Below are 57671 nucleotides of genomic sequence, written 5' to 3'. Positions count from 1 at the left end.
CAGCATCCTCAAGCCCCTCCTCGCACGAGGCGAGCTGCAGACGATCGGCGCCACCACGCTCGACGAGTACCGCAAGCACTTCGAGAAGGATGCCGCGCTCGAACGCCGCTTCCAGCCGGTGCAGGTGAACGAGCCGAGCCTGCCGCACGCGATCAACATCCTCAAGGGACTGCGGGACCGCTACGAGGCGCACCACAAGGTCCAGATCACCGACGGCGCACTCGTCGCCGCGGCGAACCTCGCCGACCGGTACGTCTCCGACCGCTTCCTGCCCGACAAGGCCATCGACCTGATCGATGAGGCCGGCGCCCGCCTGCGCCTGAGCATCCTCTCCAGCCCGCCCGAGCTGCGCGAGTTCGACGACAAGATCGCCGCCGTCCGCGAGCAGAAAGAAGCAGCCTCCGAGGAGCAGGACTTCGAGAAGGCCGCAGCCCTCCGCGACGAGGAGAAGAGCCTCCTCGCCGAGCGCCTGCGCCTCGAGAAGCAGTGGCGAAGCGGCGACGTCGCCACCCAGGCGGTCGTCGACGAGGGTCTGATCGCCGAGGTGCTCGCCCAGGCGACCGGCATCCCGGTGTTCAAGCTCACCGAGGAGGAGTCCAGCCGCCTCGTCTTCATGGAGAAGGCGCTGCACCAGCGCGTCGTCGGCCAGGAAGAGGCGATCGCGGCCCTCTCCCGAACGATCCGCCGCCAGCGCGCCGGCCTCAAGGACCCGAAGCGTCCCTCGGGCTCGTTCATCTTCGCCGGCCCCACCGGCGTCGGAAAGACCGAGCTCGCCAAGGCGCTCGCGGAGTTCCTCTTCGATGACGAGGCAGCGCTCATCTCGCTCGACATGAGCGAGTTCGGCGAGAAGCACACCGTCTCGCGTCTGTTCGGAGCGCCTCCCGGATTCGTCGGATTCGAAGAAGGCGGCCAGCTGACCGAGAAGGTCCGCCGCAAGCCGTTCTCGGTCGTCCTGTTCGACGAGATCGAGAAGGCCCACCCCGACATCTTCAACTCGCTCCTGCAGATCCTCGAAGAGGGTCGCCTGACCGATGGCCAGGGCCGGATCGTCGACTTCAAGAACACTGTGATCATCATGACGACGAACCTCGGCTCGTCCGCGATCGCCGGTGGTCCTGTCGGATTCCAGATCGAGGGCAACGCGCAGACCAGCTACGAGCGGATGAAGGGCAAGGTCGACGAAGAGCTCAAGCGCCACTTCAAGCCCGAGTTCCTCAACCGCGTCGACGACGTCATCGTCTTCCCGCAGCTGTCGAAGGACGAGCTCGTGCAGATCGTCGATCTGTTCGTCAAGCGCCTCGGCGAGCGTCTGCTCGACCGCGACATGACGGTCGAGCTGACGCAGGCTGCCAAGGAGCGGCTCATCGACATCGGCTTCGACCCGGCGCTGGGCGCCCGCCCGCTGCGTCGTGCGATGCAGCGCGAGATCGAGGACCTGCTGTCGGAGAAGATCCTGCACGGCGAGCTGAACCCCGGCGACCACGTGAAGGTGGATGCCGCCGACGGCAAGTTCCTGTTCGAGACCGGCCCGCGCGGCGAGAAGGTCGCGGTCGGCGTCGACACCTCGGGCGGCGCGATCACTGCGACCCCCGATCTCGCGGCGGCCTCGGGCGACTGACGACAGCTCACTGAGCGACGGAGGGGCGGATGCTTCGGCATCCGCCCCTCTCGCGTGTCCGGACCGTGTGCACAACTTCGGACCCGAGGGGCGACACGCCGCGGGTCCGTTCCCTCCGGCGGCGTGTCACACACGGCATCCGAAGCTGTGCTCCCTCGACGCGGCGCTCGGGGTCTTGCCGCGGCGAGTTCTAGGCTTGAGGGGTGAGCTACACCGTCCGATCCGCGCGCAGCGCCGACATCCTCGGCATCCACCAGTTGCTGGCGCCCCTGGTCGAGCGGCGCATCTTGCTGGGCAAGGACCTGGCCGTGCTGTACGGCGCGGTGCAGGAGTTCGTCGTCGCCGAGCAGGACGGGCAGCTGATCGGATGCGGCGCCCTGCACGTCATGTGGGAGGACCTCGGCGAGATCCGAACACTTATCGTGCGCGACGACAGGCTGCGCCACGGCGTCGGTCGTGCGATCGTGGAGGCTCTCGAGGAGCGCGCCCACGAGCTCGGGCTCACCCGGCTGTTCTGCCTCACCTTCGAGGTCGACTTCTTCACCCGTCGCGGGTTCTCGCCGATCGGGGAGCAGGTCGTCGACCCCGACGTCTACTCGCAACTGCTGCGCAGCCCGGATGAGGGCGTCGCGGAGTTCCTCGACCTCGCCCACGTGAAGCCGAACACCCTCGGCAACACCCGGATGCTGAAGAACCTGTGACGGTGCGGGCCTGATGACACCCAGCAGAGCGGTCTACCGGCGCCGGCGCCTCGCCTTCTTCACGATCCTCATCCTCGTCCTCGCGGCCATCGCGGCCGGAGCATGGCTGCTCATCGCCCAGCCGTGGGCGGGCGCGGACGCGCAGGCAGCCCCGACCGACTCGCCGTCCGCCAGCCCGAGCGCGACCGGATCCGAGACTCCGGCACCAGAAGGGTCGGAGTCGCCGGAGCCCGAGCCGACGGCATCCGGACCCGCGCCGTGCCGCGCCGCCGACGTCGTCGTCGAAGCGGTCACGGATGCCGAGGGCTATCAGGCCGGCACGAATCCGAAGCTGTCGATCTCACTGAAGAACGCCAGCTCCGCGGACTGCACGATCGACGTCGGGTCGGCGACCCAGGCGTTCACGATCTCCAGCGGCGACGACATCTGGTGGCGATCCACGGATTGCCAGGAGAATCCCAGCAGCATGGTCGTGACCCTCGCAGCGGGCCAGGAAGTGACCAGCGCGGAGCCCATCACCTGGGATCGCACACGCTCCGATACCTCAACGTGCGAGCAGGAGAACCGGCCGCGAGCACCCGGCGGCGGCGCCTCGTATCACGTCGCCGTATCGATCGGCGGATTCGACGCCACGACGACGCGGCAGATCTTCCTTTACTAGCTGGTGCTCATTCTTTGGGATACCATGGAATAGCTCTCGGCACATACCGGTGTCAGCCATCCCCAGTGGCGTCGTATTCAGCGTCCCCAGCGCTTCGACATTTCGCCGGTCGAGAGCCCGCGGGCCCTTCCGAGTCATCCAATCCCCAATGGATTGCTCGGGAGGGCCCCTCTTTTATGCTGGAGGCATGGCGTCCAAGAAGTCCCCCAAGCCCCGCCCCGAGGAGTTCCGCTCCGAGGCCCTCGCCGCGGCGCTCGAGAAACAGGATGTCGCCGCCGTCGCGCTGGCCCTGCGTCACGGCAACACGGTCGTACCGCTGCTGCGCGCGGGTGCGCGCGACAACCCTCTCGACGGGGGCGAGGTGTGGACCTTCCGCGACCCGAACACCGGAGAGGTCGCGCTGCTGCTGTTCAGCGACGCCAAGAACAAGCCGGCCAACCTGCCGCCCGACATCGGCATCTACTCGCCGGCATGGCTCGAGAAGTTCCTCACCACGCACCGCGAGACGATCACGACCGTCTTCCTCGACATCGCGGGCCCGCATCCCATGCAGGCCTCGCCGGATGAGCTGCTGAAGGCGCTGGCGTAGTTCAGAACGGGGGAACCGCGTCCTCGTGGCGACGCGGAGCAGTGGGCGCTGACCGGCGGCTGCGCACGCGCACGGCATCGAGCGCATCGGCCAGCTTCTCGGATCGTTCGTCCACGACGCGCGTGTACCCGAGCCGTGCCGCCTCGCCGCGGCGCTGAGCGGCCTGCGTCACCGGGCGGATCTCACCGGCCAGCGACAGCTCGCCCACGGCGGCGACCGTGCGCGGCACAGACACCCCGGTGATGGCCCCCGCCACGGCGATCGCGATCGCGAGGTCGGCAGCGGGCTCGGTGAACCGCACACCGCCCACCGTCGACACGTACACATCGAGCTTCGAGGTGGCGATCTGCCCGCGCTTCTCGAGGATCGCCAGCACCATCGCGACGCGCGCGGCATCCAGCCCTGACACCACCCGGCGCGGGTTGGGCGCGGCGGTCTCGACGGTCAGCGCCTGCACCTCGACGGGCATCGCCCGGCGTCCCTCCATCGCGATCGCGACGCAGGTGCCGGGTTCGGTCGATCCGTGCCCCAGGAACAGCCCGGACGGATCGGGCACCTCGGCGATGCCGTCGCCGGTCATCTCGAAGCATCCGACCTCGTCGGTCGGACCGAACCGGTTCTTCAGCGCGCGGATGAACCGCAGCGCGGTCTGCCGGTCGCCCTCGAAGTGGCACACGACGTCGACCAGATGCTCGAGGATGCGGGGACCTGCGACCTGACCGTCCTTCGTCACGTGGCCGACGATGACGATCGGCAGATGCCGCTCCTTCGCAACCCGGATGAGTGTCGCCGCCACCTCGCGCACCTGGCTCGGCTGACCGGCAGCACCGTCGGACAGCGACGACGACACGGTCTGGACGGAGTCGACGATCACGAGCTCGGGCTTCACCTCATCGATGTGCCCGAGGATCGTCGCGAGGTCGGTCTCGCTCGCCAGGTACAGCTCATCGTGCAGAGCGCCGGTGCGCTCCGCACGCAGCCGCACCTGGGCCTGCGACTCCTCGGCGCTCGCGTACAGCACGCGGCGACCGCCCCGCGCGGCCTGCGCTGCCACCTCGAGCAGCAGCGTCGACTTGCCGACGCCCGGCTCGCCGCTGAGCAGGATTGCCGCACCAGGCACGATGCCGCCGCCGAGAACACGATCGAACTCGCCCACGCCGCTCGATCGTCGAGGCGTGTCGGCGGTCGTGATCTGAGTGATCGGCCGGGCTGCGCGCGCCGACCCGGGGGCGACGGCGCTCACCCGCGGCACACCGGCGGTGGACACTTCTTCGACCGTTCCCCACTGCTGACACTCGCCGCAGCGCCCGACCCACTTCGACGTCGTCCACCCGCATTCGGAGCATTTGAAGGGGGCGGGAGCGGGACGACGGGTTGCCATGCGACAAGGCTATCGATGGCATCCGACATCCCTACCGCCGCAGAGCGATTATTCACGGCCCGAGAATCACGGGCTGATCAGGAACTCGCCATAATTGAGGTATGGCTACCGCCCGGCCCGCATGCGGCCCGATCTCGACCTTCTCCCGGGTGCAGATCCTGCACCTGGTGCAGTCGCGATCCCGCCGCACGATCGGCGAGCTGTGCGAGGCGACGGGGCTGCATCAGAACACGGTGCGCGAGCACCTGCAGCGCCTGATCGACGGCGGCTACGTGCTCGCCGAGACCGAGCACCGCACGACCCGTGGTCGCCCGCGCACGCTGTACAGCGCGGCCACCGGCGCCCCCGAGGCATCCAGCCCGATCGCCCGTGACAAGGTCAGCGCCGCCGCCCGCCGCGGCGACCTCATGCGCCGGGCGCTGCCGTCCACGGCATCCGATCTCGGCCGCGAGGCCACCTATCAGCTCGACGCCCTCGTCGAGCACCTCGAAGAAAGCGGATTCGAGCCCGTCATCGACGACGGCCGGCTCACCATCGACCTCACCCCGTGCCCGCACGCCGCGGCGCGACCCGAGGACCGCCCGGTGCTGTGCCGGGTGCACCTGAGCCTCATGCAGTCTGTGCTGACCGAGGCCGGCGGACCGCTGTCTGCCGACTTCGTGCGCGACCCTGCGCTGCCTGAGGAGTGCGTCGTGCAGTTGAGAGACACCGCGGCCTGACGGCCATGCGTGATTCGAGAGAGGACATATCGTGATGGAGTGGCTGGATCCGCTGGCACTGGCCAGGTGGCAGTTCGGTCTCACGACCGTGTACCACTACCTGTTCGTCCCGCTGACGATCGGCATGGCGCTGGCCGCCGCGATCTTCCAGACCGCGTGGGTGCGCACCGGCAAGGTCCACTACCTGCACCTGACCCGGTTCTTCGGGAAGATCTTCCTCATCAACTTCGCCATGGGCGTGGTGACCGGCATCGTGCAGGAGTTCCAGTTCGGCATGAACTGGTCGGACTACTCGCGCTTCGTCGGCGACGTGTTCGGCGCCCCGCTCGCGTTCGAGGGGCTGCTGGCGTTCTTCTTCGAGGCGACGTTCATCGGTGTGTGGATCTTCGGCTGGGACAAGCTGCCGCAGAAGCTCCACCTGGCATCCATCTGGTGCGTCGCGATCGGCAGCACCCTGTCGGCGTACTTCATCATCGCCGCCAACGCCTTCATGCAGAACCCGGTCGGCTACGAGTACAACCCCGTCACGAACCGCGCTGAACTCGTCGACTTCTGGGCGCTGCTGACGAACCCGGTGGCGCTCGCCGCGTTCCCGCACACCATCTTCGGTGCGTTCATGTTCGCGGCCGGTGTCATCATCTCGGTATCGGCCTGGCACCTCTACCGAGGCCAGCACCTCGACACCATGCGCGTCTCTCTGAAGTTCGGTCTGTGGGGCATGCTCGTCTCGACCGCCGGCGTGGTGCTCTCGGGCGATCAGCTGGGCCTGGCGATGTACGCCGCCCAGCCGATGAAGATGGCCGCCGCCGAGGCGACGTTCAACACCGTCTGCGGGGCGGATGCCTCGTTCAGCCTGTTCACGCTCGGCACGCCGGACGGCTCGTCCGAGCTGTTCTCGATCCGCGTTCCGTACCTGTTGTCGCTGCTGTCGACGCACAGCTTCGACGAATGCGTGCACGGCATCAATGACCTGAACGCCGAGTACGCCGCGACATATGCCGATCTCGGCATCGACAACTTCGCTCCGGTGCTGTGGATCACCTACTGGGCGTTCCGCTGGATGATCGGCCTGGGCCTGCTGCACGCGTTCATCGCGCTGGTCGGCCTGTGGGTCACCCGTAAGGGGGCGAAGCGGCCGGTCGCGAAGTGGATGTGGAAGATCGCCATCTGGTCGTTCCCGCTCGCACTGCTCGCCAACATCGTCGGGTGGGTGTTCACCGAGATGGGCCGCCAGCCGTGGATCGTGTTCGGGCTCATGAGCACCCGTGACGGCGTCTCACCAGGCACCACGGGACTCGAGGTGCTCATCTCGCTGATCTCGTTCACCGCGATCTACGCCGCGCTCGCGGTGGTCGAGGTCCGACTGATCGTGAAGGCGGCGCAGAAGGGGCCAGACACCGACGAACAACCCGCTGACGAGACGGCCCAGCTGCCGTCGACTGTGTATTGAGAGGCGACCATGGATCTCGCAACGCTCTGGTTCGGAATCATCGCCTTCCTCTTCGTCGGATACTTCGTGCTCGACGGCTTCGACTTCGGCGTGGGCATGTCGCTGCCGTTCCTCGGCGGCGTCGGCAAGAACCGCGACGACGTCACGCGCCGGCAGATCATCAACACGATCGGCCCGGTGTGGGATCTCAACGAGACCTGGCTCATCGTCGCCGGTGCCTGCCTGTTCGCGTCGTTCCCGGAGTGGTACGCCTCGCTGTTCAGCGGCTTCTACCTCGCCCTGCTGCTGATCCTGCTCACGCTCATCATGCGCGGCGTCTCGTTCGAGTACCGGCACCAGGGCAAGTCGGAGCGCTGGAAGGCCGGCTTCGACCGCATGATCGTGATCGGCTCGGCCGTGCCCGCGTTCCTCTGGGGCGTCGCGTTCGCCAACATCGTGCAGGGCGTCGCGCTCGACGAGAACCACGTCTACACCGGCACGCTCTTCGATCTGCTGAACGTGTACGCGCTGCTGGGCGGACTCACCACACTCCTGCTGTTCTTCACTCACGGAGCGACCTTCATCGCACTGAAGACCGACGGACAGTTGCGGTCGGATGCGCGCCGTCTGGCGTTCCGGGCCGGCCTGATCACGCTGGTGGTCGCCGCCGCGTTCCTGGTCTGGACGGTCGCCGCGCACTTCTCGATCGCCGTGCTGGTCCTCGCCGCGCTCGCCGCCGTGTCGCTCGTGCTGTCGATCGTCTCGAACCTGCGCGGCCGCGAAGGCTGGGCGTTCACGTTCGGCGCGCTGACCACGCTGTTCGCGGTGGTGACGCTGTTCGCGGCGCTGTTCCCGAACGTGCTGCCGTCGACGATCGACCCGGCGTTCAGCCTGACGATCGCGAACGCCTCGAGCACCGAGTACACGCTGCAGATCATGACGTGGACGGCCCTGGTCGCCCTGCCGCTCGTGCTGCTGTATCAGGGGTGGACCTACTGGGTGTTCCGCAAGCGGGTCACCCGCGCCTCGATCGAGGGAGCGCCGGTTCACGCGTGAAGCCCGTCGATCCGCGCCTTCTGAAGTACGCCGGCGCCGCGCGAGGATTCTTCGTCCTCGCCGCCGCGATCGGCGTGCTCCAGACCGCGGTCGTGATCGCGTTCGCCTGGTTCCTGACGGATGCTGTGACCGGCGCGCTCGAGGGGCGCTCTGTCGCGTCTTCTCTCTTGTGGATGCTGGCGCTCGCGCTGCTGCGCGGCGCGCTGATCGCGGCATCCGACTTCGCGGGGATGCGTGCCGCGGCGGCCACTGGGACACAGCTGCGTCGGGCGCTGATCGGCGCCGTCGGGCGGCTGGGCCCCGGATGGCTCGCATCGCGCAACCAGGCGGCGCTCGCCGTCACGGCGGGGCACGGGCTCGAGGCGCTGGACCAGTACTTCGCGAAGTACCTGCCGCAGCTCGTGCTCACCGTGATCGCGACGCCTGTGATCGTCGTGGTGATGTGGTGGCAGGACTGGCCGAGCGGCCTGACCGCGATCATCACGCTGCCGCTCATCCCGATCTTCATGATCCTCATCGGCATCGCGACGCGCACGGTGCAGCGCAAGCAGTGGCAGACGCTGCAGCATCTCGCCGCCCGGTTCGCCGACACCGTGCAGGGGCTGGCGACGCTGCGGCTGTTCGGCCGCGAGCACCGGGCGGTGGCGCAGATCGAGGCGACGGCGGATCAGTACCGCCGCGAGACGATGAAGGTGCTGCGCTTCTCGTTCCTGTCGGGCTTCGCGATGGAACTGCTCTCCTCGCTCGCGGTCGCGCTGATCGCCGTGGCGGTGGGGTTCCGGCTGCTCGCCGGAGACCTGTCGCTCGAGGTGGGGCTGTTCGTGCTTCTGCTGGCACCGGAGGCGTTCCTGCCGATCCGTCAGGTCGGGGTGCAGTTCCACGCCGCGGCTGAGGGGGTCGCGGCGACGGAGGACGTCTTCGCGGTGCTGGACGAGGCGGGGGAAACGTCGTCTGCCACCCCGCACAAGTCCGGAGCCTTCTTGCAGAACCCTGGATCCGTGGCTTCGGTTCGCCGCACAGAGGCCGTTTCTCCGGAGTTGCGCGCAGAGAACCTCCGCGTCCGCGACCTCCCGCCGGTCTCCTTCACCGCGCGCCCGGGCACCGTGACGCTCATCGAGGGGCCGAGCGGCTCGGGCAAGTCCAGCCTGATCGCAGCTCTCCGAGGCGCCGCACCATTCGCGGGCACAGCGACGCTCGGCGGCCGTGACATCCGCGAGCTCGCCCCGGCGGACTGGATTGCCTGGGCGGGGCAGGCTCCGGGCCTCATCCGCGGGACGATCGCCGACAACGTCGCACTCGGCTCGACGGCGGATGCGACCGGCATCCGCCGCGCACTCGACGCCGCCTGCGCTGAGGACCTCGACGCCGACCTCGAACTCGGCGTGCAGGGGAGCGGGCTGTCCGGCGGTCAGGCGCAGCGCGTCGCGGTCGCCCGCGCGCTGTACCGTCACGCGCAGAGCCCGGACCGAGTGCTCGTGCTCGACGAGCCCTCCAGCGCTTTGGACGCCGACACCGAGGCGCGGCTGTGGGCGACGCTGCGCGAGCGGGCGGATGCCGGAGCCACGGTGCTCCTCATCTCGCACCGCCGCACCGCCCGTGACATCGCCGACGAGGTCGTCTCGCTGGGGGTCAACGCATGAGCCGGGCCACCACTCGCGCCCGCGGCATCCTGCGCCTGGCGCAACCGCCCGTACGTCGGTTCGTCCCCGGTCTCATCTGGGGTGTCTTCTCGGCCGTCGCCGCGGTGTCGCTGCTCGCCGTCAGCGGCTGGCTCATCGTGAGCGCCTCGATCGTCGACTCGCTCGTGCCGCTGTCGGTCGCGGTGGTCGGTGTGCGCTTCTTCGCCGTCTCGCGGGCGGTCTTCCGCTACCTGGAGCGGCTGTCCGGTCACGACGCAGCCCTGCGTCAGCTCGCGACGACCCGATCCGACATGGTGCGCAGGCTCATCCCGCTCTCGCCGGCCGGGCTCGGCCGCACCGACCGCGGGCGCGTTCTCTCGGCACTCGTGGATGACGTCGAGAATCTGCAGAACCTGCCCCTGCGGGTCGTTCAGCCGCTCGCGGTCGCCGGCATCGTCGCCGTCGGTGCGGTCGGGTTCGTCGCGTTCATCTCGCCGCCCGCCGCGCTCACGCTCGCCGTCTGCCTCCTGGCGGCGGCTGTCGTCGCGATCGGACTGGGCTGGGTGTTCGGCGCCCGCGCCGAGGAGCGGGTCTCTCGCGAGCGGGCCGAGCTCTCGGCATCCCTGGTCGACTACTTCGGCAGCCTCGACGTGCTGCTCGCCTACGGCGCGGAGCCGGCGGCCCGCGAACGCATCGAGCGCGCCGACGCGGCGGTGCGCCGCACGGTGACGCGGGCATCGCTGGCGCAGGCGATCGCTGCCGGCGTGGTGTCGGTTCTCGCCGGCGTGGCGTCGGCGTGGGCGGTCGCTGCGGCATCCCCGGGTCTGGCGACCGGTGCGATCGACGGCCCGTGGCTCGCGGTGGTCGTGCTCGTGCCGATGGTCGTGTTCGAGGTGTTCGGCGCGGTCCCGGTGGCTGCAGCATCGTGGCGGAGCGTGCGGGCGAGCGCCGAGCGTGTGGTCGATGTGCTGCCGGCATCCGTGCCGGAGGAGCTGCGGGCGGATGCCGGCAGCGATGACGTGCCGCCGGGAGCAGCCGTGCGCTTGCGCGACGTGCGGGCCTCGTGGCCGGGCGGAGCGCCGGCGCTCCGCGGCGTCACGCTCGACGTCGCGCCGGGGGAGCGGGTGCTCGTCACGGGCCCCAGCGGCGCCGGCAAGAGCTCGCTCGCCGCGGTGCTCGTCGGGTTCCTGCGCGCCGAGGGCGAGTTCACGATCGGCGGGACGGATGCCGCGACCCTAAGCGGACCGGCGCTCCGCCGAACGATCGGCCTGTGCGAGCAGCATCCGCAGCTCTTCGACGAGGACATCCGGCAGAACCTGCTGTTCGCGCGCGACACGGCCACCGACGACGACCTGCTCGCCGTGCTCGAGCGCGTCGGGCTGGGGGACTGGGTGCGGGGGCGCGGAGGTCTGGACGCCCGCGTCGGCGATCGGGGCGCGCTGGTGTCGGGCGGTCAGGCGCAGCGCATCGCGCTCGCCAGGGCGCTGCTGCGCGGGTTCCCCGTACTGGTCCTCGACGAACCGACGGCCGGCGTCGATCCCGAGGCATCCGACGCGCTGCTGCGCGATCTGCTGGGGGCCGCGGGCGACCAGTCGGTGATCCTGATCTCGCACGTCGCGCCGCCCGAGGGGACCGTCGATCGGGTCGTGCGGATCGAGGCCGGCCGCACTGTTTGAGCCGCGGGCCGCGCAGACAGCACGACGGCGCGCGCGGAGGGGGCGCATTGTGCGGCTATTTCAACGCGTTGACGACCGTTTGCGCCCCCTCATCGCGTGCAGCGGTGTGGCGGCTCCCGAGAGGGGGCGTGTTCGGCGCTCACGTGCAGGGTTTGGCGGCCATTCGCGACCCCTGCCGCGGTGGCAGGGACTTCAGTAGAGCTCGACCGGGGGCTCCATGACGATGCCCTGCGCCTCGAAGGCGCGCCGGCGCTCCTCGATGCGTCGGTGCTGCTCGAGCCGGGCACCTTCGATCAGCGCCGGGTCGATCGGAACGCTCTCGACGTGCGGGGTCCCGTCGTTCTCGGCGATGTACGCGTCGAGCTCCGGGCCCGAAGTGAGGGACGTGATGAGCGAGTAGCGCGGCGTGCTGCCTCGGTGCCAGACCGCGTGCCAGAAGCGCTGCGTGTCGACGACCATGCGGGTGCCGGCGGGCAGGGGAAGCCGCTGCTCGGTCGCCGGGTCGAACCGGTCCTCGCGGAGGATGAGCAGCGAGTCCGAGTCGTCGGTGAGGTTGACGTAGGAGCGGACGACCCAGCCCGTTCCGTCCTCGTTGAGACGGTTGTTGTCGTCCTGGTGGAGGTTGTAGATCGCATCGGCGTAGGTGTTCGGCTGCAGCTCGATCACGCGGCAGCGCCCGACGTTCACGCCCGGTTCCTGAGCGAGTCGGGTCAGCGTCGGGGCCTGCTCGGTCTGCGAGGCGATCCAGACGCCGTCCTTGTCGGTGCGCGGCGGGGTCTGGTTCCAGAATCCGTTGCATTCGATCTCGCCGGCGTAACTGGCCAGGGGTGCGAAGCGGGTGACGCCGGACGAACGCCATCCGACGTACTCCAGGCCCAGCCATTCGGCCGGATCGATCGGGCTCGCGAGAGGCGAGAGGACGACGTAGCCGGTCTCTGCCAGCGCAGCCGACGTGATGAAGCTCATGGGAACAACCTCCGTAAGGTCATCCTAACCAGCGCGCGCTCGCGTGACGAGATGGGTCCCGGGGATATTCGGCGGGAGGGGGTGGGATGCCGCGATGCCTCGATTCGCGCGCATCGACGCGGTGTCGTAAACTGATCCACGGTGACGTGTCCGAGCGGCCGAAGGTGCAACTCTCGAAAAGTTGTGTAGGGTAACCCCCTACCGTGGGTTCAAATCCCACCGTCACCGCCAGAGCGAAGGCCCCGACTCCCCTAGAAAACACTGGGAAGTCGGGGCCTTCGTCGTCTCCGGATGGCGGCCGGGGAACATCCTGGTAATACGAAGTCTGGCGTGATCATCGACGGGTGGGCGATTCTGGACGGAACGAGCCATGCCTGCCAGCCCATCAGCGGCAACGCTTACGGGGCCTTGGCGAGGTCTACGCTCAGCTGGGAGAAGTGAACGCGATGCTCGACCTCCTGCTGGATGCCTTAGCGACATCGGTACTTACGGCTTTGAACCCGGAGTCATGCGCAACTCGGATGACTCACGTGACACCCGCGCCGACCTGCGTGGGTGGTGTCGACCCCGGACGACCTATGGCGCGAATCGCGCTGCTCTCGCCAACTTCGGCAACTCGCTTCGTAATGCCTTGTACGAGTACGGCAGGTTGATCGGCTTCAGTCCTGCGGGCACAGGCAGTCCGTTCGTTCCTCACGCCCCTACCTCCTGCGACGGTAGGTCGACACGCAGACCAGTCGATGATCGAGCGAGTGACACGCTTCAAGGCCGATCGTCGCGTCGCGGCTATTCGTAGATGAGCACAGCGTCCGGGTCCGTCAGTTCGATCTCACCCACGCCCTCGTACACGCTTATGAGTCCAGTCGTACACAGGAGGGAGCCGACAGGGATCGGCTCAAGCTGTCCAACATCCCAAATCACGATCTGGAATCTGCCAGGGTTCGGGTAGTCCAGTCCTAGATTCAGGAACGCGTCGTCATCGGAATACCCGCTACCTGCGAGCGGCCCACAGACTTTCCGCGTCTCCCCGAAATGGCCCGCTGCCTCATCCCACGAGAGTCCGCCGTCCGGCAACGAGTCGTGTCCGACAGGTGACTCCGCCGCGTTTGCCGTCGAGCTCGCAGGCGGGACGGACTCGGCCGGGACCCATTCGCCGTCGACTTCGACGCAGTTTTTCCGAGCTGCGATGTCTGAGGCTATGCCGCCGGGAGCAGCGACAAGGATCGCGCATCGATCTGCGGACGTCGTGTCAATCGGGGCGGGCGCTGGACTCGCATACTCAGTGGTGGATGTAGACCACGACGAGCACCCTGTCAGCGTCACCAAGCCCCCTGCGATTGAAGCAACTACCGACAACCCCAGACCTGCTCTTTGCGAGTTCCCCATGGGCAGAAGAGTAGCGCGGTCGTGGTGGCTCCGCGTGGCGGCGCGGCGTGGGAACATCCCGGTAACAGAGCATCTGTGACGACTGGTTTCTCGATGCCCTGAGTTGTGCCCAACTTTCGCGTAGTTCCGCGGTTTCGTGGGCTGTCAGCGAGATCAGACACCCAGATCATCGTTCAAATCCCACCGTCACCGCCATTTGTCCTGAGTCGCGACAAAGTTTCCGAACTGGTCGCGGCTCAGGCTTTTTTGCTGGTTGGATGCTGACGAGGGTCCCGATCCGTGGGACCGGGACCCTCGTCAGGCCCTCGCTACTGAGGGTTTGAGGGTTCCGCGTCAGGCAAGGCCCTCAGCATCCGTTCGGCCATTCGCTCGGCGGCGCCGAGCGAAGACGGCCAGTCCGCCGCCGAGCGTGAGCAGCAGAACTGCTGCGGCGACGACCACCCAGGATGCTTCTGCTCCGGTCATCGGCAGAGAGCCATCCGTCTCCGCATTCGCGCCGCCATCGCCGGAATCGATACCTGAACCGCCATCACCGTCGGGTCCTGAGCCCCCGGCATCCGAGTCGCCACCGGTGTCCGAGTCGCCACCGCTGTCCGAGTCGCCGGGATCGCCCGGTTCCGCGGTCCCCGCTTGTTCGGCGACGAACATTCCGCCGAATTGCAAGAGCGTTCCCGCGTCATCCGCTGCCCGCGCCACGATCTCGCCGCTGGCCTCGGTGCTGCTTGCGAACCAGGCGTACGTCTCGCCCTTCTTCAGGTCTGACCAGCGCACGGTTGCCGGCGTCCCCGTAGCGGCAGTCTGCGTTCCGATCACCGTATCGCTCGGCGTCGCAACCGACAGCCCATCAGTCGAGAAGGACGTCATCCGCGTGCTCAGGTTCACCGGCACGGTGAAGTTGTCCGCCGCTCCGCTGTAGCGATCGATGGGGTCGATCTGGGTCTTCGGCGCGTTGCCGTGGTCGTACTGCGCCGTCCCGAACTCATCGAGGAACGGCGAGTAGGTGTCCACGGACATCGTGCTGTTCTTCGTGTCGAACTGCAGCATCCGCAAGAAGCTGCCGCCGAGGGCGAGCTTGTCCGTGGTGAGGTGATCCCAGGTGCCATCGCCGTTGACGTCGATCTTGCCTTCGTTCTCACCCGTGCCGAACACGCAGTGCGTCTGCGGGTCGAGCCCGGCCGCCGCACACCGCTCCTTACTGAACATCTTCTCGGCCGGGACCAGATAGCCCTGGTAGTCGGCGAGCATCTGAACGACCTTGTGGTTGCCCTCGATCGTCTCGACGTTCGTGCCGATGCCGTGGAAGTGCCCGCCGAGAACGAGGAACACGTTGTCATTGGCACGCACGACCTCGTCGTACAGCTTGCTGCCGTCGGCACCGAGATTGCTGCCTCGGCCGTCGCGTTCGGCGGACGGCGAGACGTAGCCGTGGGTGATGAGGATGCCGTTGCGGTCGGAGTACCTCTCGAAGATCGAAGAAGCCCAGTCGGACTCCTCCTGCGTCGCACCGTACGAGAGGCCGACCGAGACGAAGTCCAGGCCGCCGGCGGAGAACAGCACGTAACTGTTCGAGCTGTCTCCACCCCGCTTCGTGACGGCACCCGTCTCCGGATCCGTCACCTCGTCCATGGTGTGGAACGAGGCGTCTTCCGGCCAGACATCTGCGGCCTGGTCGTAGTACCCGTCGGCCGTGAAGAACGCCGAGAACGGCGACTTCGGGCCGTTGTGCGTGCCGTTGTAGTTGTCGTGGTTCCCGGCCACAGCCTGGTTGGGAAGGCCCGACTTCCACAGCTCCTCTTGGTAGCTGAGCGCCATGGCGAACTCCTTCGCGATCTGCTCCTTGGCGCCGGGGACACGACCGTCCGCGGTGGTGTAGTCGTACACGCTCGAGCCGTCGCCGGGATCCTCCGCATTCGGGTCGAACTGCAGATCGCTCAGCGAGACATTGCTGTTGATCACGTCGCCGGTGTTGGCGACGAAGCTGATCTTGCGCTCGTCCTTGTTGTCGACGATCCACTGGTTCTGCTTGCGCAGCGAGTACGCGAACACCGATGCCTCTTCCGGCGTGTTCGTTGCGCCCTCGATGTGCCGCCACGGCAGGCTCGCCGGCCAGTCCATGTTGCTTCCGGTCGCGACCTCGGTCGTGTACTGCGCGTCGGTGTAGTGCGCGATCGAGAAGTCGTAGTCCTCCGGATCCTCGAAGCGGTCCTTCAGCTCCGGGGTTCCGGCCGACTCGTCGCGCGGCGCGAGGTCGTCGGCGAACGGGTCCTCTGCGGTGACCGCGACGTGGACGACGGGGGCAGCGGCATCGCTGACATCGATCAGACGCGCGTGGATCTCGCTCTGCAGGTGCGTGTCCCCGTCGGCGACGCCGCGGGCCTCGCTCATGAGCGACCACGTGCTGCCGTCGACGTCCCACGCCCAGAGCTTCATGGAGCGGGCGGGATCCACTCGCCCGCTCCAGACCAACTGCTGACCTCGCTCGGCATTCGGCAGATCGATGTCGAACCGCTGGAACGGGAAGGAGCTGTGGCTCGAGGGGGTCGTCTCGAACTCGTCATCGCCGGGAGTGAGTACACCGTCGATCCTCGTCAGATCGGATGCGTCCTTGTCGAAGTCGAGTCCGAGCTCCGTCGGTGAGCGATCGATCGTGCCCTGCACGCCGTCCGCGGCATCCGTCATACGCGCCTCCGAGAAGGTGGTCGCGATGTCGTTGCCTGCCACGCTGGATGCGGTGGCCGACAGCACGGCGACGCCGTCCTCCTGAACCGTTGCGGTGCCGCCCCCCGTAGGGATGCGGAGCGAGGTGAAGGGGATGCCCCAGTTCACAGGTCGGCCGAACACATCCGTCGCCGTGATGGCGATCTCATGGGCTCCGGCCTCCAGACCCGCGCCGATCGTGTCACCGGGGACGATCGGGTTGCCGTCGAGCAGGTACTGCCATCCCGTTGCGAGGGTCTCATCCGTGATCGTGATGGCGAACTCCACCGGGGCGTCGATCGCGGCGTCGGCCGCGGGCACCGACGACGCGAGCTGCGGCGTGACCGAGCGGTCGCCGAACGAGTCCCAGTCGAGCTGGTCCGCCTGCTCGGCGCTCAGCGCGTTGCTCCAGATCCGCGCGTTGCCGACGCTGACTGCGGTCGGGAACTCGATGGCACCCCGGGCCCCGATGTCGGATCCGAACGCGAAGTAGCGGACGTACGGCTCGACGATCGATCCGGATGGTGCCTTGACCGCGCCGACCGTGTTGCTGGTGTTGGTGCCGACGAGCTTTCCGTCGAGGTAGAGGTCGACCTTCGTGCCGTTGAACGTCGCGACGACGCTGTACCAGACGCCGGGCTGCAGGGTCGGAGAGCTGACGCTCTTGTATCCGCCGTTGACGTGGAATCCGGCGACCACCGATGAGTTCGCCAGGTGCATGCCGAATCCGCCGCTGCTCTTTCCGGCGCAGACATGCGGCGTGCCGGTGACCGGCAGCGCCTGGTTCACCTTGATGTCGCACTGCAGCGTGATGCCGGGTCCGGCCCACGTGTCGTCCGCCCAGGTCGCCATGTCGTCCGTGCGCGGCATGCCGGTGTCTGCCCAGGCATCCTGGAGCGGATAGAACGCGTGGTCCTTCTTGCCGTCTGCGGTGTACGCCTGCTTGGGCTGCGACGCGAAAGCGGGGTCGGTGGCGACGCTCGATGAGCCGGTCACCTTCGGAGCGCGGTTCGATGCGGAACGATCGGCGAACGGGTCTGCGATGTCGGAGAAGTCGACGTCGAGGATGTCGGCGCTCGGCACGTCGACGCCGGGGTCGACGGGGTCGGGGTCGGCGGGGTCTTCTCCGCCGGGGTTCTCCTCACCGGGGTCGCCACCGGCGCTGGCGGGCTTCTCCGCGGCCCAGAGCGCCGAGACCTCGGCATCCGTGAGGACAGTGCTCCACGCTCTGGATGCTGCGACAGCGATGGCCGCTGGGTCGGCAATGCCGTCCGTCCGTGGCGAGCCGCCGATCCCCCACTTCGGAACGCTGTCGACCTTCAGCGCCGTGTACGGGCCGGCATGGTTGCGGCCCGTGCCCGATCCCGTCCCCGGCTCGGGGTCGAGCGTCCACGCCGGTGTGCCGTTCAGATAGAGCTTCACCTCGCCGTTGCCGACGGTGGCCACCGCGTGGACCCATTCGCCCGACTTGACGGGGATGGGGGCGGAAGCGGTGTTCTTGTTCGCCGAGGTCGCGGTGGCCTTGAACCGCAGGCAGCATCCGGTCGCCGGCAGGTAGAAGGCGTAGCCCTCCGGGCCGCCAGCGCACAGCTGGCTGGCCTGCCCACCGGGCACCGGGCTCTCGCCGTCATATCGGAAGTAGCACTCGAACGTGCCGCCATCGAGCAGGTCGACGTCCTCGACGTGGGCGGGGTCTTCCGCAGACCAGGCCTCGGGGATGTCGTACACGTACGCGCCGGTGCCGGTGCTCGGGCGCTCCTCGTTGGCGGTGAACTCTGCGACGTGGCGCTCCAGAGTCTCGTCGTAGATCACCGCCGGGGCGTCGCCAACGGTGGCGAACGGACGGTCCTTGACATGCTCGACCGGGCCGTCAGCCGTGAAATCGACACTGATCACATCGGGCTCAGGAACGAGCGAGGCGTCTTCTGCGGCGAAGACGGTGGATGCGGGAGACAGGGCCGCGGCAGGCGCGGCGACGGTTGCCGATGTTGCGAGGGCGATGGCCAGCGCGACACCGCCGATCCTTCTGATCGGAGCCGGTCTCCAACGGCGGGGCGCAGACGAGTTCACGGCGGGTCTCCTTCAGGCGATCAATGGTGTTGGAATCTGCGCGCGACGGCGCCGACGATCGTGAGTATAACGACATACTTGAACGGATCACAACGCCCATTTTGTGACGAGGAATAGGGCGTCGAGCGGCCGAAATCGTGGAAAAGAGTACACTCTCCAAAGCTCGCCGTGGTATCGAGATGCTGTCGTAAATCCAAATACTCGGTGAAGCTTTCGATCCCGGAATCCGCCACCGCGACGCTCAACCAGTATTACGATTGAGCGACCCTGTGCGCGGTGTGTGCCGGGGAATTGAATCGGAGGGTGCGCGAGTGGCCAGGAGTGCGCGTCTCTCGGAGGTGGCGAAGCTCGCGGGCGTCTCGCCGGGCCTCGTCTCGCGTCTGATCAACGAAGACCCGACGCTGAAGATCCGCGACGAGACGCGCGAACGTGTCCAGGCCGCGATCGACATGCTGCAGTACACGCCGCACGCGTCGGCGCGCGCACTGCGCAGCTCGCAGACCGGGCTCCTCGGCTTCGCGCTGTACCACGTGACCGACCCCATCTATGCCCAGATGGTAGAGAACGCCGAAGCAGCGGCGAGCGTCGCCGGCTACTCGCTCATGCTGCTCAACGCCGCCGACCTCGCCGCGCACCCGCAGACGCTCAGGAGCCTTGCGCAGGGGCGCAAGGTCGACGGACTGCTCATCCAGGGCGGATACGAGGACCACGCGTCTCTGCAGGGTGCCGGTTCCATGCCGACGGTGCTGTTCAACGCCGATGCGCTCGCCGGATTCCGCACGGTGCGGCTCGACGACGCGGAGGCGGCAGCACTGGCCACCCGGCATCTCATCGACCTCGGCCATACCGCTATCGCGTTCGTAGGTGCGGAGGGATCATCGTCGGATCGACGGTACCAGGGCTACCTCTCGGCGATGGTCGACGCCGGCCTGGCCTCGCATCCGCCGATCGTGGGCGGATGGGACGCCGGCACGGCACGATCGGTTGTCGAGAACTACTACGCGAGCGGGGGCAGCGCGACGGCTTTGGTCGTCGTGTCGACCACGAGTGCACTGGGAGTTCATGCCGGTGTCATCGCGTCGGAGCGCCGCGTGGGGCAGGACGTCTCGATGGTGAGCATCCACGACACCTGGTTCGCCCCTCACCTGAGCCCGGCCCTGACTGTCGCGGCGATGCCTCTCGGTGATCTCGGCCGCGTCGCGGTCGAGATGCTGCTCGAGCAGATCCGCGAGCCCGCTGAGGGAGAGGTCATCCTCCGAGAGCCGGAGATCCGGATCGTGCACCGCGAGTCGAGCGCCCCGCCGGCGGCCTAGGCTCCGGTCTGCGCGATCATCTCCGATACGGCGTCCACGGCATCGGGAAGCCAGCCCGAATCCCACCGGTGGGCGCGGTATCGCTCGTTGTCGTACACGTGTGGGATGCCGAGCTCGTCGAGCAGCGCGTGAGCCTCGGACAGGTGATCGTGACTCCAGGCCGGAGCGTCCTTGCCGAAGTTCCCGTATCCGAAGAGGGCGATACGAGGCGCGCCCCCGAGTCTTTCACCGCGGGTGCGGAGCAGATGCGGGATCGCGAAGTCCGCGAAGTGCTCGGGATTCGGCCAGAAGAACGGCATCTCCCAGTCATCCGGCCGTGTCTTCATCACGGGGGAGTCGAATGCCGCCGCGGCCGTGAACAGCTCGGGATAGCGCACGAGGATCTGCACCGCTGCCGAACCGCCCTTGCTGTAGCCGATGAGCGCTCTCGTCGACGACGGATACACGCCGTCGACGAACGGCACGATCTCATCGAGGAAGAACATCAGTTGCTGCAGCGTCGGCTGGTCGGGCAGATCGGTCATCCACGGCCAGTCGGAGTACGTGGGTGCGACGAAGACCATGCCGTACCGGTTGTGCAGATCGCCTCGCAGCGCCTCGTCGAGCCCATCGCCGGAACGATGGCTGAGCTCCGGCGTCGACGGCAGCAGGTACACGACCGGCGGGTTCTTGATGTTCGCGAGATCGTCGGGTTCGAGCACCCGCACGACGGTCTCGAACTGCTGCCTGGTCGAGGTCACCGAGTACTGCAGATAGTCCAGGCGAAGCGGAGGCGAGAATTTCGCGGGCATCGTGCTCCTTTCGAGGCGGCGGCGGATGCTACGACTTGAGCCCGCCTGCCGTGAGGCCGGAGACGACGTGCTTCTGCGCGATCAGGAACACGATCAGCACCGGGAGCACCGAGAGGGTCGTCGCTGCCATCTGCACGTTCCAGCGCGGCCCCGCCAGCGCGTCCTCGAACAGGGTGAGTGCGACCGGGACGGTGAGCATGGTCTGCGACCGCAGATATACGAGCGGCTCGAGGAACTGGTTCCAGCTGAACCACGCGGTGAACACCACGGCCGAGGCGATCGAGGGCCGAACGAGCGGCAGGAAGATCTGCACCATCGTGCGAGCGCGGGATGCGCCGTCGAGCGTCGCCGCCTCCTCGAACTCGTTGGGGAGCGTGAGGAAAGCCTGTCGCATGATGAACATCGCGACCGGGCCGGTCGACAGCACGGAGGTGAAGATCACCAGCGGATAGAAGGTGTCCACCCATCCGATCTGCGCGGCCGCCTGGAACAGCGGGATGATCACCGCCTCCGGTGGGATGAAGACGCCGGCGAGCAGGATGAGGAAGAAGATCTCCGCGCCCGCGGGGCGCACACGCGCCAGGGCGTACCCCGATGGAATCGCCAGCACCAGCGTGAGCGTGCAGATGAGCACCATCAGCAGTACCGAGTTGAGGAACTGCTGCGCGAACGGCTGCAGCGTGAACACCTGCGCGTAGTTCTCCCAGCGGAATACCTCGGGGAACAGCTTCGGCGGGTATTGCAGGATCTCGCCGATCGACTTGAACGATCCGCTCACCATCCACAGCACGGGCCCGATGAACAGCAGTGCGATGACGGTGAGGAGCGCGTACATCGGTGCCCGGCGTACGATCCGTGCGCTCTGCGCGTTACTCCGACTCATGGAACACCAGCCTCTTTCGCAGCTGCCAGACGATCCCGATGAGAGCGATCACCAGGACGAACAGGAACACGGACAGGGCGGCGGCGTAGCCGATGTCATTGAGGCGGAAGGCCTGGCGGAAGATCTCGAACGCCAGCACCGACGTCTGCACGCCCGGGCCACCGTTGGTCATCAGAAGGACAAGCTCGAAGACCTTGAACGACCCGCTGATCATGAGCATGAAGACCATGATGATCGCGGGAGAGATCTGCGGCAGCACGACGTGTCGGAAGCGAGTCCACGGGCCGGCGCCGTCGACGTGGGAGGCGTCGATCAGCTCCTGCGGCACCGCCTGGAGAGCGGCGAGGAAGATCATCATGTTGATGCCGACGTTCTTCGTGAGCTGGATGAATGCGAACACGGCGAGAGTGAGCCATCCGCCCCGGAGCCATGGGAAGGGACCGGCACCGACGGCGCCGACGATGCCGTCGAACAGACCCCCTGGCTGCAGGATGAAGCTCCACACGAGCGTCCACGCGACCGTCGTCACCAGGGCGGGGATGAAGATCGCCGCTCGGAAGATGTTGATGCCTGGAAGCTTCTGATTCAGCAGGATCGCGAGCGCCAGCGCGAGCACCGTGCCGCCGATGCTCAGCACCACGACGAAGAAGAACGTGTTCGACAGCACCACCGTCATGTCGGGGTCGCTGAAGATGCGGGCGTAGTTGTCGAGCCCGACGAAGTCCCGAGTGCCGGCGAGGACGTTGACCTTGGTGAGGCTCAGCTGCACGACGCCGCCGATGGCGACAAGCCCGACCACCACCATCCCGAGCGTCTGGGGCGCGAGCAGCGCATAGCCGAACACATTGCGTCCGATGTTGACCGAACCGCGCCCCCTCGAACCGCTTCGGCTGCCGCCGTGTCTGTTCCCGCCGCCCCTCGGCGCCCGGATGGTTCCGGGCGCCGAGGGGGCAGCGTGCTGCTGTGTTGTCATGCTGCGATGTTCTCCATCTCAGGGGAGCAGCGGTTCGACGGCCTCGCAGACGCTCGAGAGCGCCGGCTTCACGTCGACTCCGGGCTGGTAGAACGCCTCGTCGAGGGAGGAATTCAAGGCGTCGGTCACAGCGGCGTTGCTCTCGGTCACGGGGAACACCTTGCCGTTCTCCTTGATGCCCTCGATGATCGGCTCGACCGCTTCGGGCGTGAGGACGTCGGAGTTCTGGGTGAGAACCTCGGGGGTGAGCACGCTCTCGCGGATCGGCGGGAAGAAGCCGGAGTATTTCGACATGGCATCCTTCGAACCGAGGAAGGCGACCAGCTCGGTGGCCTCCTCGGTGTGGTTGCCGGCGGCGAAGGCGACGATGGATGCCTGGCCGGTCGCCACGACATCCCCGGCAGGCCCCGCCGGGGTCGGAGCGATGCCCCAGTCGAAGTCGACCTCGGAGAGGTTCGCGGCAGAGCCGAGGAATGCCGAGGTCGCCGCGGCGCCGCCGCCCCAGAAGTCCACCTGCTGACCGGGAACCGGCATCGAACCGTCGTCGAAGGTCATCCCGTGGAAAACAGAGAGCGCGTCGACCGCTTCGTCGCTGTCGAGCGTGCACTCCGTGGCGTCCTCGTTCCACGGCGACGCGTCATACGCATTCAGGAAGGGGAGCAGGCGCGTCCAGTTCTTGAAGTCGAAGTCGTTGAGTGCGTAGCCGGGCACGCCCAGTTTGTCGGTGAGTTGCTTGGACGTCTCGCGGAACGTGTCCCAGGTCCAGTCGCCGTCGGCGATGAGCTGACCCGGATCCTTGATGCCCGCCTGGGCGTAGAGGTCCTTGTTGTAGTACATGATCAGCGGGCCGGTCGAGAAAGGGATGCCGTACACGGCGTCGTCGACCTCCCACCGCTCGAGCAGCGAAGGGATGAAGTCGTCGAAGTCGAAGCCTTCGGTCTTGTCGATCGTCTCGCGCAGATCGACGAGCGCTCCGGACTTGATGTACTCGGCGCTGCTCTCGACGGGGAGCCAGCTGACGTCGGGAGCGTCGCCGGCTGAGATCTGAGTCGTGACGAGGGTGTCGAGATCAGCGAGGTTGAAGCTCTCGATGGTGACGCTTGCCACGCGATCGTTCTGTTCGGCGAACTCGTCGCCGAGCTCCTGGAAAGCGGCGACGTGGTCGGGGTTCGCCGACCAGATCGTCATCCGCAGTTCGACGTCGTCGGCGCCACCGGACGCATCGGTGTCGGATGAGGTTCCGCCGCTGCTGCAGGCGACGACCGCGAGGCTCGCGACGGCGAGCGAGGCGACAGCGATGGGAACGCGGGTGCTGGAACGCATTTCTATCCTCCTTGATATACGCGGGTCGCAGGATCAGGCGCCCTTGCGGCGAGTATAACGTAGTACCGATCGCTGTCAACAGCTTCGGTGGCCATTGAAATGGGCTGGTTATCCAGTGAGTAAATCAATATACTTGCGCCATTACTCAGTGACAGGCGACGGAGGCCAGAGAGCATGCCGAGTGAGAAGAGTGCAGCGGTCATCGTGGAACCGGCCCGAGACATCCCGGTGCTCGGCGCCTTCGACGTGATCGTGGCCGGCGGCGGCCCAGCGGGCGTTATCGCCGCGATCGCCGCGGCGCGCGGCGGAGCGCGCACACTGCTGATCGAGCGATACGGGTTCGTCGGCGGCATGTCGACGAGTGCGCTGGTGACGCCGATCAGTGAGTTCCGCGTCTCGGGGGAGCAGCACATCGGTGGCATCCCTCTCGAGCTCATGCGCCGCGCAGCTGAGCTCGGTGGTGCCGAGATCGAGCGCGACAGCGGTAATTGGCCGGTCAACGACGAGATCTTCAAGCTCGCGGCGCAGCGGATGCTGCTCGAGGCGGGTGTGACGCTCCTGTTCCACACCTGGTTCGCCGATGTCGATGCGGAGGAAGGCCGGGTGAAGCACATCATCGTGCAGAACAAGGCAGGCCGTGTCGCGTATGCGTGCGACGTCGTCATCGACTGCACGGGGGATGCCGACGTCGTCCGGGCGGCAGAACTCCCGACGACCAAGGCAGATGTGCTGCAGCCGGCCACGCTCTGGTTCCAGCTCGGCGGGGTCGACACGGACGCGCTGGAGTATGTGTTCGGGGACGCCGTCGACGGCATCCTGCCGGTGTCGGAATCGATCCGCGCACGCCTTGCTGAGCTGCATGAGGCCGGCGAAGTGCCGTTGTTCGGCGGACCGTGGATCAACAGGTTCTTCCACGACGGGTTCGTGAGCATCAATGTGCTGCGCGAGCCCACCGACGCGAGCGATCCGGAGTGGTTCACCGCCACCGAGACGAGCCTGCGCGAGAAGATGCACGCTCTCATCGACACTCTGCGGCGTGAGTTCCCGGAGTTCCGCGATGCATGGCTCGCGAAGTCCGGCATCCAGACCGGTGTCCGCGAGACGCACCACATCATCGGGCTGTATGAGCTCACGCAGGACGACGTGATCAATCCGAAGGCGTTTCCCGACACGATCGCCAAGGGGGCGCACACGATCGACATCCACCACGTCGACAGCATCGACCAGAACGAGTTCGTATTGCTGCGGCGTCCATACAACGTGCCGTTCCGATGCCTCGTGCCGCAGGGCAGCGTGAACGTGGTCACTGCAGGGCGATGCTTGAGCGCTGACGGGCCCGGGTTCGGATCGGTTCGCGTGATGGCCACCTGCATGGCCATGGGGCAGGGGGCGGGAACCGCAGCGGCGCTCTCGGTTGCGCACGGCACGGCGATCCCCGACGTCGACTTCGCTGAGCTGCGTGCACGTCTGATCGCACAGGACGCGATCATCGATTTCGACAACGTGGATCTCAGCGACAGTCTCCCGGCGCTCGCCGCCGAGAACTGAGGCGGCGAGCATGGACCGTCTGGGCAGGGCATCCCTGACATCGCTCCCCGCCGACATCGCGGTGCCGTCGTATCTCGACCGCGAGATCAGCGTCGGGATAGTTCACTTCGGCGTCGGCAACTTCCACCGCGCGCATCAGGCCATGTACATCGACCGGTTGCTGCAGGTCGGAACCGCCGATGAGTGGGCTATCTGCGGAATCGGCCTGTTCGACCGCGACGCGCGGATGCGCGATGCGCTGGTCGAGCAGGACGGGCTGTACACGCTCGCTCTGCGGCATCCTGACGGCAACGATGAGATCAGTGTGGTCGGATCGATCCGTCGGTTCCTGCACGCCCCCGACGATCCCGATGCCGTACTCGATCAACTCACGGACCCCGGGGTGCGCATCGTGTCGCTCACGATCACCGAGGGCGGCTACGTCGAAGACGCGACAGACGGAAAGCGCGCCGCCGACGACCCGAACGTGGTCGCGGAGGCCGCGAACGGGCTGTCGGCACCTCTCACAGCCTTCGGCTGGATCGTCGCCGCGCTGCGGGAGCGCCGCAGGCGCGGCATCCCTCCGTTCACGGTTCTCTCGTGTGACAACGTTCCGGGCAACGGCACGGTCGCGCGTCGCAGCGTCGAAGCAGTGGCACGGATGGTCGCCCCCGAACTCGCGGACTGGATCGCCGCCGAGGTCTCCTTCCCCTCGACCATGGTCGACCGCATCACACCGGTGACCGTCGATGCAGACGTCGACCGCATCCGCGATCGGGCCGCGTTCGTGGACGCCTGGCCCGTGGCCGCCGAACCATTCGAACAGTGGATCATCGAAGACGACTTCCCTGCCGGTCGCCCCGACTTCGCCGCCGCCGGCGCGACCGTCGTCGCCGATGTGCACGCGTACGAGGCGATCAAGATCCGGCTGCTCAACGGCGGTCATCAGGCTGTCGCGTACATCGGACAGTTGGCAGGCTACCGGTACGTACACGAGGCGCTGGGCGACCCGCGGATCGCAGCATTCGTGCGGAGCTATATGGAGCAGGATGCCGCTCCGACACTCGCCGTGCCCGAGGGATTCGACGTGCCCGGCTACATCGACGAGCTGTTCCACCGCTTCGCGAACCCGGCGATCGCCGATACGCTCACGCGCCTGGGCACCGACGCGTCGAACCGCATCCCCAAGTTCGTGGTGCCGGCGCTCCGGGATCGCCTCGCCGCGGGTGAGACGCCCCGCGCAGGTGCGCGGCTGATCGCGAGCTGGCGGGAGTTCAATCGTCAGGCGGGGGCCGGGGCATTCACCCTCGATGACGAGTCGGCGCACGTGCTCATGGAGTCAGCCGCTGACCCGCGCCGCTTCCTCCTCGCCCTGCCGACTCTCGCTCCGCTGGCCGACGCACCCGCCTTCGTCGAGGCCTATCTCGCCGCGTGCCGGATTATTGCGCAGGAGGGCGTTGACGCAGTTCTCGGATCGTGAGATGGGTAGCGATCAGCAGGAGCGAAGACTGATCGGCAGGCAGATCATCACTCGATCTGCTTGTAGCCGCCCCAGCCGGCGCTGATGAGCGTGCGGGCCTTGAGCTTGCCGGTGCCGTCACCGGGGTAGAGGTAGAGCTCGCCGGAGCTCGTGCGGGCGATGATGTCGGCCTTGCCGTCGCCGTTGTAGTCGACGCCACCGGTGATCGCGGTGATCGATCCCCAACCGCTGCTGACCGTCACGCGGGCGTTGAAGCCGCCAGCCTTGCCCTTGTAGAAGTACAGGTTGCCGTCATTCGAGACGGCCATGATGTCGCCGAGCCGATCACCGGTGAAATCGCCGCCGGCGAGCATCCGCATGCCGTTCCAGCCGCTGCCGACCGTGATGTGCGGTGCGGCGAGCGTGCCTGCGCCGCTGCCGCGATAGATCGTGAGGACGCCCGACGTCGAGACGCCGAGCACGTCGTACAGGCCGTCGCCGGTGTAGTCGGCGCCCGAGGTGACATGCAGCATGTCGTACCAGCCGCTCTCGAGCCGGCTGTACCCGTTGAAGCCGCCGCCCGGAGCGCCGGCGTAGTACTCGAGCAGGCCGTCACTGCGCACGGCGAGCAGATCCGCACGGCCGTCGGCGTTCAGGTCCGTGTACGTCAGGTGACGGTACAGGCCCCAGCCGCTCGTGACGATCGATGCTCCGCCGAACCCGCCGCTGCCGTTGCCCGGCCGCACCTGCAGGTCGCTGTCCGAGGCGAGGCCCAGAAGGTCGGCCTTGCCATCGCCGGTGTAGTCGGCCGTGCCGATGGGGCCAGGGGCAGCCGTCCGCAGGCCGGGGAACACGAGCGGCAGCGCCGCGCCGCGCGTCACCGTCGACAGGCACGTGAAGCCCTGATTGATCGCGGCGTAGACCGAACCGTTCCGCCACACCTCGAAGTGCAGGTGCGCGCCCGTCGAGTTCCCGGTGCTGCCGACGACCCCGATCTGCTGGCCGCGTGTGACGCTCGCCCCCGGGGCGACCGTCCCCTGGGAGACCATGTGCGCGTATCGCGTGACGTAGCCGCCCACGTGCTCGATGTCGATGAAGTACCCGTAGCCGCTGCTGTAGGCGCGCGTCTTGACCACGCCGTCGTACGCGGCGAGGATCGGCGTGCCGCCCTGACCCGAGATATCGACGCCCTGGTGCGTCGGCCTGCCTGTGCCGCAGCCGTCTGCGACCTTCGAGCGGATGGTGCCGGATGCCGGGATGATCATCTGTCCGTCCGTCGCCGCCGAAGCGGGGACTGCGGCGGTCACCTGCGGCGCCACGATTCCGATGAGCACGGCCGTCGCGGCAACCATGGCGAGGCGCGCCAGACGCCAGCGTGACCTTCGTCTCATCCCGAGCTCTCCCCGACTCGCGCGGCTGCGAGAGTGCAGCATCCATCGAGGTCACGGTATCAGCGCGACGGCATCTGCGTCGTCAGGCCTCACCCGCGCCAGTCCTCGTCCCCATTGCCGCGCACGCTTTCACTCGATGCTCGCGGGCGCCGTCGCACTCGATGGGCGCCTCAGTCAGCGGGACAACGCCAGCGCCGTCAGCTCAGCACGCGTGCTGGCCCCGACCTTCCGCAGCAGGTTCGACACGTGGAACTTGACCGTGTTCGAGCTGATTCCGAGTTGGCGCGCGATCGCCTGATTGCGTTCTCCGGCCGTGACCAGGCGGAGCACGTCCTGTTCCCGCAGAGTCAGTGTCACACCGTTGACCATCGGCTCGGCATCCGAGGGGGGATCCAGAGGGATCCGAACCTCCACCGACGATCCCCAGCCCGGTGTAGCATCCACGCTCAGCATGCCGTCGAGCGAGGCGACTCGCTCAGCGATCGGGCGGAGCGACTCGTCGTGCACGGTCAGGTCGCCACGCCCGTCATCACGGATGCTGACCAGCAGATTCAGCCCGTCGCAGTCCCACTGCACGCGCACCCGATGCGCGTCGCCGCCGTCGACCAGCCCCAGGATGGTGTTGCGCACGATCGCACGCCCGGCGTGGGCGACCTCGCTGGGCAGCGCCCTTCCCGTGGACGGCGGCTCCACGAACTGGATCTCCAGCGAGCCGAAGCGTTCCAGCGGGCGCAGATCGCTCCGCAGCCGGGCGAACGCCCCGACGACCGGTTCGAGGATGGAGCGGCTCTGTTCGTCGGCCGCGGTCCGCAACCGCACCAGCGCCGCGGCTGCGGTCTCGATCGCCGACGCCCGCGCGGAGCGGTCGTCGACTCGAGGCGACCGCAGAATCGCAAGCAACGACTCGAGCTCGAGCGCGTGTCGGTCAGCCTGGTCGGCGACAGTGCGGTCGAGATCGACCAGCAGGCGCCGGGTCCCCGGGGAAGCATCCTCGCCGTCCATGGTCGCCAAACTACCCCAGAGCGCCCCGCCCGGACGGACGGGGCGCTCTGGGGAGGCATCAGAGGGCTGCGGCGCCGGCCTCGGCGACCGACTGGTCCTGTTCGCCGGATCCGCCGCTCACGCCGACGGCGCCGACGACCACGCCGTCCCGCACGAGCGGGATGCCACCGGCGAAGATCGCGACCTTGCCGCCGTTCGTGTTCTGGATGCCGAAGAACTGCTGGGTCGGCTGGGAGTTGTCTCCCAGGTCCTTCGTCGAGATGTCGAAGGCCTTCGACGTCCACGCCTTGTTGATCGAGATGTTCACGCTGCCGATCCAGGCGCCGTCCTGCCGGACGTGCGCGACGAGATTTCCGCCGGAGTCGACGACGGCGATGTTCATGGGCTGGCCGATCTCGGTGGCCTTCTTCTCGGCGGCTGCGATGACGCGGCGCGCGTCTTCCAAGTTGACAGTGGACATGATCACTCCTTGATGTATCCGTTGGGGTTGAGGACGTACTTGGTGGCGGCGCCGGCATCGAACTCGGCATAGCCCTGGGGCGCCTCGTCCAGGCTGATCGCCTTGGCGTTGACGGCTGCGGCGATGTGCGCCCTGTCGTGCAGGATCGCCATCATCAGCTGCCGGTTGTACTTCATGACCGGGCACTGTCCGGTGGTGAACGACAGCGACTTCGCCCAGCCCGTTCCGAGATTGATCGAAAGCGACCCGACCTTGGCCGCTTCGTCGACGGCACCGGGATCGCCCGTCACGTAGAGCCCGGGGATGCCGATGGCGCCGCCCGCGGCCGTGGCCTCCATGAGGGAGTTGAGCACGGTCGCCGGAGCCTCCTTCGCCTTTGCGCCATGGCCCTCGCTGCGCGCCTCGAAGCCGACGGCATCGACCGCGGCATCCACTTCCGGCACGCCCAGGAGCTGATCGAGCTGATCGGGTACGGGCCCCTTGCCGACGTCGATCGTCTCGCATCCGAAGCTGCGCGCCTGAGCGAGGCGGTCCTCGTTCAGGTCGCCGACGATCACCACCGCAGCGCCCAGCAGCTGAGCGCCGACGGCCGCCGCGAGACCGACGGGCCCGGCCCCCGCGATGTAGACGGTCGAACCCACGCCGACACCAGCCGTGACGGCACCGTGGAAGCCGGTCGGGAAGATGTCGGAGAGCATCGTCAGGTCGAGGATCTTCTCGAGCGCCTGATCGCGGTCGGGGAACTTCAGCAGGTTCCAGTCGGCGTACGGCACCAGCACGTACTCCGCCTGGCCGCCGACCCATCCACCCATGTCGACGTAGCCGTAAGCGCTGCCCGGCCGGTCGGGATTGACGTTCAGGCAGATTCCGGTCTTGCCCTCCTTGCAGTTGCGGCAGCGGCCGCAGGAGATGTTGAACGGCACCGACACGATGTCGCCGACCTTGATGAACTCCACATCGGGGCCCGCCTCGACCACCTCGCCGGTGATCTCATGGCCGAGGACCAGTCCTTCCGGAGCCGTCGTGCGGCCGCGTACCATGTGCTGATCCGACCCGCAGATGTTCGTCGCGACGGTGCGGAGGATCACGCCGTGCGGGATCTTTCGTCCGACATTGGCGGGGTGCACGCCCGGACCGTCGTGCAGCTCGAAGTCGGGATAGTCCGTATCGATCACCTTCACGACGCCGGGACCCTGGTAGGCGACCGCTCTGTTTCCAGACATCTTCGTCCTTCCGTTCGTGCGGAGGGTTCCGCACGTCCAGACTGACTCAGCCGCGCCGAAAGGCGATACCTACTCTCGGGCCGTTCTCACCTACCCGATCAGGTAGGTCCCGGCGACTCGTTCCACTCGGTGATCGACGTGCGGGCGCGCCGGGTGAAGAGGTCGCGGATGCCGAGACCGACGAGGAACGGGATGAGAAGCGTGCCGAACGCCCACAGCGTCATCGCGACGCGTGACCGCTGACGACGCGTCGGGGAGCTGTACTCCGACGAGCCCCATCCGTTAACCCCGACCGAGTACGATGTCGCCCGCTGTGGCGTGGCCCACGGGGGCGGCCCGATCGGAGGAACCTGATGGCCAAGAAGACCAAGGCGCACAAGTCGGCAGAAGCGGCGCTCGGCGCCGCGTCGGCAGCCGCGAAGGACGCCAAGAAGCTCAGCAAGACGCTCCCCAAGAAGGATGCCAGGAAGCTGCGCGGGCTCGTCGACGAGGCGAAGGATGCTGCGTCGCCGTCGAAGAAGAAGCTCGTGAACAAGCCCCGCAAGGTCGAGAAGGCCGCGGTCGAGGCGACGGCGCGCCTGACGAAGACCGCAGGCAAGCTCAAGGCGAAGGCCGCTGAGAAGACCGCGGCGAAGAAGGCCGCTGAGAAGAAGGCCGCCGAGAAGGCATCGACGAAGAAGAGCGCTTCGAAGAAGCCTTCCGAGAAGGCGGCCCGGCAGAGTGCCCCTGCGGCGGCGGATACGACCTCCTCCGCACCGAAGCCCGATGCCGCCACCACTTCCACCGTCGCATCGACGCCGACGACGGCCGGCAAGCCGGAGACACCCGCGACGACCGCGAAGCCTGCCTCCACCGCGAAGCCCGCCTCGGCTCGCAAGCCCGCTCCGGCCCGCAAGCCCGCTCCGGCCCGAAAGCCTGCGGCATCCGCTCCGGCATCCGGCCTCGACGGCCTGACCGTCGCCGCCCTCCGCGATCGCGCCCGCACCGAGGGCCGCACCGGGTACTCGCGCCTGACGAAGGCGCAGCTCATCGCGCTTCTGAGCTCCTGAAAGAAGGCGCAGTGCAGGAAGGCTGCGACCGGGGCGAGCTCGCTCCGGCCCCTCGTACGCTCATCGACATCCTCCGTGACACTGCGGCGCGGCATCCCGATGCCTCGGCGATCGAAGGCGCCGACGGCGCGATCAGCTACGCCGAACTGATCGCCCGCGTGAACGTCACCGCCGCGCGGCTGTGCGAGCAGGGCGTCCAGCGCGGCGACCGCGTCGGTGTGCGGATGCCATCCGGCGAGCGCGCGCTCTACCTCTCGATCCTCTCGATCCTCTCGATCCTCGCGGCCGGGGCCGCCTACGTGCCGGTCGACGCCGACGACCCGCAGGAGCGCGCCGACCTCGTCTTCGGCGAGGCGAACGTGCGAGGCGTGATCGGCGCGGGCGGCGTGTTCCACCCCGCCGACGACGCGCGGGGCACGGCGCCAGGGCTGTTCTCCGATGCTGACCCGCACCCCGGCACGAACGCGCACAGCACGGTGCAGACGCGCGACCTGCTGATGCTCGGGGAAGAGATCAGCGGCATCCCGCTGGCCGGTCTCTTCGAGGCGTGGACGAGCAGCACCGACCTGCCCTCGCTTCCCGCCTCGGCGGGGCGATCCGATGCCGCCGCGCCTCTCACCGAGCCGATCCTCGGCCTTGACCGGACCGCTCGACGATCGCGACGCTGATGACGAAGCCCGTCGGCGCCGGCGCGTCGGCGACGTAGAAGGTCGTCCCGTCGAGCACGGCGCGGCGCGTCCACGGTGCTTTCGCCGCGCGCTGCAGGCGCACCCGGTCCGGTGCGATGCGCACGACCGCGCGTCCCGATGCCGTGCGCAGCGGCCCGTGACCGGCGGAGCCGCAGTTCGGGCAGCGCTGAACGATCTCATCGGCCGTCGCGTCGTCGCCCGTCTCTCTGCCTTCGGGGAGGGAGGACAGCAGCTCGGTGAGCAGACGCCGCGATGTCGCTCGCCGATCGTCAGCGGCATCCGCCCAGGCGATCCGCACCGGACCGACGGCTGCTTCGGACAACGGCATGCGACCTCCCGGGCTCAGCCTACGCGTCCCGTGAAAATGGTTGACCTTACTCGACAGTTGCGCAAACGCAACTAACGGAGTATGGTTGACCGAGTTCAACTTTCTATCGCAGGAGAACTCCGCTTTTGACATCCACACCTTCCTCCGCATCGGAGACCACGCGCTCGGCGCGTGAAGTGTTCACCGCGATCTCCGGCCTCATCGTCGGCATGTTCGTGGCCGTCCTCTCGGGCACGGTCGTCTCGACCTCGCTGCCGGTCATCATCGCCGACCTCGGGGGCACGCAATCCCAGTACACCTGGGTCATCACCGCGAGCCTGCTGGCGACCGCCGTCTCGACTCCCATCTGGGGCAAGCTCGCCGACCTCGTCGACCGCAAGATCCTCGTCCAGCTCGCCCTCATCCTCTTCACCGTCGGAACGGTGATCGCCGGCTTCTCGACCGACACGAACATGCTGATCGTCGTCCGCGTGGTCCAGGGCATCGGCGTCGGCGGCCTCATGTCGCTCGTGATGATCGCCGTGGCCCTCATCATCTCGCCGCGCGAGCGCGGCAAGTACATGGGCGTCGTCGGCGGCATCATGGCCCTCGGCACGATCGGCGGGCCGCTGCTGGGCGGGTTCCTCACCGACACGTGGGGCTGGCGCTCCAACTTCTTCGTCGGCGTGCCGTTCGCGATCATCGCGCTCGTGCTGCTGCAGTTCACGCTGCACCTGCCCAAGCCGCAGCGCGCGAAGGTGTCGATCGACTACTTCGGCATCGTGCTGCTCGCCGTCGGCGTCTCGACCCTGCTCATCTGGGTCTCGATGGGCGGCAGCCAGTTCGAGTGGGATTCCGCGACGAGCTGGACTCTCGCGATCATCGCAGGCGTCGCGATCGCGGCCTTCATCACCGTCGAGTTCTTCGTCAAGGAACCGATCGTGCCGATGTCGCTGTTCCGCAACCGCACCTTCACGCTGTCGGTGATCGCCTCGATCGCGATCGGCGTCTCGATGTTCGCCACCTCGGTGTTCCTCGCGCAGTACTTCCAGCTCGCGCGCGGCGCCACACCGACCGAGTCTGGCCTCATGACGATCCCGATGATCATCGGTCAGATGGGCGCCTCGATCATCATCGGTCAGCTCGTGAGCCGCTTCGGCAAGTGGAAGGGCTGGATGATCACCGGCGCGATCCTCGCGACCATCGGCGTCAGCCTCATGGCCACGCTCCGCTACGACACCCCGTTCCCGCTCGTCGCCACGTACATGTTCGTGCTCGGTGCGGGGCTCGGCATGGTCATGCAGAACCTCACGCTGATCGTTCAGAACGACACCGCACCGACGCAGCTGGGCGCGGCATCCTCGAACGTGAACTTCTTCCGCACGATCGCCGGCACCATCGGCGTCACGATCATGGGCTCGCTGCTCTCGACGAGCGTCGCCACCTATGTGAAGGACGGCATGTCCGGCTTCACGCCGAGCTCGCCCGACGAGATCGACGCGCTGAAGCACCTGGCATCCGGCAACGTGCCGAAGGTGGGCGAGCTCCCCGACGCGATCCGCGTGATCGTCGAGAGCGCCTACGGCCACGGCATCGCCGACGCCTTCATCCTCGCCATCCCGCTCGCGGTGATCTCGGTCATCGCCATCGCGTTCATCAAGAACAAGCCGCTGTCGACCAAGAACGCCGCCGAGCAGCTGCGCGACCAGGCCGAGGAGTCGGTGCTCGAGGTCGGCGAGGCCGAGGTGGGGGCGACGATGTCGACCGGCACGATCCGCATCGCAGGGGCCGCGAGTGCGACTCCCTCCACCGGCCCCGTGACCGTGCTCGAGCGCGAGCGCGAGCGCGAGCGCGAGCACGAACGCGAGGACGAGGAGCGAGGGCGCTGAGATGAGCGCTGCCGGAGCCGCGGTCCCCGCCGACGTCGACAACGCTCTGGCGGAGTTCCAGGGTCATCTGAACCTGATCTTCGCCAGAGCGCGGTCGCTGTGGAAGGAGTCCGCGGCCAGGATCCACCCCGAGCTGCAGCCCTCCGGCTACAAGCTGCTCAGCTTCATCGCCCGCGAGGGCAGCACGAGCGCTCACCTGCTCGCCGAGCGGTTCGAGATGGACAAGTCCGTGGTCAGCCGTCAGGTGCGGATGCTGGAGGACCTCGGCCTCCTCGCATCGCGGCCCGACGACCACGACGGCCGCCAGCGCGTGCTGACCGCGACCCCCACGGCCTGCGCGGTGCTCGCCGACATCCGCCGCGAGTACGCGGACCGGCTGCACGAGTCGCTCGCCGGCCTCACCGCGGACGAGATCCGCGCCGCATCCAAGGTGTTCCGCCATCTCACCGAACTCTGAACCCCGCGCGCATGTCGCCCCGTCGTCTTCGAAACGGCGGGGCGACGCCCATAAACTGGCGGATGTGACCGAAGCGACCGTCGACCCCGCCGCGGAGCCCGCGGACGAGGATGAGCGTCTCGACCGGGCCGTGACCCGGGTCGAGCAGGGGCTCGGCCGATTGTTCGCCCGCATCCGCGTGAGCTGGCGGGATGCCGCCGCCATCGTGCACCCCGACCTGCAGCCGCTGGGCTATCAGGTGCTCGTGTCGATCGCGACGGGCAAGGCCACCTCGGCGGGTGCCATCATCGAGCGCCTGCAGACCGACAAGTCGGCGGTGAGCCGCCACGTGCGCCAGCTCGAGGAGCTGGGCCTCGTCGAGAGCCTTCCCGACCCGGAGGACCGCAGGGCGCGCGTGCTCGTCGCCACCGACCTGGCGCAGGAGCGCATCGCCATCGCGCGGGCCGGTTACGAGGGGCGCATCAAGGATCGCCTGCACGCCTGGTCGGCCGACGACCTCGATCGCTTCGTCGAGCTGCTCGACTCGCTGGGCGGCTGATCGCGCGGGGTCACTCCGCCGGTTCGGGTTCCGCGAACGCCGTCTTGCGGATGCCGATCCACGAGACGATCCCGCCGGCGGCCATGAGCGCCGCGGTCACCCAGGCCGCGCTGTGGAAGCCGTCGAGGTCGAGCGTTCCGCCGACGATCGTCGACAGCATCGCCACCACGATGAGGCCCGCGACGCGCGAGATGGCGTTGTTGACCGCCGAGGCGATTCCGGAGCGTTTCTCGTCGATCGCGCCGAGCACGGCCGAGGTGAGCGGAGCGACGGTCAGCGAGAGCCCGAGTCCCAGCACGATCATCGACGGCAGGACCTGCCACCAGTAGCTGAACTCCGGGGCGACCGTGAGCAGCAGCAGGGCGCCGGCGGCCATGAGCAGAGGGCCGACGGTCATGAACAGTCGCGGACCGAGCCGACCCGCCCAGGCGCCCGCCTGCGAGCTCAGCAGGATCATGAGGATCGTGATCGGCAGGCTCGCCAGGCCCGCCGCTGTCGCCGGGAGCCCCGCTCCCTCCTGCAGATACACCCCGATCACGAAGCCATTGAGCGACAGGGCCGCATAGATGAAGAGCGTCGCGAGGTTACCCCAGGCGAAGTTGCGGGCGCCGAACAGCGACAGCGGCATGAGCGGGTCCGGGGACTGCCGCTGGCGGACGAGGAACCCGACGAACATCGCCACGCCCACGAGACCCGGGATCCAGATCGCCGGCGACCCCCAGCCGAAGTTCGGCTGCTCGATGAGGGCGAACACCACGGCGCCGAGACCGACCGCGCACAGGATGCCGCTCCACCAGTCCACGCGCACGCCGCGAGGATGGTCGGGCAGCCGAAGTCGCGCGAGCAGGAACAGCGTGACGCCGATCGGGACGACGTTGATCACGAAGACCCAGCGCCACGACAGCAGGTCGACGAACAGCCCGCCCAGCAGCGGGCCGGCGACCTGGGCTCCGGTGGTGAAGGCCGTCCAGACGCCGATCGCCCGCGACTGCAGCTCGCCGCGCATCGTCGCCATGATCAGGGCGAGCGAGCTCGGCACGAGCAGCGCTCCCGCAGCCCCCTGCAAGGCGCGCGCGATGATGAGGGTGAGCGGTTCGGGCGCCGCGGCCACGGCGACGGATGCCACGCCGAAGGCGATGAGGCCGATCCGCATGATCCGCACCCGCCCGTAAGCATCCGACAGGGACCCGGCGAGCAGGATCAGGGCGCTGAGCGTGATGAGGTACGCGTCGACCACCCACTGCTGCGTGGCGATGCCGCCGCCGAGCTCATCTCGGATCGCCGGCAGGGCGACCGTGACGACGGTGCCGTCGAGGAAGGTCACGAACGAGGCGAGCGCAGCGATCGTGATCACGAGCCGCTGCATGGCTGAGAAGGCTGGCACGAGGATGACACTACGCCCTGGCTGGGGCCGAGGGTCGGGCTTCGCGAGATCACCCTCGACGCACGACGACGACGGGTTTACCCTGGCGACAGGCGGGTTGATCAGCCCGTCATCCCGGTGCGAGTCGCGTGGAGGCTCGACCACGATGCGGAGCGAGGTGTGCGGATGGACTCGATGATGATGGGCGCCATGTCCCACGACATGAAGTCGATGAGCGGCATGGAGACGATGGACATGGCCGTCATGCAGGCGTGCATGGATGCGTGCTCGGCGTGCGAACAGGCGTGCACGGTCTGCTCGACGCAGCTGATGGACTGCGCCCCGGCGTGCATGAACTGTGCGGACATGTGCAACACGATGATGCGCTCGATGATGCGGATGCAGGGCATGACCCCCGCGGTCATGATGTCGATGCTGGATGCCTGCATCGCGATGTGTCAGCTCTGCATGGATGCCTGCATGGAGCACGCCGATCACAGCGAGGTGTGCAAGATGTGCGCTCAGTCGTGCAAGGCCTGCATGGACGCGTGCATGGACATGAAGAACATGATGATGAAGGCCGCCTGACCGTTCGACAGGTTCAACACGCGGGTAGTTGAGCGAGCGGAGCGAGACGAAACGGGCTGAGCGAGCCGCAGTCGAGTCGAAGCCGAGACTCCGTCAGATCGCGACGTTGAAGCGCACGCGCCCGACAGCGAGCACGTGATACCGCGTGTGCAGCGCGACAGGCGCGCCGGGCTCGACCTCCAGCGCCGCGCCCTGGGCGCTCCACAGTGCCCACTCCGCGCCGTCCAGGGTGCGAACGACCACGGCGCCCGCGGCGGCATCCGTGCCCTCGACGATCCCGTCGACCCACTCGCTCGGCGTTGCGGCCGCGAGGCGGGCCTGGATCAGGTGCAGCGCGTGCCCCGGAGCGAACGAGGAGCAGACGTCGCCGTGGTCGCACATGCACGCCGCACGCTCGCTCACCTCGAGGGCGGATGCTGTGCGGTGAGCGGTGGACATGATGGGACTCCTGGGTCGGGGAGATGCACGTCGGGTGACGTTCCCGCAAGAGTACGGGCCGACCCGTGCACGGCGGAACGGAGGCGTCACCGGGGGAAACATTGCGGGGGCGCTCACCGCGGCCGGTGCGCCTCCAGGGCATCGCGCAGCGCCGTGAGGACGGCTTCGATCGCCTCGCCGCCGCGCGAGGACGAACGGGTCGCCGCGAAGATCTCGCGCACGGGGCTCCCCGGCAGCTCCAGCAGCCGCACGGCATCCCGGCCGCCCGTCCAGATGAGATCGGGCAGCATCGCCGCTGCGTGCCCGGTGGCCGCGAGTCGCGCGTGCGCGGTGAGATCGGTCGCTTCGTACCGCACATCCGGTTCGAACCCCGCGGCCCGGCACTGCTGCACGGCCCATCGGCGAACGGCGGCGCCCTCGGGCTCCATCGCCCATGCGGCGTCGCGCAGATCGGCGAGTCCGGTGGCGGGCGAGTCCAGTGGCACGACGAGCCGCACGGGGTCGTGACCGAGGAGCGTGCGCTCGATGCCCGGCCGCAGCTCCCGGGTGTGCCCGGGATACTGTTCGGCGACCACGAGGTCGAACGCGTGCGCCTGCAGTTCGAACAGTCCCTCCTCGGGCGCCATCTCGACCATCTCGAGTCGCAGGCTGGGCATGCGTTCGGCGAGCAGCCCCAGCGCTGCCGGGGCGAGTGCTTCCGCGGCCGTCGACATCACGGCGATGCGCACGCGCGCCGGTGCATGCTGCGAGGCCGACAGCTCGGCTCGTGCAGCCTCATCGAGCTCGATCGCACGGGCCGCGTGTGCCGCGAGCAGCCGCCCCTGAGCTGTGAGCCGCAGTCGCCTGCCGTCGGGTTCGAGCAGCGCGACGCCGGCCTCGCGCTCGAGCAGCGCGAGCTGCTGCGACACCGTCGACGGGCTGTACGACAGCGCGCGGGCGACGTCGGAGATCGTCCCGCGCAGCGCCAGTTCGTGCAGCAGGCGCAGTCGTCTCAGCTCGAACACGACCTCTCCTTCAAGGATTCGATGAAACCGAATGGTATCGATCATGAATGTGCGCTTTTCACGCATGATATCGCGGTTCACACTGAGAGCAGGTCGCGTGGCTCCGCCGCGCCCGTGAGTGAGGAAGCACCATGACCAGGACGACGGAAGTCCGCACCGGCAACGCCGATATCGCAGAGCTCGCGGACGACGCGATCGAGCTCGTGAGGACCTGGCTCGTGGCGAGCCGCGAGATCCCCGCCGACACGGCAGCCGCACGCCTCGCCGGAGTCCTCAGCGATCCGCACGGGCTGGACTTCACCGTCGGCTTCGTCGACGGGGTGGTGCGCCCGGAGGACCTCTCCGTCGCCGCACGCAACCTCCGCGAGCTCGTCCCGCTGACCCCGGCCTTCCTGCCCGCAGCCCTGCGCGGCCTCATCCGGCTGGGCGGCGCGCTCGCCCCCGCGTTCCCCGGCATCGTCGTGCCGATCAGCCGCCGCGTGCTGCGGAGCATGGTCCGCCACCTCATCGTGGACGCCACCGACTCCAAGCTCGGCAAGGCCATCCGCCGCATCCGCTCGGACGAGGGCGTGCATCTGAACGTCAACCTGCTCGGCGAAGCCATCCTCGGTCAGGACGAGGCGGCCCGGCGCCTGGAGGGCACGCGCCGCCTGCTGGAACGCGACGACGTCGACTACGTCTCGATCAAGGTGTCGTCAACGGTCGCGCCGCACAGCCCGTGGGCATTCGACGATGCCGTCGCGCACGCAGCGGACGCGCTCCTGCCGCTGTACCGCATCGCCGTCGCGAGAAACAAGTTCATCAACCTCGACATGGAGGAGTACAAGGACCTCGACCTCACCATCGCGGTCTTCACCAGCATCCTCGACCTGGACGAGTTCCGCGGACTCGAGGCCGGCATCGTCCTGCAGGCCTACCTGCCCGATGCTCTGGCCGCCATGATCCGCCTGCAGGAGTGGGCGGCCGCACGCGTCGACGGCGGGGGAGCGCCGATCAAGGTGCGCGTCGTGAAGGGCGCGAACCTCCCCATGGAGCAGGTCGACGCCGAGACCCATGACTGGCCGCTCGCCACCTGGCACAGCAAGCAGGCCTCGGATGCCTCGTACAAGGCGGTGCTCGACTACGCGCTGCGCCCCGAGCACGTCCGGAACGTCCGCATCGGCGTCGCCGGTCACAACCTCTTCGACATCGCCCTGGCCTGGTTGCTCGCGAACCGGCGGGGGATCGTCGGCCCTTCGCGGGCAGCAGGATCAGCGGGCATGAGGAACGACCTGCCCATCGAGTTCGAGATGCTCCTTGGGATGGCCTCGGCGCAGGCGACCGTCGTCCGCCGCACGGTCGGCTCCCTCCTGCTCTACACGCCGGTCGTCCACCCGGCCGAGTTCGACGTCGCGATCGCCTACCTGATCCGTCGCCTCGAGGAGGGGGCCTCCACGGACAACTTCATGTCGGCCGTCTTCGAACTCGACGACGAACCCGCACTGTTCGCCCGCGAACGCGACCGCTTCCTGGCCTCGATCGCGTCGATGCCGCAGGACGTCCCGGCTCCCAACCGCACGCAGGACCGCGGGCGAGCCGCCGCGGCCGCGCCGTCCGACTCCTTCACGAACACCCCCGACACCGACCCGAGCCTTGCGGCGAACAGAGCATGGGGCGACGGCATCCGTGCCCGAATGGAATCCTCGACGCTCGGCGACGCCACCGTGAGCGAGAACACGCTGTCGGATGCCGCGGCTCTGGACGCCGTCATCGCCCGGGCCGTTGCTTCCGGTGCATCCTGGCGGGAGCTCGGTGCCGAGGGGCGGGCCGCGATCCTGCATCGCGCCGGCGACGTACTCGAGGCGCGCCGTGCCGACCTCCTCGAGGTCATGGGCTCCGAAGCCGGCAAGGTGCTCGAGCAGGGCGACCCGGAGGTCTCCGAGGCCATCGATTTCGCGCACTACTACGCCGAGAGCGCCAAGCGCGCCGAGGCGATCGAGGGCGCCGTTCACAAGCCGGTGGGTCTGACCGTGGTCACCCCGCCGTGGAACTTCCCCGTCGCGATCCCCGCAGGCTCAACGCTCGCCGCGCTCGCCGCCGGGTCTCCGGTCATCATCAAGCCTGCGCGCCAGGCGCGTCGTTCCGGCGCGGTCATGATCGAGGCGCTGTGGGAGGCGGGGGTTCCCCGCGATGTCCTCCAATACGTGCAGCTGGACGGTCGCGAACTCGGCCGCCAGCTGGTGTCGGACCCGGCCGTGGAGCGGGTCATCCTCACCGGCGGCTACGAGACCGCCGAGCTGTTCCGCAGCTTCCGCCCCGACCTTCCGCTGCTCGCCGAGACGAGCGGCAAGAACGCGATCATCGTCACCCCGAGCGCCGACCTCGACCTCGCCGCCAAGGACGTCGCCTACTCGGCGTTCGGGCACGCGGGGCAGAAGTGCTCCGCGGCATCCCTCGTGATCCTCGTGGGGACCGTGGCGACCAGCGAGCGCTTCCGCCGGCAGCTGATCGACGCGGTCGGTTCGTACAAGGTCGGCGACCCCAGCGACGGCGCGAGCCGCATCGGACCCCTCATCGGTCCGGCGGAGGGCAAGCTGCTGCACGCCCTGACCACGCTCGAGCCGGACGAGAAGTGGGTCATCGAGCCGGAGCGCCTCGATGAGGCCGGGCAGCTGTGGAAGCCCGGCATCCGCGAGGGCGTCGCCGCCGGCAGCCCCTTCCACCTCACCGAGTACTTCGGTCCGGTCCTCGGCATCATGACGGCGAACACCCTCGCCGAGGCGATCGATCTCGTCAACGCCATCGACTACGGCCTGACGAGCGGTCTGCACTCCCTCGACGAGGACGAGGTCGCGCAGTGGCTCGCCTCCGTCCAGGCCGGGAACGTGTACGTCAATCGCGGCACCACCGGCGCGATCGTGCAGCGCCAGCCGTTCGGCGGCTGGAAGAAGGCGGCTGTCGGCGCGGGCACCAAGGCGGGCGGCCCGAACTACCTCGCAGGTCTCTCCGACTGGGAAGACGCTCCGGTCACCGCGGATGCGCCCACCGATGCCCTCTCGACCGCAGCGCTCGCCGCGGCATCCGATCCGGGCGCCGACAGAACGGGCTGGCTGGCCGGCGCTCTGGCGACGGACGTCGCGGCATGGCGCGACGAGTTCGGCGCCGTGCGCGACGTCACGGGCCTGAAGACCGAGCAGAACGCGCTGCGCTACCAGGCCGTGCCCGTGACGATCCGGATCGAGGATGCGGAGACCACTCACGCGGTCCGCGTGCTCGCCGTCGGCCTGCGCACGGGATCGCGCCTCAGCGTGAGCACGGCGACCGAGCTGCCTGCGGCGGTGCGGTCGTGGTTGGCGGCTGCAGGTGTCGTCGCGGTCGTCGAGTCCGCCGATGCGTGGGCCGCCCGCGCCGGACGGATCGCGGAGACGGGCGGGCGGATCCGTCTCGTCGGCGGCGACCTCGCCGCTGTCGTGGCCGCGACCGGCGGGTCGCCCGCGGTCGCCGTATACGCCGGAGCCGTCGTCAGCGCGGGCCGGATCGAGCTGCTGCCGTACCTGCGCGAGCAGGCGGTGTCGATCTCGTCGCACCGGTTCGGCACGCCGCGGCGCTATGAGATCGCGGCGCTGACGTCGAGCTGACACGGCAGGGACAGGCGTAGACTCGCCGGGTGCTGTTCACAGAGAGCGCCCGGCGGGCGCGGAAGGCGGTCGCAGGCGCACATCGCGCCGGCGGCAGAGGCTGATCATCAGCCGGAGGCGGAACCCCGTCGCCGGCAGATCGTCGTACCCGGCATCCGTCTGAGTGATGCCGACTTCCATCTCACGCCAGAACAGAAAGCATCACCATGGGTCCCATCGACGAGCGCGCCATCCGCGCATCCTTCATCAACGCCTCCCGCAAGGAGGCCTCATCGCTCGCCCTTCCCCCGGGCTTCGCCGAGATCGACTTCGACAAGCTCGACTACCTCGGCTGGAGCGACCCGAAGTTCGCCCGCCGGGCTTACGTCGTGGTCGAGATCGACGGCGTCCACACCGGAGTGCTGCTGCAGCGCGCCGAGCAGAGGGTCGCATCCCGCGCCCAGTGCTCGTGGTGCGACGACGTCACGCTCCGCAACGACGTGCAGTTCTTCGCGGCGCGCAAGGCGGGACCTGCCGGTCGCAACGGCGACACCGTCGGCACCCTCGCGTGCTCGGAGTTCGGCTGTTCGCACACGGTTCGCCTGCTGCCGCCGCTCGCATACGAGGGATTCGACCGCGAGGCGGCCAGGCTCGCCCGCATCGAACGGCTCGGCGAGAACGTGCGGGCCTTCGTCGGAGCCGTCGCCGGCTGAGCGTCAGCCCAGTGCATCCCGGACGGCCAGCACGCCGCTGAGCGCCTCCTGATGCGACGTGCTCAGCGGTGACAGCCCGAGCCGGATGCCGTCGGGGAACCGGAAGTCCGGGATCACCCCGTCCGCCCACAGCGTCTTCGTCACCTCGGCGAAATCCGGGTGGCCGATCGTGACGTGGCCGCCGCGCGCAGCGGCATCCCGCGGGCTGAGGAGCCGCACGCCGAGCGGCGCGAGCTCCTCGTCGTAAGCCTGCACGACCAGATCCGTCAGCGTCTTCGACTTCTCGCGCACGGCGTCGATGGTCGCCTGCTCGATGAGGTCGAGCATGCCCTGCATCGCCAGCATCCCGAGCACGGGCGGCGTGCCGCTGATGAAATGGCGGATGCCGTCGGCCGGCGCATACGCCGAGCTCATCGCGAACACGTCTCCGGCGCCCATCCATCCCTGAACGGGCTGGCGCAGCACGCCATGATGACGGGCGTTGACATACGCGAACGCGGGGGAACCCGGCCCGCCGTTCAGATACTTGTACGTGCAGCCGACCGCGAGGTCGGCACCGCACGCGTCGAGCTCGGTCGGGATCACGCCGACCGAGTGGCAGAGGTCCCAGAGCATCAGCGCGCCCGATGCGTGCACGGCATCCGTGATCGCCGCCATGTCGGCCAGCGCGCCCGAGCGGTAGTCGACGTGGCTGAGCACGACGAGCGCGGTGTTCTCGTTCACGACCGCCTCGATGTCGGCGACCTGCACGCCGGCGACCGGGTCGGCAGCGACCCAACGCAGCGTCATCCCGCGCTCGGCTGCGACGCCCTCGGCGACGAACCGGTCGGTGGGGAAGTTGCCCTCCTCGATGACGATATCCGAACGGTTTGGACGGGCGTCCACAGCCGCGCGCATGAGCTTGTACAGCAGCACCGTGGTCGAGTCCGCGACGACGGTCTGCCCGGCGGCAGCGCCCAGGCACAGGGCGCCGATGCGGTCGCCGAGTCGGGTCGGCAGGTCCATCCACTCCTCGTCCCACGAGCGGATGAGGCGCGTGCCCCAGTCTTCGCGGATGAACGCGGCGAGGCGGTCGGGCAGTTCGCGCAGCGGGCGTCCGAGCGAGTTCCCGTCGAGGTAGGCGCTGACGCCGGGCGCGTCGACGAATGCATCACGGTGCGCGGCGAGCGGATCGCGGGCGTCGAGCTTTCTGGCTTCGGCGAGGAGATCGGTCATATCAGGCCTCCAGGTCGGCGGGGGTGAGCGGGCGGGCGAGCAGCGGGTCGGGGCTGTCGCCGGGGATGAACAGTGCCCGCGCTCCGTCGACCGGTGCGAAGGCGCGGATCAGATCGTCGCCGTCGATGCCGGCGTCGCGCAGGGCTGCAACCTCGCGCTCGCTGAGACCGGCGGGCGTATCGCCGTTGCCCATGTCGGTGCCGTACAGCACGACGCCACCGGCGGCGTGGAACCGGCGGACGTTGTCGATCGCCGTCGCATACGCCCGGCCGGAGTGGATCGCGAGCGTCGAGATCCACTGCACGGATGCCGCCTGCTCAGCGATCTCGTCATCGGTCAGCCGTTCGGTGAAAGGAGCATGCGCGAGCAGATCGGCGCCGAGCCGTGCCGCTCGCTGCGCCTGGCCGGGTCCTTCGGCGTGCACGACGACAAGCAGCCCGTGGGATGCCGCGAGTTCGAGGATCGCCGTGAACAGGTCGTCGGAGAACACCGGGCCCGCCGTGCTGTTGCTCGCGACCTTGATGCAGTTCGCGCCGGCATCCGCCATCTCCGCGACGGCCGCGGCTGCGGCATCCGCGTCGCCGAGCTCGCGCACCGAACCCGCCGGCGCCCAGGCGCGGTCCGACGGGTAGCCGCCCGGGGGCGTCAGGAATGCCCCGGCGAAGGCGATCTGCACCCCGCCCCCGCCGGATAACTCCGGAGATTCTGCGTCGAACGGGGCTGCTTCGGCAGCCGAGAGCTGTGTTGACGTCAGCTCTCCGGAGTTGTGCGAGGCGGCGCTCCGCGACAGCCCGGCGATCACCTCCGGGTTCCCGCCGAGGTCCACGACCCGACCCAGCACAGAGCCCGCGAGCAGCGATGCGTCGACCAACTGCAGGTGCACGTGGTGATCGGTGAATCCGCCGACCACGAAGCCGCGGGCGACCCGGCGCATCAGGCCCCGATCTCGGTGCGCACCGTGTACAGCTCGGGGAAGAAGGTCAGTTCGAGCGCCTTCTGCAGGAACCCGACGCCGCTCGAACCACCGGTCCCGGGCTTCATGCCGATGGTGCGCGCGACGGTCTTCAGGTGCCGGAACCGCCAGAACTGGAAGTTGTCTTCGAGGTCGACGAGATCCTCGCATGCCTCGTACAGATCCCAGTGCGTGCGCGGGTCCTCGTAGATCTCGCGGATCGCCGGCACGAGGGACGGGTGCGGGCGGTACGGTTCGCGGACGTCGCGCTCGAGGATCTCTGCCGGGATCGGGATGCCGCGCCGCGACGCGTAGCGCAGGAACTCGTCGTACAGCGTGGGCCGCTCGAACTCCGCCGTCAGCAGGGCCAGGTTCGCGGGGTGGTCGCGGAAGACTGAAAGCATCCGCTCGTTCTTGTTGCCCAGCGCGAACTCCACGGCGCGGTACTGCACCGACTGGAATCCGGACGAGTTCCCCAGCGCTCCGCGGAACTGCGCGTATTCGGTCGGGGTGAGGGTCGCGAGCACGGACCACTGCTGGGTCATGACGTCCTGGATGCGCTTGACGCGCGCGACGCGCTTGAGTGCTTCGCGCAGGTCGTCGCTGGCGAGCAGCGTGCGCGCGGAGGACAGCTCGTGCAGCATCTGCTTCAGCCACAGCTCGGTGGTCTGGTGCTGGATGATGAACAGCATCTCGTCGTGGTGCTCGGGAACACTGACCGGATGCTGCGCCGAGAGCAGCTGATCGAGGCCGAGATAGGACCCGTAGGTCATGCGTCCCGACAGATCGGTGACGATCGTGTCCTCGAGCCGCCGTTCGTTTCCGGCCGTATCGTCCGCTTCGGTGCCCATGATCCTCGAGGATATCCTGAACGATCGGTCAGGCGTCAGCAGCATCGCCGTGCACGTCCCGGCCGCGGGTGCCGTGTTCGTCGGCGATGACGGTTCACACTCTGGGGGTCGGATATACGGATGTCGGACGCATCGGGCGAACTCGCCCGACATCTGTGCGTCGGACCCCCGAAATGTCGGCCGCCGGGGTCGCGTCAGCGGCCGGCGAGCACCTCGGCCGTCGTCGCGAGCGCCAACTGTGGCGGGTACAGGCCCATGACGTGCAGCGCCGCGGCGTGGTTCTCGGCGGTCGAGCCGGCGCAGGCGTCGGTGGCGATCGTGACGCGCGCCCCCGCATCCGCCGCGGCCAGCGCCGTCGAGAGCACGCAGCAGTCCGTCGAGACGCCTGCGAGAACGAATCGTCCGCCGCGGCCGACGATCGCCTCCAGCTCCGGGCCCCACTTCCCGAACGTCGGCAGGTCGAGCGTCGGCCGGGTGGACAGCGTGGCGGCGTCCGGAACCAGATCGAAGAGCGGATCGCTCGGCGGCTGATCGGCGAACGGCCACGCAGCGAAGTACTCTCCCCATGAGGTCGAGCGGTCTGCGGTCGGCATCCATCGCGTCACGATCACACGCTCGCCGAACGCGTCCGCGAGCGTGCGGATGCGCGGCATCGCCTCGGCGAAGAACGGCGATCCCCAGTCCGAGTCGGGCGACGCGAAGATGTTCTGCGGGTCGATGACGACCAGCCACTCCTCGGTGGGCTCAGGACGCGAGGAGCTCATGCTTCCTGCCGCCGGATCTTCGCCGCCCGGGCGAACCACGTCACGAGGAACGACAGCACCAGCGCGAAGAAGACGCCGAGGTTCGCGTATGCCCAGTCGCCGTCACGCCCGCCGATGGCGAACAGCAGGTAGCCCTGCCAGTTGTTCCACGCGGCCTCGGCGGCAAAGTTGTTGACGACGAGCCCCCAGCCGATCACCGACGCGACGACCATCGTGACGATCGAGGTCCAGTCCCACGCGCCGTAGCGGCCGCGCGCATCGAACAGAGCGTCCTCGTCGTAGTCCTTCCGGCGCCGCAGGATGTCGGCGATGAGGATGCCGGCCCACGACGCCAGCGGCACGCCGAGCGTGATCAGGAACGACTGGAAGGGTCCGAGGAAGTCCGTCGCGAAGAACACGACCCAGATCGTTCCGAGCGTGAGGATGACGCCGTCGATCGCGGCTGCCGACGGCCGCGGGATGCGGATGCCGAGGCTGATCAGCGTGAGGCCCGACGAGTAGATGCCGAGCACGGCCCCCGAAACCAGTGCGAGCACGGCGGTGAGCAGGAATGGCACGAGCATCCAGATCGGCAACAGGGTCGCGAGCGCTCCGATCGGATCGGCACCGACCGCGGCCATCAGTTCGTGATCGGAGCCGGCGAGCAACAGACCGAAAACGACGAGCAGCACGGGGGCGATCGCGCCGCCGAGGGTGTTCCAGAAGACGATCGCGCCGTCGGACGCGGTGCGCTTCTGATACCGAGACCAGTCGGCGGCGATGTTGATCCAGCCGAGGCCGAAGCCGGTCATGACCATGACGAGCGCGCCGATCACGGCGCCGATGCCGCCGGCGGGCAGGGCCATGACCGCCGCGAAGTCGATGTGCGGGATCGTGAGGATGACGTAGAGGATCGTGACGGCACCGGTGATCCACGTGAGCACCGACTGCATCTTCATGATCGTGTGATACCCGAGGACGGATGCCGCGACGATGAGCGCTGCGACCACGACGGTCGCGATGATCTTCAGTGCGACGCTGTCGCCGTCGCCGCCGAGTTGCGTGATGACGGTCGCAGTGGCGAGCACCGCCATGATGGCGAGGAACGTCTCCCACCCGATCGACGTGAGCCACGACACGATGCCGGGCACCTTCTGACCGTGTACGCCGAATGCGGCGCGGGAGAGCACCATCGTGGGCGCCGAGCCGCGCTTGCCGGCGATCGCGATCAGCCCGCACAGCGCGAACGAGATGACGATGCCGATGATCGACACGATCGTCGCCTGCCAGAACGAGATGCCGAACCCGAGCACGAACGACCCGTACGACATGCCGAACACCGACACGTTGGCCGCGAACCACGGCCAGAACAGGTCGCGCGGCTTCGCCGTGCGCTCGGATTCGGGAATCACTTCGATTCCCGCGCGCTCGATCAGTGCCGGCGCTGCTGCGATCTTCTCTGACATGCCCCCATATTGGCACTGCGGCGGTGACCGCGGGGCGCGACCCTTCGACAGGCTCAGGGATCGACCGTCAGGCGGAGAAGAACGCCTCCGCGACGCGGGTGAGGTCGTGCAGGTCGGTGACCCCTGCGAGCTCACGGGCCGAGTGCATCGACAGGATCGGGATGCCGACGTCGACCGTGCGGATGCCCAGGCGCGTGGCAGTGATCGGGCCGATCGTCGACCCGCACGGCACGCTGTTGTTCGACACGAACTCCTGCGATGCGACCCCGGCGCTCTCGCACCACGAGGCCCACGCGGCTGCGCCGACGGCGTCCGTCGCGTAGCGCTGGTTCGCGTTGATCTTCAAGATCGGCCCCGACCCCAGCAGCGGCTGGACGACCGGGTCGTGCTTGAACACGTAGTTCGGGTGCACCGAGTGCCCGACGTCACTGGAGAGGTGCCAGGATGCCGCGTACGCGCGGCGCTGCTCGGTCGCATCCGCGCCGAGGCCGGCATACACGCGCGACAGCACATCCTCAAGGAAGGGACCTGCGGCTCCTGAGCGCGATGCGGAGCCGAGCTCCTCGTGGTCGAATGCCGCGAGGACGGCGATCGAACCGCTTCCGGTCGCTGAGCCCGTCGAAGCGCCGGCCAGCGCGACGGTCCCGGCGTGGACGGATGCCAGGTCGTCGAGGCGGCCGCTGGCGAAGAACGCGCTGTCCTTGCCGAACACGGCTCCGCGTGCCGAGTCGGCGACGACCGCGTCGAATCCGCGGACGTCTGCCGCGTTCACACCGGCGGATGCCGCGAGCTCGCCGAGCAGGTCCTCCTCGAGCGGATCGCCGAGCCCCCAGACGGGCTGCGTCTGCATCTGCTTGTCGAGGGACAGAGCCTTGTTCGCCTCGCGGTCCAGGTGGATGGCGAGCTGCGGCAGGCGCAGCAGCGCTCCGGTGTCGGCGAGCACGACGCTGCCGTCGGCGAGCGCGAGGCGCCCGGCCAGGCGCAGCTCGCGGTCGAGCCAGGAGTTCAGCAGCGGTCCGCCGTACACCTCGACGCCCGCCTGCAGCCACCCGCGTGAGCCGGTCGTCGGCTGCGGCTTGAGCTTGAAGCCGGGGGAGTCGGTGTGCGCGCCGAGGATCTGCGCGGGCATGGTGGGTGCGGCATCCGCCGGCACGACCCAGGCGATCACGGCTCCGTCGCGGACGACGACGAACCGCCCGCCCGACTGCGCCGGCCAGTCCTCCAGCTCGTCCAGCCGGGTGAATCCGACCTCCTCGAGGCGGCGCGCCACCTCGGCGGCAGCGTGATAGCTCGAGGGCGATGCGGAGACGAAATCGGCGAGGTCCTCGGCATGAGCGAGGGCGGCGGGAGTGACGACCATGGGTTCGATCGTATCCGCGTCGCATGCACCACCTGCTGTTCACGGCGGGGTGTTATGGTGTCGCGCGACAGTGCCTAGGGTTCCGGGGCTTACGCCCGACTGGTCCGAGCGGCACCACGACGGGCCTACGTGGGCCGGCCGTCATCTGACAGGACAAAAGCCCGGAGGAGCCCGTTCGTCGCGCCCGCTGACGGACAGAAGGCTCCCGTGTCTGCACTTGCTCTCGTCCTCGTATTCTCGGCCGCTGTCGCGCACGCCGTGTGGAACGTCATCGCCCACGGCATCAGCCGTGCCGGCATCTCGTTCCTCTGGTGCGGGGCCGTCGCCGGTGCCGTCATCTGGGGAGTCGCCATCCCGTTCACAGGCGGGATGCAGCAGAGCGATCTGACCGGCTTCCTCATCGGCGTCGGCGTCTCGGGAGCGCTGCACGTCGTCTACATGCTCGTGCTCCAGCACGGCTACCGCGTGGGCAACCTCTCCACGGTGTACGCGACGGCGCGGGGGAGCGGTCCGTTCCTGGCGGTGATCGCGGCCATCGTCATGCTGGGGGAGCGGCCGTCCGGGTGGGCCCTGGTCGGGGTGGCGGCCATCATCGCCGGAGTTGTCGCGCTCGGCCTGGTCGATCGCCCGTCGCGCGGCGACACCGGTCGGCGGGTCGATCCCTCGCTGGTGTTCGGTCTGCTCACCGGCGTCGCGATCGCGACGTACACGATCTGGGACACCCACGCCGTCCGCGAATGGCACCTGGCGCCCATCCCGTACATGGTCGGGACGTGTGTCATGGAGATCCTCATCTACTCCGTGATGCTGCGCGGGCGGTGGCGTGAGACGGCGACGTTCGCCCGATTCCAGTGGCGGCGGATCGTCGTGTTCGGATTCCTGTCCCCGCTGTCGTACATCCTCATCCTCATCGCGGTGACGCTCGCGCCCGTCGCGCTCGTCGCACCGCTGCGCGAGATCAGCGTCGTGCTGGTGAGCCTGTTCGGCGTCCTCGCGCTGAAGGAGAGCAGGCCGGTGGCGAGGCTGGGAGCGTCCGGGATCGTCGTGGCCGGGATCGTGCTGCTCGCGCTCTGAGCGCGCGAGGTCGTGCGGTCAGTGGAAGCTGACGAGCCCCGCCTGCGCGGCGGTGACGAGGATCTGCACCCGGTCGCGGACATGCCACTTCGACATGATGCGCCCGAGGTGCGCCTTGACCGTGCCCTCGGAGACGATGAGTGCACGCGCGATCTCGGCGTTGGACATGCCCTGGGACAGGCACTCGAGAACCTCGGTCTCGCGCTCGGTGAGCGCTTCGAGCTCATCCGCGCGGGCGCCGGTCGGCGCCTCGTCGCGGACGTGCTTGATGAGGAGCGACGCGATCGAGGGGGACAGCGAGCTGGCTCCGCTGTGCACCTCGCGGACGGCGGCGAGGATGCTGTCGGCGCTGGAGTCCTTGAGCATGTAGCCGGATGCGCCGGCGCTCAGCATCGGCAGCACGGTGTCACTGCCGTCGAGAGTCGTGACGGCGAGGATGCGCACGTCGGGCCAGCGCTCGGCGATCCTGCCCGTGGCCTCGATGCCGTTCATCTCGGGCATCTGCACGTCCATCATCACGACGTCGGGGCGGTCCTTCTCGACGAATGCGATCGCCTCGAGCCCGGTCTCCGCCTCGCCGATGACGTCGATCTCGGGATCGCGTGAGACGAAGTGCGAAAGCGCGGTGCGCACGAGGGGATCGTCGTCGACGATGAGGACACGGATCTGCGGCATGAGGGAAGCCTAACTGGGGTACTTATGCCCAAGGCGCCTACGTAGACGTTTGGCTAGCAAAGAGTAAACGAGAGTCAGATGTGCTCTCGGATCCCCACCGAGAGGATGAATACAGACATTCAACGAAAGACAAATACGAGGTGGTGAAAACTATGACTTTCTGGGAGCAGCTTGCACGCGCATTCGGTATCATTCGCTAGAATACCTGGCAAATAGGAGATACCAAAGCCATGGCTCAAAGCCTGTCCACGAGGGATGATCCCGGGCTCCTTCGAATGACGCGGGCAGAGTCACTCAACCTCCTTGAACGGATCGCGGTTCTTACTGTCATCGGCGTTCTAATCGCGGTCGATGTGTTGAATCTCGCGATAAATCCCCAAGCGGGACTAACAGAGTCCCTTCTCAGCATTGCGACAACGGCAAGCTTCGCGCTCTTCGTCTGGTGGCCGTGGCTTGCGGTGGCCGCTCTTGGCGTGGTGTTCGCGCTTTCTTTTGTCACGAGCACGGAGTTCGCCGTGATCATGGCCGCATCGGTCGGCGTGGGCCTCGTGATGCGTGTGGGCCGCACCGCGTTGGTTCTTGTATACGTCGCGGCCTACTTGGTGGCCACTGGAATCGTCGCGTACGGCGATTTCGGTACTCCCGTCAACGTCGGCATCTACCTCATCATCGCCACCGTGGCCGGAGCCATCGGCTTCGCGCTCCGCGTCGCCTCGGCGCGCGGGCATCGCCTAGAGGAGAAGCTTGCGCTCCAGGCTGAGCAAGAGAAGGAGGCCGTACTCGCCGAGCGACGATGGATCGCCGGCGAGCTCCACGACAGCATCGCGCACCATCTCACGGTGGTGGCTCTGCACGTCCAGATGCTCGACGACCCCAAGATCAGCCGTGACTCGCAGGAGGCGATCAGCGCCGCCGCGCGCAAGGCGATGGCCGATCTGCGATTCGTGATCGAACTCGCCGACGACGGCCCCCGCGCTTCGGTCGTGCAGACCGGTGACCTCGCCGAGGCCATCGATGAGGCCCGCACCGAGATCGAGGCTGCCGGGCACCCGGTCGTCACCGAAGGCGATCCCCGCGACGGACGCCTGCCCCGCATCGCCGAGATCGTCCTCGGCCGCATCGTCCGCGAGTCGGCGACCAACATCCTCAAGCACGCCGGTGCCGGCGAAGTCGTCATCCGCCTCGTGGTGGATGACGAGGCTGCCGCGCTGACGATCACCAGCCCGCTCCCGCACACCCCGCGACGCGACCTGCCCTCGAGCGGGACCGGCCTGAACCGCATGGCCGAGCGCGTCATCGGAGCCAGTGGCCAGTTCAGCGCGCAAGCCGTCGATGGGCAATGGCGAGTGTCCGCCAGGCTTCCCGTCACCTGAGCCGCCGAGGCATTTCTGGTCGAACGTCCAATGCGGAATCGACATTCGTGCCTTATGGGTCGCCCCAGTGAGTTCTAGGTTCGGAGTACCCCAGAAATAGCGTCCCCAGCGCTGACCGCGGGCGCGGACGATCTGAAGCATCGCGCTCGCGGTTTTTCTCTGCCTTGACGGCCCGCCGCGAACGTCGTCAACGCCCCGCGGCCGCTCGGTTCAGCCCGTGTTCATGCCGCGAGGACAAGGGCGACAGTCGGGTAAACGCCAGGGAAACTCTTCCCGGTTCGGCGCGGGGCTCCGAGATTCGGATGCCACAGTGGATCTCACTTCCCCTCGCTCCGAAAGGTCATCATGACGCGTCCACCCGCGCCTGCGGACTCCGCCGACCTCGTGGTCGTCGGGGCCGGCATCGTCGGGCTCGGCACCGCGTACGCGGCGGTCCGGCGCGGACTCCGTGTGATCGTCGTCGATCGCACCGAGAAGCCCGTCGGTGCGACCATCCGCAATTTTGGTCACCTCTGCATCGGCGCTCAGACAGGCCTGGCACGCGAGCTCGCCGACATCGCGCGACCCGTCTGGCTGCACCTCGCCGCGGCCACCGGCTTCTGGCTCCGCGAATCCGGGACGCTGATCGCAGCGCGGGATGCCGACGAGTTCGCCGTCCTCGAACGCGCCGCCGACGACGGCGGAGTGAGCCTGCTCTCCGCGGACGACCTCCGCAGCAGCGCTCCGATCCGCGAAGGCGCCGTGGTCGGCGGCGCCCGCATCGCCGCAGACCTGCAGACGAATCCGCGTGAGGCCGCCGGCGCGATCATCCGGCATCTCGCCGAGCTCGGCGTCGAGTTCCGCTTCCGCACCGCCGTCACCGCGGCATCCGGTACGGGCGTCGCGACCACACGCGGATCGATCAGCGCCGGACGCGTCGTCGTCGCCGTGAACCACGACGTCGACCAGCTGCTGCCGGGGGTCGCCGAGCGCGTCGGCGTCGTCCGCTGCGCTCTCGACATGATGCGCGTGAGCGCGAGCATGCCGCGTCCGCTGGAGGCGCCGCTGCTGACGGGATGGTCGCTGCTGCGCTACGCACGCTTCGCCGCGTACCCCGAGACAGCACGCCTGCGCGAGCGCATGCACGCGGAGCGCCCCGACCTCGCCGCCCTCGACCTGAACCAGATGTACACGCAGCTGCCCGACGGCACGCTCATCCTCGGCGACTCGCATGCCCGTGGCATCCAGCCCTCGCCGTTCCAGCCCGAGTCGGCATTCGAGGCGTTCCTGGACGAGGCGCGTGCGCTGCTCGACCTCGGCGACCTCCGGATCGTGGAGCGCTGGCAGGGCGTCTACGCATCCGGCCCCGACGAGTTCCTCATGGAGGAACCCGAGCCGGGCCTGCACGTCATCGGCGCGACGACGGGAATCGGCATGACCACCGGTTTCGGACTCGCCGAGCACACGATCGCCGCAGCATACGAGCGAGCACCGCAGCTCGCAGAAGAAGGAGCATCATGACCGCCATCGAACTCGTCGTCCTCGACATGGCAGGGACGACCGTCCGAGACGACGGCGTGGTGGAGCAGGCGTTTCAGCGCGCGGCCGAGCGCACCGGCGTCGCCGATCGGATGCCGTGGCCCGAGGCGCTGCAGTACGTGCGCGACACGATGGGCATGTCGAAGATCGACGTGTTCACGCACCTCGCCGCCGGCGATGTCGCCGCAGCCACCGCCGCGACCGCGGCTTTCGAGGGCGCCTACGCCGAGATCATCGCCGAGCAGGGCGCTGAGGAGATCCCCGGCGCAGCCGATGCGATTCGCGCCCTGCGCGACGCCGGCCTCTCGGTCGTCCTCACGACGGGCTTCGCCCCGGTCACGCGCGACGCGCTGATCGACGCACTGGGTTGGGGCGACCTCGTCGACCTGGCGCTGTCGCCGATCGACGCCGGTCGTGGGCGGCCGGCCCCCGACCTCGTGCTCACCGCACTGCTGCGCACCGGTGCATCCTCGGTGCAGGCCGTGGCCGTGGCCGGAGACACCGCGAGCGATGTCGAGACCGGTCGCAGGGCGGGTGCCGGCTTCGTCGCCGGCGTCCTCTCGGGGGCGCACGACCGTGCGGCGCTCGCCGGTGCGGATGCCGTGCTCGACAGCGTGGTGGACCTTCCCGCAGTGCTCGCGGAGCGCGGTCTGGTCCGTTCCGTCCTCGCAGCCCGGACGCCGTGACATGCGTGTTCTGGCCCCGCATGAGGAGCGACACGACGTCACTTTGAGGCCGGCCGCGATCGCGAGGGTGTGGCTCGGCGCAGGGCAGGCGCACGAGACGGTCGCCGTGCCGGGAGTCGCGCTCGGGCCCGCCGATGCTCTCGTCGCCGTCGAACTGTCGACGGTGTGCGGTTCGGACCTGCACACCGTCGCCGGGCATCGCCCCGCTCCGACGCCGCTGGTGCTCGGGCATGAGAGCGTCGGCCGCGTCATCGCGGTCGGCGACGACGGCGTGAAGACCGTCGACGGATCCGATCTGCGCGTGGGCGACCGCGTGGTGTGGTCGGTGACGGTGTCGTGCGGCGCGTGTGATCGGTGCAGCGCGGGTCATCCGCAGAAGTGTCGCTCACTGCACAAGTACGGGCACGAGCGGATCGGCCCTCGCTGGGAGCTGACCGGGGCGTTCGCCACGCACGTGCACCTGCGTGCGGGCACTGCGATCGTCCGGGTTCCCGAGGCGCTGCCGTCCGCGGTCCTCGCGCCGGCGTCGTGCGCGGCGGCGACGGCGTGGGCGGCCGTGGGTCGTGGCGCGGCCGGTCGTGATCTGGAGGGGCGTCGCGTGCTCGTGTACGGCGCGGGTCTGGTCGGACTGTCGGCGGTCGCCATCGCGGCGGATGCCGGCGCCGAGGTGACGGTCGTCGATCCGTCGCCCGCGCGCCGCGCGTTCGCCGAGCGGTTCGGCGGGACCGCGGCGACCACAGCTTCCGAGCCGGCAGACATCGTGATCGAGGCATCCGGTCACGCCGTCGCCGACGCCTTCGCCGCCGCGGACGTGGGCGGAACGGTCGTGCTGGTGGGGAGTGTCTTCCCGGCAGATGCGGTGCCGTTTGACGCCGAGTCGGCCGTACGGCGACTGCTCACCGTCACCGGCGTGCACAACTACACCGCGCGGGAGCTCGCGGCGGCGACGGCGTTCCTCGCCGGCACCGGACGCGCCTACCCGTTCGCGGATGCCGTCGGTGCCGTATTCCCGCTCGACGATGTGGATGCGGCTATCGCCGCGGCATCCGTTCCCGACGCTCCGCTGCGGGTGGCCGTCAACCCGCGCTGAGGTCGTCGCCCCTCGCCTTTCAAGTAACGCAAATGACCCGATATCGCGCGGCGATCGGGTCATTTGCGTTACTTGAACTGGTGGTTCACCCGGCCAGCGTGCGCGTCCACGGCGGACCGGACGGTGCCTGCGCGGCGATCGCGTCGCTGAGCGCCGAGCGGAACGCGACCACGGCGGGGTGCGCCGACCGTCCCGTGCGTGCAGCGGTCTGGAGCACTCGGTGCGGCTGCCCTGGGAGCCCGATGAGGTCGATCCCGGACAGGTGGTCCGGCGCGAGCAGCGCGGCCATGAACGCGGCGGCGAGCCCGGAGCGCACGAGGTGGGCGTGCACGAGCGGGTCGGGGGAGTCGAAGCGCACGTGCGGTTCGAACCCGGCCCGGCGGCAGAGCGTGCGCGCCCAGACTCCGGTCGGGGTCGAGACCGGGTCGAGCGCCCAGGGGATCTCCGCGAGATCGGTCAGGGTGCGCGGCCGGACCGCGTGCGGGCCGTGCGAGGGCAGTGCGAGGCAGATCGGGTCGACGAGAAGATCCGCGCGGTCTATCCCGGCTCGGATCACGGGGGTCTCGTCGGGGTACTCCTCGCCGATGATGAGGTCGAAGGCGGTGGAGCGGAGGCCGTCGTAGGCTTCGCCGACCTCGCGCTGGGTGACGTCGATCTGCAGATGCGGATGCCGTTCGGCCATGAGCTGCAGCGTGCCGGGCAGCACAGCGAGCACGACGCTCTGGAACGACGCGACGCGCAGGGTCCCGGTGATCTCGGGCTGGGCGGCGGCGAGCTCCGATTCGGCGAGTTCGAGGCGGTCGAACACGGCCTCGGCGTGCTCGACGAGAGCGATCGCCGCCGGCGTCAGCGTCACGCCGCGACCGATGCGCTCGAGCAGTGCGACGCCGCTCTCGCGTTCGAGCTGCGCCAGTTGCTGTGACACCGCCGACGGCGTGTACGACAGGGCCTGGGCGGCGGCCGCGATCGTGCCGCGCACGTGGAGTTCGCGGAGCAGGCGCAGACGGGGAACACTGAGCATAAGCAAAGCTTACGAGTTCACGTTAGAGACGGTTGCTGGATTGAACAATGGTCTGGGATCAGAATGGACGCATGACCTCGACGACCACCACACGCACACCGAC

The 57671-nt window shown here is 68.4% G+C and carries 50 protein-coding genes and 1 tRNA gene (2 of these 51 cut by a window edge); 27 read left to right on the top strand and 24 right to left on the bottom strand.

The window, feature by feature from the left end:
- From KEC56_RS00870 to KEC56_RS00855, 4 genes are all read left to right on the top strand, one after another.
- Window positions 1-1618, top strand: partial view of an ATP-dependent Clp protease ATP-binding subunit gene (locus KEC56_RS00870; protein ID WP_175985043.1) — the 3' portion only. 917 nt of this gene lie to the left of the window's left edge; only the last 1618 of its 2535 coding nucleotides appear in the window; its start codon lies off the left edge, out of view; its stop codon occupies window positions 1616-1618.
- A gap of 203 nt (window positions 1619-1821) precedes the next feature.
- A complete protein-coding gene (locus KEC56_RS00865) occupies window positions 1822-2319 on the top strand; it encodes an amino-acid N-acetyltransferase (protein WP_175985044.1) in 498 nt (165 codons plus the stop codon).
- 13 nt (window positions 2320-2332) lie between these two features.
- Entirely contained in the window at window positions 2333-2980 is a 648-nt protein-coding gene (locus KEC56_RS00860; protein ID WP_227529437.1) for an RAD23 family protein, read from the top strand.
- A gap of 187 nt (window positions 2981-3167) precedes the next feature.
- Window positions 3168-3569, top strand: a complete 402-nt coding sequence (locus tag KEC56_RS00855; protein WP_175985045.1) for an SseB family protein — start codon at window positions 3168-3170, stop codon at window positions 3567-3569.
- 1 nt (window position 3570) lies between these two features.
- Here KEC56_RS00855 and radA read toward each other — a convergent pair whose 3' ends face one another.
- Complete coding sequence (radA, locus tag KEC56_RS00850) at window positions 3571-4950, bottom strand: DNA repair protein RadA (protein WP_227529436.1); 1380 nt, start codon at window positions 4948-4950, stop codon at window positions 3571-3573.
- Between the two features lie 101 nt (window positions 4951-5051).
- Here radA and KEC56_RS00845 point away from each other — a divergent pair, with 101 nt between their 5' ends.
- Genes KEC56_RS00845 through cydC form a run of 5 tightly spaced genes read left to right on the top strand, consistent with a single transcriptional unit; the run spans window position 5052 to window position 11449 of the window.
- Window positions 5052-5669, top strand: a complete 618-nt coding sequence (locus KEC56_RS00845) for a helix-turn-helix transcriptional regulator (RefSeq protein ID WP_227529435.1) — start codon at window positions 5052-5054, stop codon at window positions 5667-5669.
- 34 nt (window positions 5670-5703) lie between these two features.
- Complete coding sequence (locus KEC56_RS00840; protein ID WP_227530117.1) at window positions 5704-7119, top strand: cytochrome ubiquinol oxidase subunit I; 1416 nt, start codon at window positions 5704-5706, stop codon at window positions 7117-7119.
- A gap of 9 nt (window positions 7120-7128) precedes the next feature.
- The gene (cydB, locus tag KEC56_RS00835; RefSeq protein WP_227529434.1) at window positions 7129-8154 is read left to right on the top strand and encodes a cytochrome d ubiquinol oxidase subunit II; all 1026 of its coding nucleotides are present in this window, start codon (window positions 7129-7131) and stop codon (window positions 8152-8154) included.
- Window positions 8151-9794: a thiol reductant ABC exporter subunit CydD gene (gene cydD / locus KEC56_RS00830; protein ID WP_227529433.1), complete on the top strand. Its 1644-nt coding sequence runs from the start codon at window positions 8151-8153 to the stop codon at window positions 9792-9794. The genes cydB and cydD overlap by 4 nt, the downstream gene beginning before the upstream one ends.
- Window positions 9791-11449, top strand: a complete 1659-nt coding sequence (gene cydC / locus KEC56_RS00825; protein WP_227529432.1) for a thiol reductant ABC exporter subunit CydC — start codon at window positions 9791-9793, stop codon at window positions 11447-11449. The genes cydD and cydC overlap by 4 nt, the downstream gene beginning before the upstream one ends.
- A gap of 192 nt (window positions 11450-11641) precedes the next feature.
- On the opposite strand, the gene KEC56_RS00820 is transcribed toward cydC, so the two are convergent.
- On the bottom strand, window positions 11642-12415 hold the full coding sequence (locus KEC56_RS00820) for a cupin domain-containing protein (protein WP_227529431.1): 774 nt from the start codon (window positions 12413-12415) through the stop codon (window positions 11642-11644).
- 140 nt (window positions 12416-12555) lie between these two features.
- On the opposite strand from KEC56_RS00820, the gene KEC56_RS00815 reads away from it, so the two are divergent.
- A tRNA-Ser gene (locus KEC56_RS00815) sits at window positions 12556-12646 on the top strand.
- 1488 nt (window positions 12647-14134) lie between these two features.
- Here the strand turns inward: KEC56_RS00815 and KEC56_RS00810 are convergent.
- Window positions 14135-18568, bottom strand: coding sequence for a LamG-like jellyroll fold domain-containing protein (locus KEC56_RS00810; protein WP_227529430.1), 4434 nt, complete (start codon window positions 18566-18568; stop codon window positions 14135-14137).
- A 311-nt stretch (window positions 18569-18879) separates the two neighbouring features.
- On the opposite strand from KEC56_RS00810, the gene KEC56_RS00805 reads away from it, so the two are divergent.
- Complete coding sequence (locus KEC56_RS00805; protein WP_227529429.1) at window positions 18880-19881, top strand: LacI family DNA-binding transcriptional regulator; 1002 nt, start codon at window positions 18880-18882, stop codon at window positions 19879-19881.
- Here the strand turns inward: KEC56_RS00805 and KEC56_RS00800 are convergent.
- Genes KEC56_RS00800 through KEC56_RS00785 form a run of 4 tightly spaced genes read right to left on the bottom strand, consistent with a single transcriptional unit; the run spans window position 19878 to window position 23851 of the window.
- Window positions 19878-20672, bottom strand: coding sequence for an alpha/beta hydrolase-fold protein (locus KEC56_RS00800; RefSeq protein ID WP_227529428.1), 795 nt, complete (start codon window positions 20670-20672; stop codon window positions 19878-19880). The two genes, KEC56_RS00805 and KEC56_RS00800, sit on opposite strands and share 4 nt — an antisense overlap.
- Window positions 20673-20700: 28 nt before the next feature.
- The gene (locus KEC56_RS00795; RefSeq protein WP_227529427.1) at window positions 20701-21555 is read right to left on the bottom strand and encodes a carbohydrate ABC transporter permease; all 855 of its coding nucleotides are present in this window, start codon (window positions 21553-21555) and stop codon (window positions 20701-20703) included.
- Entirely contained in the window at window positions 21542-22528 is a 987-nt protein-coding gene (locus tag KEC56_RS00790; protein WP_227529426.1) for a carbohydrate ABC transporter permease, read from the bottom strand. Before KEC56_RS00790 ends, KEC56_RS00795 begins: the two co-directional genes overlap by 14 nt.
- 18 nt (window positions 22529-22546) lie before the next feature.
- Window positions 22547-23851 carry an ABC transporter substrate-binding protein gene (locus KEC56_RS00785; protein WP_227529425.1) on the bottom strand — a complete coding sequence of 435 codons (1305 nt, stop codon included), beginning with the start codon at window positions 23849-23851 and terminating at the stop codon, window positions 22547-22549.
- A 174-nt stretch (window positions 23852-24025) separates the two neighbouring features.
- On the opposite strand from KEC56_RS00785, the gene KEC56_RS00780 reads away from it, so the two are divergent.
- Together KEC56_RS00780 and KEC56_RS00775 are read left to right on the top strand one after the other, a co-directional pair.
- Entirely contained in the window at window positions 24026-25399 is a 1374-nt protein-coding gene (locus tag KEC56_RS00780; RefSeq protein ID WP_227529424.1) for an FAD-dependent oxidoreductase, read from the top strand.
- A 10-nt stretch (window positions 25400-25409) separates the two neighbouring features.
- On the top strand, window positions 25410-26858 hold the full coding sequence (locus KEC56_RS00775; protein WP_227529423.1) for a mannitol dehydrogenase family protein: 1449 nt from the start codon (window positions 25410-25412) through the stop codon (window positions 26856-26858).
- A 47-nt stretch (window positions 26859-26905) separates the two neighbouring features.
- Here the strand turns inward: KEC56_RS00775 and KEC56_RS00770 are convergent, their stop codons facing one another.
- The 5 genes from KEC56_RS00770 to KEC56_RS13855 all read right to left on the bottom strand — a co-directional run bounded on the left by KEC56_RS00770 (window position 26906) and on the right by KEC56_RS13855 (window position 31137).
- A complete protein-coding gene (locus KEC56_RS00770) occupies window positions 26906-28228 on the bottom strand; it encodes a VCBS repeat domain-containing M23 family metallopeptidase (protein ID WP_227529422.1) in 1323 nt (440 codons plus the stop codon).
- A 174-nt stretch (window positions 28229-28402) separates the two neighbouring features.
- Window positions 28403-29230 carry a helix-turn-helix transcriptional regulator gene (locus tag KEC56_RS00765; protein ID WP_227529421.1) on the bottom strand — a complete coding sequence of 276 codons (828 nt, stop codon included), beginning with the start codon at window positions 29228-29230 and terminating at the stop codon, window positions 28403-28405.
- 58 nt (window positions 29231-29288) lie between these two features.
- On the bottom strand, window positions 29289-29690 hold the full coding sequence (locus tag KEC56_RS00760) for a GlcG/HbpS family heme-binding protein (RefSeq protein ID WP_227529420.1): 402 nt from the start codon (window positions 29688-29690) through the stop codon (window positions 29289-29291).
- Between the two features lie 2 nt (window positions 29691-29692).
- Window positions 29693-30913 carry a formaldehyde dehydrogenase, glutathione-independent gene (gene fdhA, locus KEC56_RS00755; RefSeq protein ID WP_227529419.1) on the bottom strand — a complete coding sequence of 407 codons (1221 nt, stop codon included), beginning with the start codon at window positions 30911-30913 and terminating at the stop codon, window positions 29693-29695.
- Window positions 30914-31011: 98 nt separating this feature from the next.
- Window positions 31012-31137 (bottom strand): hypothetical protein, encoded by a 126-nt coding sequence (locus tag KEC56_RS13855; RefSeq protein ID WP_264674984.1) that lies wholly within the window; start codon window positions 31135-31137, stop codon window positions 31012-31014.
- A 129-nt stretch (window positions 31138-31266) separates the two neighbouring features.
- Between KEC56_RS13855 and KEC56_RS00750 the strand changes: the two genes are divergently transcribed.
- Window positions 31267-31962, top strand: a complete 696-nt coding sequence (locus KEC56_RS00750; protein ID WP_227529418.1) for a hypothetical protein — start codon at window positions 31267-31269, stop codon at window positions 31960-31962.
- 11 nt (window positions 31963-31973) lie between these two features.
- A complete protein-coding gene (locus tag KEC56_RS14090) occupies window positions 31974-32630 on the top strand; it encodes an AMP-binding protein (RefSeq protein ID WP_372456218.1) in 657 nt (218 codons plus the stop codon).
- Here KEC56_RS14090 and KEC56_RS00740 read toward each other — a convergent pair.
- On the bottom strand, window positions 32578-32979 hold the full coding sequence (locus tag KEC56_RS00740; RefSeq protein WP_227529417.1) for a hypothetical protein: 402 nt from the start codon (window positions 32977-32979) through the stop codon (window positions 32578-32580). The genes KEC56_RS14090 and KEC56_RS00740 overlap by 53 nt on opposite strands.
- Before the next feature lie 176 nt (window positions 32980-33155).
- Between KEC56_RS00740 and KEC56_RS00735 the strand changes: the two genes are divergently transcribed.
- The 3 genes from KEC56_RS00735 (at window position 33156) to KEC56_RS00725 (ending at window position 35842) form a co-directional block, all read left to right on the top strand.
- Window positions 33156-34847 (top strand): MDR family MFS transporter, encoded by a 1692-nt coding sequence (locus KEC56_RS00735; protein WP_227529416.1) that lies wholly within the window; start codon window positions 33156-33158, stop codon window positions 34845-34847.
- A gap of 1 nt (window position 34848) precedes the next feature.
- Window positions 34849-35304, top strand: a complete 456-nt coding sequence (locus KEC56_RS00730; protein WP_227529415.1) for a MarR family winged helix-turn-helix transcriptional regulator — start codon at window positions 34849-34851, stop codon at window positions 35302-35304.
- Window positions 35305-35368: 64 nt separating this feature from the next.
- Window positions 35369-35842, top strand: coding sequence for a MarR family winged helix-turn-helix transcriptional regulator (locus KEC56_RS00725; RefSeq protein ID WP_227529414.1), 474 nt, complete (start codon window positions 35369-35371; stop codon window positions 35840-35842).
- A 10-nt stretch (window positions 35843-35852) separates the two neighbouring features.
- Here KEC56_RS00725 and KEC56_RS00720 read toward each other — a convergent pair whose 3' ends face one another.
- Complete coding sequence (locus KEC56_RS00720) at window positions 35853-37208, bottom strand: MFS transporter (protein ID WP_264675016.1); 1356 nt, start codon at window positions 37206-37208, stop codon at window positions 35853-35855.
- Window positions 37209-37391: 183 nt separating this feature from the next.
- On the opposite strand from KEC56_RS00720, the gene KEC56_RS14155 reads away from it, so the two are divergent.
- Window positions 37392-37793 (top strand): four-helix bundle copper-binding protein, encoded by a 402-nt coding sequence (locus tag KEC56_RS14155; protein WP_175985621.1) that lies wholly within the window; start codon window positions 37392-37394, stop codon window positions 37791-37793.
- A 93-nt stretch (window positions 37794-37886) separates the two neighbouring features.
- On the opposite strand, the gene KEC56_RS00705 is transcribed toward KEC56_RS14155, so the two are convergent.
- A complete protein-coding gene (locus KEC56_RS00705; protein ID WP_227529410.1) occupies window positions 37887-38231 on the bottom strand; it encodes a hypothetical protein in 345 nt (114 codons plus the stop codon).
- A gap of 113 nt (window positions 38232-38344) precedes the next feature.
- Window positions 38345-39235: a LysR family transcriptional regulator gene (locus KEC56_RS00700; protein WP_227529409.1), complete on the bottom strand. Its 891-nt coding sequence runs from the start codon at window positions 39233-39235 to the stop codon at window positions 38345-38347.
- Window positions 39236-39366: 131 nt separating this feature from the next.
- Between KEC56_RS00700 and KEC56_RS00695 the strand changes: the two genes are divergently transcribed.
- A complete protein-coding gene (locus KEC56_RS00695; RefSeq protein WP_227529408.1) occupies window positions 39367-42852 on the top strand; it encodes a bifunctional proline dehydrogenase/L-glutamate gamma-semialdehyde dehydrogenase in 3486 nt (1161 codons plus the stop codon).
- A gap of 206 nt (window positions 42853-43058) precedes the next feature.
- Complete coding sequence (locus KEC56_RS00690; RefSeq protein ID WP_175985060.1) at window positions 43059-43544, top strand: FBP domain-containing protein; 486 nt, start codon at window positions 43059-43061, stop codon at window positions 43542-43544.
- Window positions 43545-43547: 3 nt separating this feature from the next.
- Here KEC56_RS00690 and KEC56_RS00685 read toward each other — a convergent pair whose 3' ends face one another.
- The 6 genes from KEC56_RS00685 to KEC56_RS00660 all read right to left on the bottom strand — a co-directional run bounded on the left by KEC56_RS00685 (window position 43548) and on the right by KEC56_RS00660 (window position 50131).
- A complete protein-coding gene (locus tag KEC56_RS00685) occupies window positions 43548-44759 on the bottom strand; it encodes a kynureninase (RefSeq protein WP_227529407.1) in 1212 nt (403 codons plus the stop codon).
- A 1-nt stretch (window position 44760) separates the two neighbouring features.
- The gene (locus KEC56_RS00680; protein ID WP_227529406.1) at window positions 44761-45693 is read right to left on the bottom strand and encodes an amidohydrolase family protein; all 933 of its coding nucleotides are present in this window, start codon (window positions 45691-45693) and stop codon (window positions 44761-44763) included.
- Window positions 45693-46562, bottom strand: coding sequence for a tryptophan 2,3-dioxygenase (locus KEC56_RS00675; protein WP_175985065.1), 870 nt, complete (start codon window positions 46560-46562; stop codon window positions 45693-45695). Before KEC56_RS00675 ends, KEC56_RS00680 begins: the two co-directional genes overlap by 1 nt.
- Window positions 46563-46756: 194 nt before the next feature.
- Entirely contained in the window at window positions 46757-47326 is a 570-nt protein-coding gene (locus KEC56_RS00670; protein WP_227529405.1) for a cysteine hydrolase family protein, read from the bottom strand.
- Window positions 47323-48771 (bottom strand): purine-cytosine permease family protein, encoded by a 1449-nt coding sequence (locus tag KEC56_RS00665; protein WP_227529404.1) that lies wholly within the window; start codon window positions 48769-48771, stop codon window positions 47323-47325. Before KEC56_RS00665 ends, KEC56_RS00670 begins: the two co-directional genes overlap by 4 nt.
- A 67-nt stretch (window positions 48772-48838) precedes the next feature.
- The gene (locus KEC56_RS00660; protein ID WP_227529403.1) at window positions 48839-50131 is read right to left on the bottom strand and encodes a M18 family aminopeptidase; all 1293 of its coding nucleotides are present in this window, start codon (window positions 50129-50131) and stop codon (window positions 48839-48841) included.
- A gap of 207 nt (window positions 50132-50338) precedes the next feature.
- On the opposite strand from KEC56_RS00660, the gene KEC56_RS14005 reads away from it, so the two are divergent.
- On the top strand, window positions 50339-51205 hold the full coding sequence (locus tag KEC56_RS14005; RefSeq protein WP_227529402.1) for an EamA family transporter: 867 nt from the start codon (window positions 50339-50341) through the stop codon (window positions 51203-51205).
- A gap of 18 nt (window positions 51206-51223) precedes the next feature.
- On the opposite strand, the gene KEC56_RS00650 is transcribed toward KEC56_RS14005, so the two are convergent.
- Entirely contained in the window at window positions 51224-51880 is a 657-nt protein-coding gene (locus KEC56_RS00650) for a response regulator (RefSeq protein ID WP_175985076.1), read from the bottom strand.
- A gap of 458 nt (window positions 51881-52338) precedes the next feature.
- Between KEC56_RS00650 and KEC56_RS00645 the strand changes: the two genes are divergently transcribed.
- From KEC56_RS00645 to KEC56_RS00630, 4 genes are all read left to right on the top strand, one after another.
- The gene (locus KEC56_RS00645) at window positions 52339-53253 is read left to right on the top strand and encodes a sensor histidine kinase (RefSeq protein ID WP_227529401.1); all 915 of its coding nucleotides are present in this window, start codon (window positions 52339-52341) and stop codon (window positions 53251-53253) included.
- 345 nt (window positions 53254-53598) lie between these two features.
- Window positions 53599-54753, top strand: coding sequence for a TIGR03364 family FAD-dependent oxidoreductase (locus KEC56_RS00640; RefSeq protein WP_227529400.1), 1155 nt, complete (start codon window positions 53599-53601; stop codon window positions 54751-54753).
- Complete coding sequence (locus KEC56_RS00635; protein WP_264674981.1) at window positions 54750-55457, top strand: phosphonatase-like hydrolase; 708 nt, start codon at window positions 54750-54752, stop codon at window positions 55455-55457. The genes KEC56_RS00640 and KEC56_RS00635 overlap by 4 nt, the downstream gene beginning before the upstream one ends.
- Window position 55458: 1 nt before the next feature.
- On the top strand, window positions 55459-56547 hold the full coding sequence (locus KEC56_RS00630; RefSeq protein ID WP_227529399.1) for an alcohol dehydrogenase catalytic domain-containing protein: 1089 nt from the start codon (window positions 55459-55461) through the stop codon (window positions 56545-56547).
- Between the two features lie 85 nt (window positions 56548-56632).
- Here the strand turns inward: KEC56_RS00630 and KEC56_RS00625 are convergent, their stop codons facing one another.
- On the bottom strand, window positions 56633-57568 hold the full coding sequence (locus KEC56_RS00625) for a LysR family transcriptional regulator (protein WP_227529398.1): 936 nt from the start codon (window positions 57566-57568) through the stop codon (window positions 56633-56635).
- A gap of 71 nt (window positions 57569-57639) precedes the next feature.
- Between KEC56_RS00625 and KEC56_RS00620 the strand changes: the two genes are divergently transcribed.
- On the top strand, window positions 57640-57671 hold the 5' end (the start) of the coding sequence (locus tag KEC56_RS00620) for an EamA family transporter (protein WP_227529397.1). The gene runs 871 nt beyond the window's last position; only the first 32 of its 903 coding nucleotides appear in the window; its start codon is at window positions 57640-57642; the stop codon falls past the right edge of the window.

Origin of the sequence: Microbacterium tenebrionis, assembly GCF_020682665.1 — a bacterium.
Taxonomy (GTDB): Bacteria; Actinomycetota; Actinomycetes; order Actinomycetales; family Microbacteriaceae; genus Microbacterium; species Microbacterium tenebrionis.
The sequence above is the reverse complement of the archived record's forward strand: the minus strand, read 5'-3'. Positions and strand labels throughout refer to the sequence as shown.

Bases quoted from the DNA above. Each gene is read 5' to 3' on its own strand.
- KEC56_RS00800 (WP_227529428.1), bottom strand. From the start codon at position 20,672: ATGCCCGCGAAATTCTCGCCTCCGCTTCGCCTGGACTATCTGCAGTAC.
- radA (WP_227529436.1), bottom strand. From the start codon at position 4,950: ATGGCAACCCGTCGTCCCGCTCCCGCCCCCTTCAAATGCTCCGAATGC.
- KEC56_RS00690 (WP_175985060.1), top strand. From the start codon at position 43,059: ATGGGTCCCATCGACGAGCGCGCCATCCGCGCATCCTTCATCAACGCC.
- KEC56_RS00675 (WP_175985065.1), bottom strand. From the start codon at position 46,562: ATGGGCACCGAAGCGGACGATACGGCCGGAAACGAACGGCGGCTCGAG.
- KEC56_RS14155 (WP_175985621.1), top strand. From the start codon at position 37,392: ATGGACTCGATGATGATGGGCGCCATGTCCCACGACATGAAGTCGATG.
- KEC56_RS00720 (WP_264675016.1), bottom strand. From the start codon at position 37,208: ATGCAGCGGCTCGTGATCACGATCGCTGCGCTCGCCTCGTTCGTGACC.
- KEC56_RS00625 (WP_227529398.1), bottom strand. From the start codon at position 57,568: ATGCTCAGTGTTCCCCGTCTGCGCCTGCTCCGCGAACTCCACGTGCGC.
- KEC56_RS13855 (WP_264674984.1), bottom strand. From the start codon at position 31,137: ATGACGCTGTGGGCGTTCGGCACGCTTCTCATCCCGTTCCTCGTCGGT.
- KEC56_RS00640 (WP_227529400.1), top strand. From the start codon at position 53,599: ATGACGCGTCCACCCGCGCCTGCGGACTCCGCCGACCTCGTGGTCGTC.
- KEC56_RS00860 (WP_227529437.1), top strand. From the start codon at position 2,333: ATGACACCCAGCAGAGCGGTCTACCGGCGCCGGCGCCTCGCCTTCTTC.
- KEC56_RS00730 (WP_227529415.1), top strand. From the start codon at position 34,849: ATGAGCGCTGCCGGAGCCGCGGTCCCCGCCGACGTCGACAACGCTCTG.
- KEC56_RS00695 (WP_227529408.1), top strand. From the start codon at position 39,367: ATGACCAGGACGACGGAAGTCCGCACCGGCAACGCCGATATCGCAGAG.
- KEC56_RS00650 (WP_175985076.1), bottom strand. From the start codon at position 51,880: ATGCCGCAGATCCGTGTCCTCATCGTCGACGACGATCCCCTCGTGCGC.
- KEC56_RS00795 (WP_227529427.1), bottom strand. From the start codon at position 21,555: ATGAGTCGGAGTAACGCGCAGAGCGCACGGATCGTACGCCGGGCACCG.
- KEC56_RS00670 (WP_227529405.1), bottom strand. From the start codon at position 47,326: ATGAGCTCCTCGCGTCCTGAGCCCACCGAGGAGTGGCTGGTCGTCATC.
- KEC56_RS00685 (WP_227529407.1), bottom strand. From the start codon at position 44,759: ATGACCGATCTCCTCGCCGAAGCCAGAAAGCTCGACGCCCGCGATCCG.
- KEC56_RS00775 (WP_227529423.1), top strand. From the start codon at position 25,410: ATGGACCGTCTGGGCAGGGCATCCCTGACATCGCTCCCCGCCGACATC.
- KEC56_RS00635 (WP_264674981.1), top strand. From the start codon at position 54,750: ATGACCGCCATCGAACTCGTCGTCCTCGACATGGCAGGGACGACCGTC.
- KEC56_RS00780 (WP_227529424.1), top strand. From the start codon at position 24,026: ATGCCGAGTGAGAAGAGTGCAGCGGTCATCGTGGAACCGGCCCGAGAC.
- KEC56_RS00790 (WP_227529426.1), bottom strand. From the start codon at position 22,528: ATGACAACACAGCAGCACGCTGCCCCCTCGGCGCCCGGAACCATCCGG.
- cydC (WP_227529432.1), top strand. From the start codon at position 9,791: ATGAGCCGGGCCACCACTCGCGCCCGCGGCATCCTGCGCCTGGCGCAA.
- KEC56_RS00660 (WP_227529403.1), bottom strand. From the start codon at position 50,131: ATGGTCGTCACTCCCGCCGCCCTCGCTCATGCCGAGGACCTCGCCGAT.
- KEC56_RS00760 (WP_227529420.1), bottom strand. From the start codon at position 29,690: ATGTCCACTGTCAACTTGGAAGACGCGCGCCGCGTCATCGCAGCCGCC.
- cydB (WP_227529434.1), top strand. From the start codon at position 7,129: ATGGATCTCGCAACGCTCTGGTTCGGAATCATCGCCTTCCTCTTCGTC.
- KEC56_RS00705 (WP_227529410.1), bottom strand. From the start codon at position 38,231: ATGTCCACCGCTCACCGCACAGCATCCGCCCTCGAGGTGAGCGAGCGT.
- KEC56_RS00785 (WP_227529425.1), bottom strand. From the start codon at position 23,851: ATGCGTTCCAGCACCCGCGTTCCCATCGCTGTCGCCTCGCTCGCCGTC.
- KEC56_RS00750 (WP_227529418.1), top strand. From the start codon at position 31,267: ATGGCCAAGAAGACCAAGGCGCACAAGTCGGCAGAAGCGGCGCTCGGC.
- KEC56_RS00845 (WP_227529435.1), top strand. From the start codon at position 5,052: ATGGCTACCGCCCGGCCCGCATGCGGCCCGATCTCGACCTTCTCCCGG.
- fdhA (WP_227529419.1), bottom strand. From the start codon at position 30,913: ATGTCTGGAAACAGAGCGGTCGCCTACCAGGGTCCCGGCGTCGTGAAG.
- KEC56_RS00680 (WP_227529406.1), bottom strand. From the start codon at position 45,693: ATGCGCCGGGTCGCCCGCGGCTTCGTGGTCGGCGGATTCACCGATCAC.
- KEC56_RS00840 (WP_227530117.1), top strand. From the start codon at position 5,704: ATGGAGTGGCTGGATCCGCTGGCACTGGCCAGGTGGCAGTTCGGTCTC.
- KEC56_RS00820 (WP_227529431.1), bottom strand. From the start codon at position 12,415: ATGAGCTTCATCACGTCGGCTGCGCTGGCAGAGACCGGCTACGTCGTC.
- KEC56_RS00855 (WP_175985045.1), top strand. From the start codon at position 3,168: ATGGCGTCCAAGAAGTCCCCCAAGCCCCGCCCCGAGGAGTTCCGCTCC.
- KEC56_RS00765 (WP_227529421.1), bottom strand. From the start codon at position 29,230: ATGGACGGCGAGGATGCTTCCCCGGGGACCCGGCGCCTGCTGGTCGAT.
- KEC56_RS00630 (WP_227529399.1), top strand. From the start codon at position 55,459: ATGCGTGTTCTGGCCCCGCATGAGGAGCGACACGACGTCACTTTGAGG.
- KEC56_RS00665 (WP_227529404.1), bottom strand. From the start codon at position 48,771: ATGTCAGAGAAGATCGCAGCAGCGCCGGCACTGATCGAGCGCGCGGGA.
- KEC56_RS00740 (WP_227529417.1), bottom strand. From the start codon at position 32,979: ATGCCGTTGTCCGAAGCAGCCGTCGGTCCGGTGCGGATCGCCTGGGCG.
- KEC56_RS00770 (WP_227529422.1), bottom strand. From the start codon at position 28,228: ATGAGACGAAGGTCACGCTGGCGTCTGGCGCGCCTCGCCATGGTTGCC.